At 37.2% G+C, this 57,671-nt stretch carries 57 protein-coding genes, 2 riboswitches and 1 other annotated feature (2 of these 60 only partly in view); of the genes, 38 read left to right on the top strand and 19 right to left on the bottom strand.

Annotation, left to right across the window (positions count from 1 at the left end; translation table 11 throughout):
* A protein-coding gene (locus tag FA727_RS07805; protein ID WP_246041748.1) for an acetoacetate--CoA ligase crosses the window boundary here: on the top strand, nt 1-1,515 show its 3' portion. 456 nt of this gene lie to the left of the window's left edge; the window shows 1,515 of its 1,971 coding nt (coding positions 457-1,971); the start codon falls outside the window, past its left edge; its stop codon occupies nt 1,513-1,515.
* A 45-nt stretch (nt 1,516-1,560) separates the two neighbouring features.
* Here FA727_RS07805 and FA727_RS07800 read toward each other — a convergent pair whose 3' ends face one another.
* Nucleotides 1,561-3,102, bottom strand: coding sequence for a 2-isopropylmalate synthase (locus FA727_RS07800; protein ID WP_136830341.1), 1,542 nt, complete (start codon nt 3,100-3,102; stop codon nt 1,561-1,563).
* A 71-nt stretch (nt 3,103-3,173) separates the two neighbouring features.
* Nucleotides 3,174-3,411: a binding site (T-box leader), on the bottom strand.
* 299 nt (nt 3,412-3,710) lie between these two features.
* Here FA727_RS07800 and FA727_RS07795 point away from each other — a divergent pair.
* The 3 genes from FA727_RS07795 to FA727_RS07785 all read left to right on the top strand — a co-directional run bounded on the left by FA727_RS07795 (nt 3,711) and on the right by FA727_RS07785 (nt 6,087).
* On the top strand, nt 3,711-5,252 hold the full coding sequence (locus FA727_RS07795) for a class I adenylate-forming enzyme family protein (protein ID WP_281280865.1): 1,542 nt from the start codon (nt 3,711-3,713) through the stop codon (nt 5,250-5,252).
* 118 nt (nt 5,253-5,370) lie between these two features.
* Nucleotides 5,371-5,565, top strand: coding sequence for an IDEAL domain-containing protein (locus FA727_RS07790; RefSeq protein WP_136830339.1), 195 nt, complete (start codon nt 5,371-5,373; stop codon nt 5,563-5,565).
* Nucleotides 5,566-5,649: 84 nt separating this feature from the next.
* Nucleotides 5,650-6,087, top strand: coding sequence for a hypothetical protein (locus FA727_RS07785; protein WP_136830338.1), 438 nt, complete (start codon nt 5,650-5,652; stop codon nt 6,085-6,087).
* A 31-nt stretch (nt 6,088-6,118) separates the two neighbouring features.
* On the opposite strand, the gene FA727_RS07780 is transcribed toward FA727_RS07785, so the two are convergent.
* Nucleotides 6,119-6,706, bottom strand: coding sequence for a TetR/AcrR family transcriptional regulator (locus tag FA727_RS07780; protein ID WP_136830337.1), 588 nt, complete (start codon nt 6,704-6,706; stop codon nt 6,119-6,121).
* Between the two features lie 179 nt (nt 6,707-6,885).
* On the opposite strand from FA727_RS07780, the gene FA727_RS07775 reads away from it, so the two are divergent.
* On the top strand, nt 6,886-8,031 hold the full coding sequence (locus FA727_RS07775) for a CaiB/BaiF CoA transferase family protein (protein ID WP_136831041.1): 1,146 nt from the start codon (nt 6,886-6,888) through the stop codon (nt 8,029-8,031).
* A gap of 42 nt (nt 8,032-8,073) precedes the next feature.
* Here the strand turns inward: FA727_RS07775 and FA727_RS07770 are convergent, their stop codons facing one another.
* From FA727_RS07770 to FA727_RS07755, 4 genes are all read right to left on the bottom strand, one after another.
* Complete coding sequence (locus FA727_RS07770; RefSeq protein WP_136830336.1) at nt 8,074-8,403, bottom strand: ArsR/SmtB family transcription factor; 330 nt, start codon at nt 8,401-8,403, stop codon at nt 8,074-8,076.
* Between the two features lie 6 nt (nt 8,404-8,409).
* Nucleotides 8,410-10,179: a SulP family inorganic anion transporter gene (locus FA727_RS07765; RefSeq protein ID WP_136830335.1), complete on the bottom strand. Its 1,770-nt coding sequence runs from the start codon at nt 10,177-10,179 to the stop codon at nt 8,410-8,412.
* A 330-nt stretch (nt 10,180-10,509) separates the two neighbouring features.
* Complete coding sequence (locus FA727_RS07760) at nt 10,510-11,409, bottom strand: MerR family transcriptional regulator (protein WP_136830334.1); 900 nt, start codon at nt 11,407-11,409, stop codon at nt 10,510-10,512.
* 276 nt (nt 11,410-11,685) lie between these two features.
* Complete coding sequence (locus FA727_RS07755; protein WP_136830333.1) at nt 11,686-13,173, bottom strand: diguanylate cyclase; 1,488 nt, start codon at nt 13,171-13,173, stop codon at nt 11,686-11,688.
* 176 nt (nt 13,174-13,349) lie between these two features.
* On the opposite strand from FA727_RS07755, the gene FA727_RS07750 reads away from it, so the two are divergent.
* Together FA727_RS07750 and FA727_RS07745 are read left to right on the top strand one after the other, a co-directional pair.
* On the top strand, nt 13,350-14,342 hold the full coding sequence (locus tag FA727_RS07750) for a zinc-binding dehydrogenase (RefSeq protein WP_136830332.1): 993 nt from the start codon (nt 13,350-13,352) through the stop codon (nt 14,340-14,342).
* Nucleotides 14,343-14,428: 86 nt separating this feature from the next.
* A complete protein-coding gene (locus FA727_RS07745; RefSeq protein WP_136830331.1) occupies nt 14,429-15,220 on the top strand; it encodes an ABC transporter ATP-binding protein in 792 nt (263 codons plus the stop codon).
* A 15-nt stretch (nt 15,221-15,235) separates the two neighbouring features.
* On the opposite strand, the gene FA727_RS07740 is transcribed toward FA727_RS07745, so the two are convergent.
* Nucleotides 15,236-16,426: an MFS transporter gene (locus FA727_RS07740; RefSeq protein WP_136830330.1), complete on the bottom strand. Its 1,191-nt coding sequence runs from the start codon at nt 16,424-16,426 to the stop codon at nt 15,236-15,238.
* Nucleotides 16,427-16,655: 229 nt separating this feature from the next.
* Here FA727_RS07740 and FA727_RS07735 point away from each other — a divergent pair, with 229 nt between their 5' ends.
* A complete protein-coding gene (locus FA727_RS07735; protein WP_136830329.1) occupies nt 16,656-18,017 on the top strand; it encodes an aspartate kinase in 1,362 nt (453 codons plus the stop codon).
* Nucleotides 18,018-18,137: 120 nt separating this feature from the next.
* Here FA727_RS07735 and FA727_RS24380 read toward each other — a convergent pair whose 3' ends face one another.
* On the bottom strand, nt 18,138-18,311 hold the full coding sequence (locus tag FA727_RS24380; RefSeq protein WP_170209247.1) for a hypothetical protein: 174 nt from the start codon (nt 18,309-18,311) through the stop codon (nt 18,138-18,140).
* A gap of 213 nt (nt 18,312-18,524) precedes the next feature.
* Between FA727_RS24380 and FA727_RS07730 the strand changes: the two genes are divergently transcribed.
* The 4 genes from FA727_RS07730 to FA727_RS07715 all read left to right on the top strand — a co-directional run bounded on the left by FA727_RS07730 (nt 18,525) and on the right by FA727_RS07715 (nt 21,846).
* Nucleotides 18,525-19,733, top strand: a complete 1,209-nt coding sequence (locus FA727_RS07730) for an alanyl-tRNA editing protein (protein WP_136830328.1) — start codon at nt 18,525-18,527, stop codon at nt 19,731-19,733.
* Between the two features lie 157 nt (nt 19,734-19,890).
* On the top strand, nt 19,891-20,493 hold the full coding sequence (locus tag FA727_RS07725) for an alpha/beta hydrolase (RefSeq protein WP_438646610.1): 603 nt from the start codon (nt 19,891-19,893) through the stop codon (nt 20,491-20,493).
* A 195-nt stretch (nt 20,494-20,688) separates the two neighbouring features.
* Nucleotides 20,689-20,788, top strand: a riboswitch (TPP riboswitch).
* 68 nt (nt 20,789-20,856) lie between these two features.
* Nucleotides 20,857-21,450, top strand: a complete 594-nt coding sequence (gene thiT / locus FA727_RS07720; RefSeq protein ID WP_136830326.1) for an energy-coupled thiamine transporter ThiT — start codon at nt 20,857-20,859, stop codon at nt 21,448-21,450.
* A 60-nt stretch (nt 21,451-21,510) separates the two neighbouring features.
* Nucleotides 21,511-21,618, top strand: a riboswitch (SAM riboswitch).
* A gap of 84 nt (nt 21,619-21,702) precedes the next feature.
* The gene (locus FA727_RS07715) at nt 21,703-21,846 is read left to right on the top strand and encodes a Fur-regulated basic protein FbpA (protein WP_136830325.1); all 144 of its coding nucleotides are present in this window, start codon (nt 21,703-21,705) and stop codon (nt 21,844-21,846) included.
* Here the strand turns inward: FA727_RS07715 and FA727_RS07710 are convergent.
* Nucleotides 21,827-22,720, bottom strand: a complete 894-nt coding sequence (locus tag FA727_RS07710) for a VanW family protein (protein ID WP_136830324.1) — start codon at nt 22,718-22,720, stop codon at nt 21,827-21,829. The genes FA727_RS07715 and FA727_RS07710 overlap by 20 nt on opposite strands.
* Before the next feature lie 341 nt (nt 22,721-23,061).
* On the opposite strand from FA727_RS07710, the gene qoxA reads away from it, so the two are divergent.
* From qoxA to qoxD, 4 genes are read left to right on the top strand one after another with little or no spacing between them, the layout of a single operon-like run.
* Nucleotides 23,062-23,976 (top strand): cytochrome aa3 quinol oxidase subunit II, encoded by a 915-nt coding sequence (qoxA, locus tag FA727_RS07705; RefSeq protein WP_136830323.1) that lies wholly within the window; start codon nt 23,062-23,064, stop codon nt 23,974-23,976.
* Between the two features lie 49 nt (nt 23,977-24,025).
* Entirely contained in the window at nt 24,026-25,975 is a 1,950-nt protein-coding gene (gene qoxB / locus FA727_RS07700) for a cytochrome aa3 quinol oxidase subunit I (RefSeq protein ID WP_136830322.1), read from the top strand.
* Nucleotides 25,972-26,568, top strand: a complete 597-nt coding sequence (gene qoxC / locus FA727_RS07695) for a cytochrome aa3 quinol oxidase subunit III (RefSeq protein WP_136830321.1) — start codon at nt 25,972-25,974, stop codon at nt 26,566-26,568. Before qoxB ends, qoxC begins: the two co-directional genes overlap by 4 nt.
* 1 nt (nt 26,569) lies before the next feature.
* Nucleotides 26,570-26,851 carry a cytochrome aa3 quinol oxidase subunit IV gene (qoxD, locus tag FA727_RS07690; RefSeq protein WP_136830320.1) on the top strand — a complete coding sequence of 94 codons (282 nt, stop codon included), beginning with the start codon at nt 26,570-26,572 and terminating at the stop codon, nt 26,849-26,851.
* Between the two features lie 21 nt (nt 26,852-26,872).
* On the opposite strand, the gene FA727_RS07685 is transcribed toward qoxD, so the two are convergent.
* Nucleotides 26,873-27,130, bottom strand: a complete 258-nt coding sequence (locus FA727_RS07685) for a hypothetical protein (protein ID WP_136830319.1) — start codon at nt 27,128-27,130, stop codon at nt 26,873-26,875.
* Between the two features lie 218 nt (nt 27,131-27,348).
* Nucleotides 27,349-27,918 carry a cell wall hydrolase gene (locus tag FA727_RS07680; protein ID WP_136830318.1) on the bottom strand — a complete coding sequence of 190 codons (570 nt, stop codon included), beginning with the start codon at nt 27,916-27,918 and terminating at the stop codon, nt 27,349-27,351.
* Between the two features lie 250 nt (nt 27,919-28,168).
* Between FA727_RS07680 and FA727_RS07675 the strand changes: the two genes are divergently transcribed.
* The 14 genes from FA727_RS07675 to FA727_RS07615 all read left to right on the top strand — a co-directional run bounded on the left by FA727_RS07675 (nt 28,169) and on the right by FA727_RS07615 (nt 38,586).
* Nucleotides 28,169-28,528, top strand: coding sequence for an aminoacyl-tRNA hydrolase (locus FA727_RS07675; protein ID WP_136830317.1), 360 nt, complete (start codon nt 28,169-28,171; stop codon nt 28,526-28,528).
* 75 nt (nt 28,529-28,603) lie between these two features.
* Nucleotides 28,604-28,891 carry a hypothetical protein gene (locus FA727_RS07670; protein WP_136830316.1) on the top strand — a complete coding sequence of 96 codons (288 nt, stop codon included), beginning with the start codon at nt 28,604-28,606 and terminating at the stop codon, nt 28,889-28,891.
* A gap of 346 nt (nt 28,892-29,237) precedes the next feature.
* Complete coding sequence (locus tag FA727_RS07665; protein WP_136830315.1) at nt 29,238-30,299, top strand: respiratory nitrate reductase subunit gamma; 1,062 nt, start codon at nt 29,238-29,240, stop codon at nt 30,297-30,299.
* Complete coding sequence (locus FA727_RS07660; protein WP_136830314.1) at nt 30,286-32,451, top strand: molybdopterin oxidoreductase family protein; 2,166 nt, start codon at nt 30,286-30,288, stop codon at nt 32,449-32,451. The genes FA727_RS07665 and FA727_RS07660 overlap by 14 nt, the downstream gene beginning before the upstream one ends.
* Nucleotides 32,452-33,012: a 4Fe-4S dicluster domain-containing protein gene (locus FA727_RS07655; RefSeq protein ID WP_136830313.1), complete on the top strand. Its 561-nt coding sequence runs from the start codon at nt 32,452-32,454 to the stop codon at nt 33,010-33,012. It abuts the gene before it with no gap.
* Between the two features lie 12 nt (nt 33,013-33,024).
* Complete coding sequence (locus FA727_RS07650) at nt 33,025-33,549, top strand: QcrA and Rieske domain-containing protein (RefSeq protein ID WP_136830312.1); 525 nt, start codon at nt 33,025-33,027, stop codon at nt 33,547-33,549.
* A complete protein-coding gene (locus FA727_RS07645) occupies nt 33,539-33,748 on the top strand; it encodes a hypothetical protein (RefSeq protein WP_136830311.1) in 210 nt (69 codons plus the stop codon). Before FA727_RS07650 ends, FA727_RS07645 begins: the two co-directional genes overlap by 11 nt.
* Nucleotides 33,738-34,049 carry a hypothetical protein gene (locus FA727_RS07640; RefSeq protein ID WP_136830310.1) on the top strand — a complete coding sequence of 104 codons (312 nt, stop codon included), beginning with the start codon at nt 33,738-33,740 and terminating at the stop codon, nt 34,047-34,049. The genes FA727_RS07645 and FA727_RS07640 overlap by 11 nt, the downstream gene beginning before the upstream one ends.
* Nucleotides 34,036-34,317 (top strand): hypothetical protein, encoded by a 282-nt coding sequence (locus FA727_RS07635; RefSeq protein WP_246041745.1) that lies wholly within the window; start codon nt 34,036-34,038, stop codon nt 34,315-34,317. Before FA727_RS07640 ends, FA727_RS07635 begins: the two co-directional genes overlap by 14 nt.
* 2 nt (nt 34,318-34,319) lie before the next feature.
* On the top strand, nt 34,320-35,630 hold the full coding sequence (locus tag FA727_RS07630) for a NarK family nitrate/nitrite MFS transporter (protein WP_136830309.1): 1,311 nt from the start codon (nt 34,320-34,322) through the stop codon (nt 35,628-35,630).
* A 145-nt stretch (nt 35,631-35,775) separates the two neighbouring features.
* Nucleotides 35,776-36,423 carry a sensor histidine kinase gene (locus FA727_RS07625; protein WP_136830308.1) on the top strand — a complete coding sequence of 216 codons (648 nt, stop codon included), beginning with the start codon at nt 35,776-35,778 and terminating at the stop codon, nt 36,421-36,423.
* Nucleotides 36,424-36,450: 27 nt separating this feature from the next.
* Nucleotides 36,451-37,104 (top strand): response regulator, encoded by a 654-nt coding sequence (locus tag FA727_RS07620; protein ID WP_136830307.1) that lies wholly within the window; start codon nt 36,451-36,453, stop codon nt 37,102-37,104.
* 12 nt (nt 37,105-37,116) lie between these two features.
* Complete coding sequence (locus tag FA727_RS24375) at nt 37,117-37,560, top strand: GAF domain-containing protein (protein ID WP_170209246.1); 444 nt, start codon at nt 37,117-37,119, stop codon at nt 37,558-37,560.
* Nucleotides 37,561-37,578: 18 nt separating this feature from the next.
* Nucleotides 37,579-38,586 (top strand): PAS domain-containing sensor histidine kinase, encoded by a 1,008-nt coding sequence (locus FA727_RS07615; RefSeq protein WP_170209245.1) that lies wholly within the window; start codon nt 37,579-37,581, stop codon nt 38,584-38,586.
* Between the two features lie 38 nt (nt 38,587-38,624).
* Here the strand turns inward: FA727_RS07615 and FA727_RS07610 are convergent, their stop codons facing one another.
* The 3 genes from FA727_RS07610 to FA727_RS07600 all read right to left on the bottom strand — a co-directional run bounded on the left by FA727_RS07610 (nt 38,625) and on the right by FA727_RS07600 (nt 40,296).
* Entirely contained in the window at nt 38,625-39,377 is a 753-nt protein-coding gene (locus FA727_RS07610; protein ID WP_136830306.1) for a hypothetical protein, read from the bottom strand.
* Nucleotides 39,370-39,903 (bottom strand): RNA polymerase sigma factor, encoded by a 534-nt coding sequence (locus tag FA727_RS07605; RefSeq protein ID WP_136830305.1) that lies wholly within the window; start codon nt 39,901-39,903, stop codon nt 39,370-39,372. The genes FA727_RS07610 and FA727_RS07605 overlap by 8 nt, the downstream gene beginning before the upstream one ends.
* Nucleotides 39,904-40,110: 207 nt before the next feature.
* A complete protein-coding gene (locus tag FA727_RS07600; protein WP_136830304.1) occupies nt 40,111-40,296 on the bottom strand; it encodes a hypothetical protein in 186 nt (61 codons plus the stop codon).
* Between the two features lie 169 nt (nt 40,297-40,465).
* Here FA727_RS07600 and FA727_RS07595 point away from each other — a divergent pair, with 169 nt between their 5' ends.
* Nucleotides 40,466-41,041: a hypothetical protein gene (locus FA727_RS07595; protein ID WP_136830303.1), complete on the top strand. Its 576-nt coding sequence runs from the start codon at nt 40,466-40,468 to the stop codon at nt 41,039-41,041.
* 70 nt (nt 41,042-41,111) lie between these two features.
* On the top strand, nt 41,112-41,267 hold the full coding sequence (locus FA727_RS24370) for a hypothetical protein (protein ID WP_170209244.1): 156 nt from the start codon (nt 41,112-41,114) through the stop codon (nt 41,265-41,267).
* Nucleotides 41,268-41,371: 104 nt separating this feature from the next.
* Here the strand turns inward: FA727_RS24370 and FA727_RS07590 are convergent, their stop codons facing one another.
* From FA727_RS07590 to FA727_RS07580, 3 genes are read right to left on the bottom strand one after another with little or no spacing between them, the layout of a single operon-like run.
* A complete protein-coding gene (locus FA727_RS07590) occupies nt 41,372-42,487 on the bottom strand; it encodes a Ger(x)C family spore germination protein (RefSeq protein WP_136830302.1) in 1,116 nt (371 codons plus the stop codon).
* A 3-nt stretch (nt 42,488-42,490) separates the two neighbouring features.
* Nucleotides 42,491-43,948 carry a spore germination protein gene (locus tag FA727_RS07585; protein ID WP_136830301.1) on the bottom strand — a complete coding sequence of 486 codons (1,458 nt, stop codon included), beginning with the start codon at nt 43,946-43,948 and terminating at the stop codon, nt 42,491-42,493.
* On the bottom strand, nt 43,929-45,020 hold the full coding sequence (locus FA727_RS07580) for a GerAB/ArcD/ProY family transporter (RefSeq protein ID WP_158318814.1): 1,092 nt from the start codon (nt 45,018-45,020) through the stop codon (nt 43,929-43,931). The genes FA727_RS07585 and FA727_RS07580 overlap by 20 nt, the downstream gene beginning before the upstream one ends.
* Before the next feature lie 263 nt (nt 45,021-45,283).
* Here FA727_RS07580 and FA727_RS07575 point away from each other — a divergent pair, with 263 nt between their 5' ends.
* The 6 genes from FA727_RS07575 (at nt 45,284) to FA727_RS07550 (ending at nt 54,085) form a co-directional block, all read left to right on the top strand.
* Nucleotides 45,284-46,060, top strand: coding sequence for an ABC transporter ATP-binding protein (locus FA727_RS07575; RefSeq protein ID WP_136830299.1), 777 nt, complete (start codon nt 45,284-45,286; stop codon nt 46,058-46,060).
* Nucleotides 46,057-46,812: an ABC transporter permease gene (locus FA727_RS07570; protein WP_136830298.1), complete on the top strand. Its 756-nt coding sequence runs from the start codon at nt 46,057-46,059 to the stop codon at nt 46,810-46,812. Before FA727_RS07575 ends, FA727_RS07570 begins: the two co-directional genes overlap by 4 nt.
* Before the next feature lie 19 nt (nt 46,813-46,831).
* Nucleotides 46,832-47,851 (top strand): aliphatic sulfonate ABC transporter substrate-binding protein, encoded by a 1,020-nt coding sequence (locus FA727_RS07565; RefSeq protein ID WP_136830297.1) that lies wholly within the window; start codon nt 46,832-46,834, stop codon nt 47,849-47,851.
* 316 nt (nt 47,852-48,167) lie between these two features.
* Nucleotides 48,168-49,172, top strand: a complete 1,005-nt coding sequence (locus tag FA727_RS07560) for a YeiH family protein (protein WP_136830296.1) — start codon at nt 48,168-48,170, stop codon at nt 49,170-49,172.
* Nucleotides 49,173-49,421: 249 nt separating this feature from the next.
* On the top strand, nt 49,422-52,133 hold the full coding sequence (locus FA727_RS07555; RefSeq protein WP_136830295.1) for an ATP-binding protein: 2,712 nt from the start codon (nt 49,422-49,424) through the stop codon (nt 52,131-52,133).
* 8 nt (nt 52,134-52,141) lie between these two features.
* A complete protein-coding gene (locus tag FA727_RS07550) occupies nt 52,142-54,085 on the top strand; it encodes a PAS domain S-box protein (RefSeq protein ID WP_136830294.1) in 1,944 nt (647 codons plus the stop codon).
* Nucleotides 54,086-54,175: 90 nt separating this feature from the next.
* On the opposite strand, the gene metH is transcribed toward FA727_RS07550, so the two are convergent.
* Complete coding sequence (gene metH, locus FA727_RS07545; protein WP_136830293.1) at nt 54,176-57,616, bottom strand: methionine synthase; 3,441 nt, start codon at nt 57,614-57,616, stop codon at nt 54,176-54,178.
* On the bottom strand, nt 57,609-57,671 hold the final stretch of the coding sequence (locus FA727_RS07540; protein WP_136830292.1) for a bifunctional homocysteine S-methyltransferase/methylenetetrahydrofolate reductase. It continues 1,788 nt past the right edge of the window; the window shows 63 of its 1,851 coding nt (coding positions 1,789-1,851); its start codon lies beyond the right edge, outside the window — the gene reads right to left on this strand; the stop codon is at nt 57,609-57,611. Before FA727_RS07540 ends, metH begins: the two co-directional genes overlap by 8 nt.

The raw sequence follows: 57,671 nt of genomic DNA, 5'->3' as shown, positions 1-57,671 counted from the left end.
CCAAATATCCCTGAAGCAACTATCGCATTTTTAGCTTGTGCTAGTATTGGAGCGGTGTGGTCGAGCTGTTCACCGGATTTTGGAAGTCCGACTGTGATTGCTCGTTTCAAACAAATTGAACCGAAAATTTTAATCGTAGTAGATGGTTATCGTTACGGAGGAAAGGACTTCGACCGAGTTGACACAGTGTGCGAAATTCAGAAAGCGATTACATCTTTAGAGAAAACGATTTTACTTCCTTATTTGAATGAGTCGCCTGAAATAGAGCAGCTAGAAAATGTTGTGTTGTGGGAGGACTTTATCAACGTTCATATGGGTGCTTCCTTCTATTTTGAGCAAGTTCCATTTGACCACCCATTATGGGTTCTGTATTCCTCAGGAACAACTGGACTTCCAAAAGCAATTGTACAAGGGCACGGCGGTATTTTACTGGAGCATTTAAAACAATGTAGCTTACATATGAATCTACAGGAAGGGGACCGTTTCTTTTGGTTTACAACTACTGGATGGATGATGTGGAATATCGTTGTTGGCGGACTCCTTAATGGGTCAACCATTCTATTATTTGATGGGAATCCTGGCTACCCAAATCTTGATACGTTGTGGAAGTTTGCAGAGGAGACAAAAATGACCGTGTTCGGAACAAGCGCAAGTTTTATCCTCTCTTGTATAAATAGTAAAATTACCCCTGCACATTTTGATTTAAGCCATTTGCGAGCGATTGGTTCGACTGGCTCTCCACTTCCCCCAGAGGGCTTTGCGTGGGTATACGAGCATGTGAAAAAAGATTTATGGCTCACCTCTGTTAGTGGTGGAACGGACATTTGCTCTGCATTTGTCGGTGGAGCACCGATTTTACCTGTTCGTGCAGGTGAAATTCAATGTCGTGAGCTTGGTGCAAAGGTGGAAGGCTTTGATGAAAATGGAAATTCTGTAATTGATGAGGTAGGCGAGTTAGTGATAACAGAGCCAATGCCATCAATGCCACTCTTTTTCTGGAATGATACGTCAGGAGAAAGATATTTCAGCAGTTATTTCGATATGTATCCAGGTGTCTGGAGGCATGGAGACTGGATTAAAGTCACGTCTACCGGCAGCTGTCAAATTTATGGCCGCTCTGATTCAACCATTAATCGCGGTGGTATCCGCATGGGTACAAGTGAAATTTATAGTGCAGTAGAAGGGGTTGAGGGAGTAAAAGATAGCCTTGTGATTGATTTGAGTAACGAACAGGACAGTGGGCTTTTGTTATTCATCGTTTTAGAGAAAGGCACCACTTTTAATGAAGGAATCGATAAATCGATTAAAGAACGTGTACGAGTGCATTGTTCACCACGGCATGTCCCTGATAAAATAATGGTTATCAAAGAGGTACCACGGACACTTAATGGCAAGAAGCTAGAAGTACCGATCAAGAAAATTCTCATAGGCGTTCCATTTGACAAAGCGGTGAATAAAGGTGCTTTAAGTAATCCAGATTCACTTGATTTCTTTTTAGAAATAGCAGAGGGGTAAGGAACCAAAGTATAGAGCCCAAAATTTTGGTTTTGGGCTCTTCTGTTATTTTGTTTCTGCAACTGCATATTTTGGATGGATACTAATTAGTCGGTTAATAGCTTCAATATAAGCACTTGCACTTGCAAAGATGATATCTACATGAATTGCTCGACCCTGGAAGAGTGAGTCACCACTCTTGATTTTTACGAAAACCTCACCGATTGAATCCTTACCTTTTGATATTGATTTTATTTTATAATCAATTAAATCGTTCTCAATATTTAAACCTTGATCAATTCCTTTGTAGATTGCATCAACCGGCCCGTTTCCTTCGCCAATACCTTCGATAATGGAACCGTCTTTTTGTATGATATGAACAAATGCTCGGTAATTTTTGTTCGGTAATACTTGTAGGCTTAGGTCTTTAAATGTATATGTCGTTTGATGTTCTGCTGCCGATTTCGTCTCTAATAGTGCAATAATATCCTCATCAAAAATTTCTTTTTTACGATCTGCAAGATCCTTATATTTGGCAAAGAGATCGATCAATTCTTCTTGGCTAATCGTATATCCAAGCTCTTCATAACGTTTCTTCAATGCATTTCTTCCGGAAAGCTTCCCAAGTACAAGCTTTGTTTCCATGAATCCAACTGTTTCAGGCTTCAATATTTCATAGGTTGACTTATCTTTAATAACGCCGTCTTGATGGATGCCAGATGCATGTGTGAAGGCATTATTTCCGATGACTGCCTTATTCGGTGGAACACTAACACCTGTTAAACGGCTGATTAATTTGCTCGTCTTAGCAATTTCCTTCAAGACAATGCCAGTGTCTTTTTGATAGTAATCTTTTCGTGTTTCGAGTAATGCAGCTACTTCTTCAAGTGCGACGTTCCCAGCGCGTTCTCCTATACCATTGACACAGCCTTCAACCTGCATGGCACCAGCCTTAATTGCAGCAATACTATTGCTTGCAGCAAGACCAAGATCGTCGTGACAATGGCAACTCAAAATAACTTTTTCTACTCCCTTTGTATTTTCAAGAATGTATTGGAAAAGCTCTGAATACTCTTCAGGTGTTGTATAACCTACTGTATCAGGGAAGTTCAAAACAGTAGCGCCAGCTTCGATCACTTTTTCAGAGATTTCCCGTAAAAATTCAAGCTCAGAACGGGTTGCATCCTCGCAAGAAAACTCAACATGTGTAAAGTGTTGTGCAGCATAGGAAACACATTCAATGGCTTTGTTTATGACTTGCTCCTTCGACATGTTCAATTTCTTTTCACGATGGATAGGGGAGGTTGCAATAAACACGTGTATTCCTGTATTATCAATTCCCTTGAAAGCTTCAATGACAGCATCGATATCTCCCTTATTAGCACGAGCGAGACTTACGACCATTGGTTTTGTGACAGCTTTTGCAACAGCACGAACGGCTGCTGCATCCCCAGGTGAAGCAGCAGCAAAGCCTGCTTCAATAACATCGATTCCTAACTGCTCTAAACGAAGGGCAATCTCGACTTTTTCTTCTTGATTTAAATTTACACCTGGCGTTTGTTCACCATCTCTTAATGTCGTATCAAAGAAATATACTCTTTCACTCATGCTTTTAAAACCTCCTAATTAGTATGTAGCAGCAAATATTTAAGGGAAAATAAAAAAAACTTAACTTGCGATTGAGGGACGAGATAACTCGTGGTACCACCCTCATTTGCTGCTCCTCACGGATCACAGCCTTCGCAAGTTAAGATATATCTTAAACTTCACAGAATAACGATTGTGAATCGTTTCTTCTTACTTAGGTTTCAGAAGAAAGTCTCAAAGGCGAGTCGAAAGTGTTCTTCACCTGTTTGCACCAACCACAGGCTCTCTTGAAGAAGAAGTGTCTTTCTTGCTCCTTATCCTAGACGATTTTATACAAAATTCTAAAATTTAAAAAAATAATACTACATAAAAAATATAATTGCAATACCTTAATCGTTTAAAGGGCTAAATATTTTGACAATATTTAAGAATTGCTAGGAACTTAGTTGTTTAAAAGGTTACTAGGCTATATAATGAATAATAGAAAGAATTTTCTGCGCTTTTAAATAGAAGGAGGTTAGAAATTATCTAAAAATTATTTTACATCATCAAAATGTAAGCGCTTAAACACGAACGTGGATGTGTTAAAAAAAGAACAAAATATTCGTCTAACTAGGAAAAGGAATAAGATGAGGAGGGATGTTATGAATCTTTTTCAAAGCTTAGAAAGAAACGCTCGAAGTAAATCAAATAAAACAGCTATCATTTTTAATAATAATATTCATACGTATTTAGAGTTCAACGAAGAGGTGAATCGAATCGCTCATGCTCTTATCAATTACGGGGTGAAAAAGGGCGATAAGATTTCTATTATGATGAAAAACAGTGATGCGTTTATTTTTGTTTTCTATGGCATCCTAAAAGCAGGAGCTGTAGCGGTACCTATCAATTTTCGCTTAACAGCCCATGAGGTTCGATATATTTTGGACGATTCAGATTCCGTTCTTGTATTTGTGGATGAGGAATTTGCCGAAACAGTTGCAAAGGCCCGAGAAGGAAATGAAAAGCTTCAGCTACAGATTATTGTTGGAGAAAAAGCAGAGGAGCAGCAAATTAGATTAGCTGACTTCAAAAGCTCATTGACAACAAATCCTGATTTAGAGGTATTAGAATCTGACGATGCCGAAATTCTATATACATCAGGCACAACTGGTCTCCCAAAAGGTGTTTTATTAGATCATCATCGAGTACTTCATGTAGCATTTATGATGACGATTACGATGAAAATTGGTACAGAGGACAACCTTCTTCATGTTGCACCATTATTCCATTCTGCTCAACTGAATCTATTTTTAGTATCTGGTACCTTCCTTGGTAGTACACAGGTTGTTCAGCAGGATTTTCATCCCGTTGAAACTCTAAAAATAATCTCTACTCACAAAATTTCACTCTTTTTTGGAGTACCTACTATGTATAACTTCTTTCTTCAAGTCCCTAAAGGAATGTTCGACGTTTCAAGTGTCACACGCTTAGGTTATGGAGCTGCTCCAATGCCAAATGCGACTTTACAAAAATCGATGGAGATGTTTAATACTGATCAATTCTTTAATTTGTGTGGTCTGACTGAAGGGGGGCCAGGTGGTATATTCCTCACCCCAGAAGGGCATAAAGCGAAATTTGGCGTAAGTGGAAGAGCCAACCATTTTACCGATGCTAGAATTGTAGATGAAGCTGGGGGCGATGTGAAGCCTGGGGAAGTAGGTGAATTTATCATTAAAGCCGAAACCATTATGAAGGAATATTATAAGAAGACTGAAGAAACGAGGAAAACACTTAAAGATGGATGGTTATATACAGGGGATTTAGCCACGATCGATGGGGAAGGGTACATCACGCTTGTTGACCGGAAAAAGGATATGATTATCTCCGGTGGGGAAAATGTCTATTCCACCGAGGTAGAACAAGTTCTCTATAAGCATCCAGATATATTAGAGGCGGCGGTTATAGGGATTCCACATGAAGTATGGGGAGAAACGGTTGCGGCTATCGTTGTTCCAAAAGAAAATAAGAAGATTGAGCACGAAAACTTGTTGCTATTTTGCCGTCAGGAGCTAGCTGGATACAAAATTCCAAGAGTTGTTTATGAAATGGAGCAACTTCCAAGGAACGCGTCTGGTAAAGTATTAAAATACAAGCTGAGGGAGTCTTATCAAGGAACTCCTACAATCTAAATGAAGCGGTAATCTTTTGAAATTGTCCACCTATGTGTTAAAAAACACCAATTTAAAATGATTGAATTGTTTGATAATTGATGATATAATTTTAAAAAGCATAGGGAGTTGATTTCCAATGAATAAGGATTTGCTTAAGTTACCTGAGCCAACAGTCGCAGAACAGTTATCCGTGTTAGCCGAGCAGATTTTGAATGAGTCTCTACTGGAGTACAGAAAAGAGAAGCTACGGGAGGAAATCGACCAATCCTTACAAGAACGAAACAAAGATGAATTTCTTCGTTTATCTTCTGAATTAAACTCAATATCCTAAATCATTATTTCGGACTGTCTGGTACACACCAGCAGTCTTATTTTTTAGAAATTTTTGGATATACTAGTCATGAGGTGGTTATCGATGACTAGAAAAATTTTCACTATTGTCATACTCTCGTTCATTTGTTTACTCAGTCTACAAGTCCAAGCCCATGCTGAAGGAAAAGCCGAAATTTTTCACATTAATAAGGGAAAAGTTATCAAAAAAGTTCCTATGAATAATGTTATTCACAAAGAGACTGAAACCATCATCCAAAGTGTAACTGACTTGTATAGAGAATTAGAACCAATTCCACAAAAAGGGTATATGGTGAAAATTCCATTGGACCCAGCTATTATGGTGAAAAATCAATGGATGGAAGATTTAGTTAGTGAGGTCATTGTGATTTTTCCTGAATACGAAAATCCGCATTTGATGGTGTTCAATGATGAGAACATGCCCTATTTTTTTAGGTTTAATGGTTCTGTTGATAAATTGCTAACGAAGCTCGACCTGAAATTTGATGGTCAGAGAGAGTAATTTAATAGCCCCCATTTGGGGGCTATTAAACTCATAATAAAATTTTTAATAAATAGGCAGAAAATGCATTTGAAATTTCTTCACTGGATTTCTCACCCTCTGGTCTGTACCATTCTTGGATCCAGTTTAAAGCTCCTAGAATAATCATTCTGACCATTTTTACATCCACATTCTGAAACTCTTTTAATCGAATTCCTTCAAGTAATATTCGGTCGAAATACTGAGCATACTTCGTTCTTGAAGCAAGAATCTCTTGTAAATATTCATCTGTGAAATGTTGATTCGGCTTATCCATAACCATGAACATTGATTTTTCAGAAGTAGCTAGCTGAACATGTGCCTTTATGGCGTTCGTTAATTTTTCCGTCCATGTCAGAGGACTATTAAGGATCTCCTCCATTTGACCAATACTCTTTTCCATAATCATTTGATGACAATGAAAGAGGAGATCATCTTTGTTTTTAAAATAATAGTACATTGAGCCTTTTGTCATTAGAAGCCTTGCTGCTACTTCCTCCATAGTTGTACCATGGTAGCCCTTTTCAGCAAAAATAGCCGCGGCAGAGCGAAGAATTTCTTCCTTCTTCTTCGCAATTTTTCTTTCCTTAAAAGAGGACATCGTATATCTCCAATCTATTAATAATTCAAATTATTTTGCTTACTATCATATAAAAATCAAAAGTAAAAGTCTATGGAAATTTCCAAAACACCTACTTACCAACAGTTCGAAAATTAACCGTTTGTATAATTAATGGAAAATTGTTAAAATTTATTAAAAAGGAGATGTTGTACTTGTCAATGCCACTTGAGGGAATTCGTGTACTCGATTTAACAAGGCTTCTCCCAGGACCATACGCTTCTTTAATGTTAGCAGATTTTGGAGCAGATGTAATTAAAATTGAGGATCCGAAGGTAGGAGATTATGCTCGTTGGGGAGAACCCAAAATACATAATTACAGTGCCATGTTTCACTCTTTAAATCGTAATAAGCGTAGTATGGCGCTTGACTTAAAGTCTGAAAATGGGAAAACCATATTTTTAGAATTGGTGATGACAGCGGACGTTTTAATTGAATCATTTCGACCGGGAGTGATGGAACGTCTCAACCTCGGTTACGAGGTCTTGAAAAGTTATAATCCTAAACTCATTTATTGCGCCATTACTGGGTATGGACAAACAGGTCCATTACGAGATGTACCTGGCCATGATATTAACTTTTTGAGCTATTCTGGTGTTCTTGATCTGCAAAAAGGTTCAGATGGACACCCTGTAACTTCTCCGGTCCAAATTGGCGATATCGGTGGAGGTGCTTTAATGGCTACAGTTGGGATTTTAACAGCTATTATTGAAGCCGGTAAATCAGGAGAGGGCCAATTCGTCGACATTTCCATGCTTGATGGAACGATATCATGGATGCAAACAACCTTGCCCAATTATTTGGCAACCAATGAACGTCCGGTAAATGGAGAGCTCCTTTTAAGTGGTGGAATGGCATGTTATGAAATCTATGAAACGAGAGATAAACGTTTTCTATCTGTGGGGGCTATTGAACCTAAGTTTTGGATAAATTTCTGTAAAGTCATAGGGAAAGCTGAACTAATCTCTCAGCTAAATGCTTCATTCGAGGAACAGAAACGAATGAAAATGGAAATTCAATCTGCTATTGAAAAGAAAACTCTACAGGAATGGGTAGTACTATTTCAAGATGTAGATGCGTGTGTGTCGCCTGTACTTACGATTGCAGAAATGGTAGAGCATCCTCAAATTTTACAGCGACAGATGATAGAGGAAGTACAAGATTTAAACTCACTGCCGATTCGACACATTGCTAATCCTATTAAGCTATCAAGAACTCCCGCGATAGACTTTCGTAATCCTCCCGATCTTGGGGAACATAATGAAGAGGTTCTGGAGGAACTGGGGATTATAAGAGACCTGAAATAATATAGATAAAGTGCCTAGACCAAATGGAATAGGCACTCTTTTTCATTCTTCATCATTAAATTTATCAAGCATTGAAATCGCATCGACAAGGTGATTGTTAAAAATTTGACGGGCAACCTGTAGTAATTCTATTATCATTGGATCACGTAATGTATAAATCACACGATTCCCGTCTTTCGTCCCCGAAACAATATTCTTCGATCTTAACACCGTTAATTGCTGTGAAACAGCGGACCCTTCACTTCCAAGTATGCTCTGGATTTCATTCACACTTTTTTCTCCCTCAGCCAAAACCTCTAAAATGCGAATACGTAATGGATGGGCTAATGCCTTGAAAAAATCCGCCTTAAATTGTTGTAAATCTTGGTTCAATAGTTGTTACCTCACTTCCTGTGTAGACAATTCCGGTCTACTTTCTTCTGACATCGTGGCTGCATTTGAAAACTTCGTACACTCCCTAAAAATAAAGTGTTTGCAACCAAGACATTTATTCCGATTTAGCTGTGTTAGTGCATATTCAATGGCTTCTCCCGTATGTTCAAAGAAATGCTCTTCGCCAACTACATCATACAATCCTGTCTTTTTCAATACTCTTTTTGGTTGATGTCTCAGTCCTGAAATTAAGACAACACCAGGTTGTGAAAAATGCTGTACGATATTTGTTAAGTGCATATCTCCAGTTGTATCCATAAAAGGGACCCTCCCCATTCTTAAGAGGAGCACTCTAGGTTGATCATTTATTGTATTCATGATCGTTTGTGCAAAGGTTTGAGCTGCCCCAAAGAATAAGGGCCCTTCAACATTGTAAATAGTGATTTGAGGACAGTCTCTTGTGTCAGTGAGCATTTGAGTTTCAATTTTTGATTGTTTTGAATTATGGTTTGGTAATGCCTTTGCAGTTACCATATGATCACTCATGCGTTTAGTAAATAGAATAATAGCGAGTATAAGTCCTATTTCGACAGCGGTAGTTAAATTCATGAAGACAGTGAGTAAGAAGGTTACGACTAGAACAAGAGAGTCTTCCGTTTTTGTCTTCAGTACTTGATAAAAAACCTTCCGTTCACTCATATTCCATGCAACAACCATTAAAATCGGTGCCATACTTGCTAGAGGTATTTTAGATGCAAACGGTGCAAATAGTACTAAAATTAATAGTACCACAACGCCATGGATGACTCCAGAAATTGGAGAAACGGCACCATTTTTAATATTGGTAGCCGTACGAGCAATTGCTCCTGTTGCAGGGATTCCTCCGAATAAAGGAGTGATCATATTGGCAATCCCTTGACCAATGAGTTCACGATTACTATGATGCTTGCTATTTGTCATTCTATCGGCAACGACTGCTGATAGTAAAGATTCTATACCTCCCAAAATCGCGATAACAAAAGCTGGTCTAATCAGCTGAACAATTTTCTCATAGGTTAACTCAGGTAAATGAAAGGTTGGTAGCGTATTGGGGATTTTGCCATAGGTAGAGCCTATTGTCGCTACCTCACTAGGATAAGAGAGAGTGGCGATTATGGTTGATAGGACCAAACCCAAAAGGGCAGCTGGAATCTTAGGTACAATCCTTGGTGAAAAGATTATCACGATAAAACAGATGATTGCAGTTAAGATGCTAAATCCGTTAACCGTATGAATATGCTTCACGATTTCTTGTAAATTATCAATAAATAATTCATGGTTTTCAACATTACGAAGTCCAAGTAGATTGGCGATTTGTCCGACAAAAATAATGACTGCGATACCAGTCGTAAAGCCAATGGTAACGGGTCTAGGAATAAATTTGATTAAAGAACCTAGTTTGAAGATACCCATTAATAACAGCATGATTCCTGCCAAAAATCCTGCAATTAATAGATTTTCATAGCCATAGGTGATGACTACACCAAATAAAATAGGGATGAATGCTCCAGTAGGTCCACCAATTTGGAATTTAGAGCCACCTAATAAGGAAATGAGGATTCCAGCAATAATTGTCGTATAAATTCCGTATTCAGGTTTAACTCCCGAAGCAATGGCAAAGGCCATTCCCAAAGGAATTGCTATGACCCCAACAACTAATCCCGAAAATACATCCTTTTGAAAGCTTTGAACATTATAACCCTTGAACCTTCCAGTGAATAACCATTTCTGTTGCATGAACAACCCTTCTTCATTTGTTATATTAGTATATCTGAATCTTTGAATATACTATTATATGAATCTACATCGATTTAACAAAATTGTCAAAGTATTTTTCAGAAAACAGGTGATGTTTTTTAATAAGAGATTTAAGGTGTTAGATCAAGAAAAGTAAAAGGCTATCCCATAGGCCATTGAATATGTCCCTTTGGGATAACCCTTTAGTTGTGTTGTACTATCGTAAAGCGGGGATCGGTTTACAGAAAGTCGTCCTTCTTTAAAACGAAAATGTCGGACTAGTGGTTCAGAAGGACCTGTCGTTAACTACAATTCTGAGAATACGCTAACCTATTTCCAAATCTTCCACCAGCTCTTCTTTTTCGCTTTTGCTGAAGCGGCTTCACGATAACTAGCAAGCATCCCTTGAAATACTTCTTCACGATGTTGGATTTCTTCCGTAGATAGTTTCAATTCATGCATTGTGTCCAATAAACTATTTTGATTATCTTCAAGCGCAGATACTAATCGTTCAATGTCCTTCTTCGATTCAGTTAGGTTTCTTGTAAGTCTCTTTAAGCTAGAATGACTCTCTCTATTAGATGATTTTGTTGCTTCGGTCACTTTTTTCGAAATTTTATCGTAGCTGTCTGCAACCTGATCAGCTAGAATATCGAACGATTCGGAAGTCTGTTCCGAAACATTCAGAATAGCACCTGAGATATCCTGAAGATCGGCCTTACGCTTATCATTTGCCCTTTGAATGGACTTGGATATTTCTTTGATTGAATGTAGGGAACTGGAAGATAACTCATTCTTCAAATCCTCAACAATTTGCTGCTGACTAAAGATAATTTCTTGTTTAATTTCATTGACGAGTTCTTTTTTATACTCGTGGATTAACAGTTGAAAATCTTCTACAGGCGCTGGTGTAGGTGACGTTGTTTCAATTTGTGTTGCAGGAAGTAAAGTTTCGAACGATTCGGAAGGGGGTTCCGAAACTTCGGAAAAATGTTTTTGTAGTAAGGTTCGAATCATTTCTTTGCTAACATTCTGTTCCCGCATTTCTTTAATTTTCAATAATAGCTTGATTTCGTGTTCTGTAAAAAATCTTGCTCCCTGCTTTGTTCTTGGTATGATGAGTAATCCGTTCAGATCTTTTTCCCATTGTCGGATGGTCCCAGTCGGGATATTTACTTTTTTTGAAACTTCCTTAATTGAATAGGCCTTCATTACTTTGTTATTTTGCATGTTCTCAATCCCTTCAAAGGTTTTGAAATCTATATTCTTTGAAAGGGGGTGTGTTTTCCTGCTATCTGACAAAACCTATCAAAAGAAGAAAAGAATCAGCAAATTATTCACTCATTAAATGAAATTCGTAATGGTTAGGCGAACTTTTTAGAAAATATTTCTTGGGAAAGCGCAAGACTAGACAATTCCTGCGTTTCGGATGTCATTTTTTGAATTTTTATTGGTAGAGACAAGAGTTAATTGTCATATTGTGACGACGCGTGTTAAGAGGTGGAATCATAGTTTTGGATTAAAACTTACGACACGATTTCGTCCTCCTTTTTTTGCTTCGTATAACGCAAGATCTGCTTTCTCTATCAGTTCTTCTTTAGAACGAAAAGATATATTTCCCTGGGTAGCTAATCCAATGCTTATCGTTATTATCTTATTATCTGAACTAGTATTAGAAATCCTTAAAGATTCCACCACGGTGCGAATCTTTTCAGCTATTTTATATGACTCTTCGTTGTTCTTACCGATAAGAATGGCAGCAAATTCTTCCCCTCCATATCTAGCAAGAAGATGAGGGGACCTTACAATTTCTTTGACATACGAAGCAATCGTTTTGAGACAAATATCACCAGCTTGATGACCATATGTATCGTTGTATAGCTTGAAATCATCTATATCAAATAGAATAAGTGATAGAAAGGACTTATTGTGTATTGAAAGATCCCATTCAATATTTAGTCTTTCATCGAAATAGCGACGATTCGCTACACCTGTAAGACCGTCATTATTTGATAAATAGAGAAGGGATTGTTCTAATTTTTTTCGTTCAGTAATATCTCGACAAACTAGTACCACACTATTAACCATATTATTTTCAATAATTGGGGTTCCACTAATATCCACATCGCCCCACGAACCATTTGATGTACGCCAACGAATTTCTATTCTGAAAGTTTTTTTCTCATCTACACTATTTCTAAACAAAGACATTATACTAGCTCTATCCTCTGGATGAATAAGATTTCCATAAAACTCTGCATTATATTTTTTCGGCTCAATTCCATAGTTCCGAATTGAAGGGGAAACATAGGTAGTATTTCCTTCCTTATCAAGAATTGAGACAACGTCTGAAATATTATCCGTGATGGCACGGAATTTATCATCGTTTTCTTTGATTTTTCTTAGTAAATAAAGAGTTTTGCTTAGGTAATCATGCAAATAGAAAATGCAAAAAGCGCTAATACATGAAATGAGTAGGAATGAAAATATCAATCGAGAGGTTTCTCCGTCCAGTAGGATAATTCCCACTATAGTTATCGAGGAAAAACAGTAGATGTTCATATAGACCCATCTATGACGTGTTTTAAGATATGTAGAGATCATTCCACAAACAAGTGACATGTTAAAAGCATTTATCACTCCTAACAGTGTCGAAAAGGATGGCTCATCAAATAGAAAGTAGCGACTACAAGCAATAATAGCACCTGTTATTAATGCGGATGGAATTCCACCAAATAAAGCACTTACCATAATCGGAAAATGTCTAAGATCAATGAGTACATAATCTACGGTTATTCCATAGTGCATGATAATTGAACCAATTATGCCATCGATGGTACCAAATATCATTCGTTCTGATAACGGAGCTGTAGGTTTTATATCGTAAAAATTTTTATATCTTATCCGATTTCTCATAAAGAAATAGATAAGAAAACTAGAGGAAACAAAAATGGCCAGATTAGGAATTAAATCTTCTATAATATTAAGGATCATCGAATCACTACTCCAGGAAATCTGATAAAGGAAGGTGAATTACGTACCAATTTTTTTATAAATAACGGATATATTATCTGCATTTTTCGGGATTTGAATGCATTTTGTTTTTTTTCTGACAAAAGAAAAAGTATCATATAGATATAGGATAATATGTCACAAAATGGAGTGTTGTTATGAAGGCTTTAGTTCATGCAGAAATGAATGGTTTTGAAGGACTTACTTATCGAGAAATTGAAGAGGAACAACCGAAGGCTGGTGAAGTCAGAGTAGCTTTAAAAGGAGCGGGTCTTAATCACCGTGACTTATTTACATTGACTCGCCATAAAGATACAGACCCTCCACTTATAATTGGTTCAGATGGAGCAGGAATTGTCGAGACGGTTGGAGAAGGTGTTACAAATGTGCAAATAGGAGATGAGGTCATCATCAATCCAGGTCTTGGTTGGAAGGAAAATAGTGATGCACCTCCAGCAGGATTTGAGATTGTAGGTCTTCCTTTCCACGGTACTTTCGCTGAAAAAATTGTAATTCCAGCTGAAAATGCTGTACATAAACCAAAATTTTTATCTTGGGAGGAAGCAAGTGTCCTATCACTAGCTGCTCTAACTGGATACCGTGCGCTCTTTACGAGAGGAAAACTACAAGCTGGAATGAAAGTATTGATTCCAGGAATCGGAAGTGGTGTTGCAACTTTTCTTTTGCAATTTGCAAAAGCGGCAGGAGCCACCGTTTATGTTACTTCTCGTTCCAAGGAAAAATGCTCAAAAGCCCTTGAACTAGGAGCAGATAAAGCTTTTGATAGCAATGACGATTGGACAGCTGCGCTTGATGGAGAAAAGATGGACCTAATTATTGAATCTGTAGGTGCAGCAACCTTCAATAAATCTCTAGACCAACTTCGACCAGGGGGAACGATCGTTACATTCGGTGCTTCAGCTGGCGATGTAGTAGAGTTTGATTTACGTAGATTCTTCTATGGGCAATTTAATATGCTTGGTTCCACCATGGGAAGTGGCGAAGAATATCTTGAAATGCTTCATTTTATTGAGAAACATGAGATCAAGCCTGTTATTGATAGAACTTATCACCTAGGCGAATTTAAAGAAGCCTTTGAAAGAATGGAAAAAGCAGAGCAACTTGGAAAAATAGGATTTACGATAGAATAAAATAAGAGGAGTTACTTCCTCTTGTTTTTTTTTCTAATATTAATAGAAAATTCAGTTAAAACTGCACATGAAAGGATTTTATGAACATGGTCATCTCTTTAAGCAATATATCATTAAAGCGAAATAGCTCCACCATATTAAAAAATATAAATTGGGAAGTAGAACGAGGGGAACATTGGGTTCTATTTGGTTTAAATGGGGCAGGGAAAACGGCTTTGTTAAATCTTTTGAATGGCTATCATTATCCAACAAGTGGAGAGGTGTACGTTCTAGGTAAACAGTTTGGGAAAGTCGACATTCGAGAATATATTCGTAGAAAAATAGGTCTCGTTTCTTCCTCTCTACAGGAACGATTTTACAAAGAAGATAGTGCTTATGGAATTGTCTTAAGTGGTGCCTTTACATCGATTGGGCTTTATGAAACACCAAATAATGAAATGCGGAAAAAAGCAATTTCCTTATTAGAGGATCTAGGGAGTATAGAATATGCAGATCGAGCATATGAAACATTGTCTCAAGGAGAGAGACAACGCATTCTAATTGCTCGAGCGTTAATGAATGATCCTGAAATTCTCATTCTTGACGAACCTACGAATGGGCTTGATTTTATTGCCAGAGAACATTTATTAGAGGTTATTGAAAAAATTACCTTGCAGCCTAACAGTCCTACTCTTATCTATGTTACCCATCATGTCGAAGAGATTTTACCCGCCTTTACGAAGACTCTATTATTAAAAAAAGGGGAAGTGTTTTCTCAAGGTGAAACCCGGAAAATCCTATCAGAAAAGGTTTTATCGGAGTTCCTTGGAATAGAGGTTGAGGTGATTTGGAGAAATGAGAGGCCGTTGTTGAGCAAAAAGGAAAAGGCTATCCAATAAAGATAGCCTTTTATCCTATGCTCGACTTTTTCTTATGATAAGTAAATACAGAAGGATGGAGACGAATACTGATACAGCAGAGATAAGGTAGATGCTGCTGTATCCAAAGAAGAATGCGATTTGACCAAAACAGATGGCGCCAATTCCCACTCCTAAATCAAAGAATGAGAAGAAAGTGGCATTTGCCATACCTCTTCTATGTATTGGAGCATCTTTCACTGACCATGCCTGTAAGGCTGGTTGAACTGTACCAAAGCCTAAACCATACATAATTCCAGCTAAATAAAGGATAGGACTATTTGGCAGCCACCACAAAAGGAGCATTGCAATTACAATCATTGCCGTTCCTGGAATAAATACGGCCCTGTGCCCTTTTTTATCATAGAGCTTTCCAGCAAATGTCCGCGATAATAGTAACGCTAAGGCGTAAAAAAGGAAATACCATTCAATCCCGGCTACATCTTTCTGAGCGGCATAAATAGGTAAGAATGAAGCAATTCCTCCAAAAGTTACCGTGATAAAAAAGAGTAAAAGAGATGGAGGAATCGCTGATTTTTCAAATAGATCCCATTTTTTTTGCGGGATATTTACCGGTTCAACCTTCTTATAACGAATCAGTGATGAAAAAATAAGTGCAACTAATCCTAGAACCGCACAAATCAAAAAGATCTGTGTGGAGGATATTTTTCCTGCTAAGGCAAGTCCTAGTGTTGGTCCAATAGCAAGTGCAATATTACCAGATAGACCATAATAGCCCATTCCTTCTCCTCGTTTATGTACGGGAATTAAATCAGTAGCAATGGTACCGGAAGCCGTTGTTGAATAGCCCCAACCAATTCCTTGAACCATTCTCATAATAAAAAGAAAAACTAAGCTATGAATGAGTCCGTAGGAACCAACGGAGAGAACAAATATGCTTAGACCGATAGCATACACAAACCGTCTTCCTTTTGTTTCAAGTGCTTTTCCTGCGAATGGTCTAACAAGTAGAGCAGAAAAAGTGAAAATTCCAACGACAATTCCAATTAATTGATCGTTTCCACCTAATTCTTCAACGAATAAAGGAATCGTCGGCAAAGTCATTTGGAATCCGAGAAAAATAAAAAAGTTAGATAGAACAATTAAAGTAAAATCTTTTGTCCAAATCTTATCAGATTGAAATTGACCTTGACCTTGTGGCGAATCCTTTGCCATAGATTGACTCATGATGACTCCTTTCAAAACGTACCCAATAAATTATTTAGTAATCCTAAGTATTATATTACCTTGAATTATTAAAAAATCCATCTATTTGTACTTTTGAAAAACGTGTCCTCTTTGAATGTACAAATGTTCACACTAGAGAGAAAAAACTCTTGATTGTTTTACTATTTAGAGTGATAATAAATACTAAATTTTAGGATCTTGATTAAATAATAAACGAGGGATGTCTGTCATGAAGGTAGTCAAGTTTGGGGGCTCTTCATTAGCCACTGGGGCGCAATTCGAAAAGGTATTAAATATTGTTATTTCTGATCCAAAACGTAAATTTGTTGTTGTTTCTGCTCCGGGGAAACGATTTGCGCAAGATATTAAGGTAACGGATCTATTAATCGAATGTGCAGAAAAAACATTAAACGGTGAAGACAATCGTGAACTAGTTGAAACTGTGATCGAAAGATACCAGAAGATTGCCGATGAACTTAAGCTTTCCCTCGAATTCATTCAGGAATTACACAGTAATCTATCGGAGCTTTTAAATAGAGACACAACTAATAAAAACCGTTTTTTAGACGCAGTAAAAGCAAGTGGAGAAGATATGAACGCGAAGCTTGTAGCAGAATTCTTTCAAAGCAGAGGAATTGACGCAGCATATGTAAGTCCAAAAGATGCGGGGCTTCTTGTCAGTGAAGAGACAGGAAATGCACAAGTACTGCCTGAATCCTATGAGCGTTTGTACGCTTTAAGGAAGTTACCTGGTATCATTATTTTTCCAGGTTTTTTTGGCTATACGAAAAATGGAGAAGTGGCAACCTTCTCAAGAAGCGGTTCGGACATCACCGGGGCGATTTTAGCAAATGGAGTCAAAGCGGAGTTATATGAAAACTTTACTGATGTTGATGCGGTTTATTCTGCTAATCCAAATATTGTTCATAATCCTGCTGCAATTCGAGAACTTACCTATCGAGAAATGCGGGAGTTGAGTTATGCTGGTTTTTCTGTCTTTCATGATGAGGCGCTTATTCCAGCGTTTCGTGCGGGGATTTCAGTTAATGTAAAAAATACCAACAATCCAACTGCGCCAGGTACAAAAATTGTCCATATGAGAGATAACACAAATGGACCAGTTGTGGGAATTGCTAGTGACAAAGGCTTTTGTAGTATTTATGTAAGTAAGTACTTGATGAATAGAGAAGTGGGATTTGGTCGAAAGCTATTATCGATATTAGAGGACTATGGCATGTCCTATGAACATACACCTTCAGGAATAGATGATATTAGTATCATCCTAAGACAAAGTCAAATGGATAGATACACAGAACAAGATATTTTGACAAGAATCAAAAATGAACTATCAGCAGATGAAGTTAAAATTGAACATAATCTCGCTCTAATTATGCTTGTTGGTGAGGAAATGAAACAGAATGTTGGTACAGCTGCACGCGCTGCTAAAGCATTAGCAAATGCAGGTGTCAATATTGAAATGATCAATCAAGGTTCTTCTGAGGTAAGTATGATGTTCGGAGTCAAGGAAGAAAACGAAAGAATAGCTGTTAAAGCGATTTACGATGAGTTTTTTGCAGTGGTGCCAGTTTAGGAGAGGGAGAAGAAAGACAACACGTTAGTAAATTCGTGTTGTCTTTTCGTTTTTAGTGCACGTCAGTTGTGCCAAGCTATAAGTGAAAAACGGCCATAGACTATGTAACGTTACAACAATCTAGCTAGAAATACTTCTTTCAATTGCGCTGTCCCAATCTGGAAAATAGTGAAGTGCGCTTCTCATAAGGTGCGGGTTCAATTTTTTGATATGCTTCTTACTCAAGTTTGCCCCACTAGAATTTAAGCGTTTGATTTCGTTAAGTACCTCAGCCGAACTCATTGTAACATCCATTATTCCATGCCCCCCTTCCTATTAAATTATCTATAGAGTCACCTTTAGGATATTATTTATACACATTTCTGTATTTTTAGTTATATATTTTTGAATAAAATGGCACATTTTTCGCGAATATTGCTGTTATATATACGAAATCTGCTTATAATTGAAATAGATAGGTATATGATTGTTCGTATTTTAATTAAATAGTGGAAGGGACCAAGACAATTGACGGAAAAATTATATTATCAAGATGTTGACCAAAAAGAATTTGCCACACATGGCATCTATCAAAAGCAAGATGAAGATGGAAATTGTTTTGTGGTTTTGTCAGAGACGTACTTTTATCCAACTGGAGGTGGACAGCCTCATGATACTGGTACTTTAAATGGTGTAGCAGTTACAAATGTTGAGGAAATTGACGGAGAGATCCGCCATTATGTTGAAGAAAAGCTTGATCAAATAGAAGAAATTAAAGGAATCATTGATTGGAATAGAAGGTTCGACCATATGCAACAACATTCTGGACAGCATATTTTGACTGCAGCTTTTGTTGAACTTTTTGGCTTTGAAACCGTTAGTTTTCACCTCGGACAAGAGACAGCTACGATTGATATTACAACGAATGCTTTAACAGAAGACATTTTGCAGAAGGTAGAGCAAAGAGCAAACGAAATTATTCATGAAAATCATCCGATTGAAACGAAATGGGTTACCAGAGAAGAAGCACTACAATATAAATTAAGAAAGAAACTTTCTGTAACAGAGAATATTCGGTTGGTTATTATTCCTGACTATGACTATAACGGCTGTGGGGGTACACATCCTACTTCAACTGGACAGGTGAGCTCCTTGAAAATATTAGATTGGGAAAAACAAAAGGATAAAGCTCGCGTTCAATTTATTTGTGGGAACAGAGTCTTAAAGCATCTTCATTTTAAACATACGACGACTACTGAATTAAGCAGGATGTTAAGTGTTCCTGAAGGGGAATTACCGATGGCTACAAATAAGTTACTAGAAACAAACAAAGTTTTAGGGAAAACAATAGACGAGCTCCGTGAGGAACTACTACAGTATGAGGCTAATGAATTAATCGCTTCTAAGGTTGCTTTAAATGGAGAAAAAATGGTCGTTCAATTATTTCAAAATCGTACCATTCAAGAACTACAAAAGCTTGCTAGATTATTGACTAATCAAGTTGAGAAAATAAATGTGTTCTTTGTAACAGATAATGGTGAGCAGTTGCAATTTGTCTGCCTTCGCGATAAAGAAGCTAGCGTTAATATGAAAATAGTTGTTCAACAAATTTTACCTCTCATCGAAGGAAAAGGTGGAGGCAATGAAACGGCAGCTCAAGGCGGAGGAAAAGCGGTAATAACAGGCGAAGAACTCTTAAACCAAATTAAGAATATTGTTGGGGAATTGGCTGTTTAGGGCTTGAGTTTATACTCAGGCTTTTTTACGGTCAATAGAGTAATAATAGAGTAGGGGGCTTTGATGAAAAATAGAAAGGAAATAGGAAATTTGACAATCTAAATTACTTTTAATAAAATTATCTTGATTTCAAGATAAAATAGAGGGGGTTCTCTTGTTGAAATATATATTTAAACAAGGTTCAAAAGAAAAACCCACATTGCTTTTGTTACATGGTACTGGTGGGAATGAGCAAGACTTATTAAGCCTAGGAAATATGATCGATTCGGAAAGCTCGATCTTAAGTGTAAGAGGGAATGTATTAGAAAATGGGATGCCTCGTTTCTTCCGTCGCTTAGCAGAAGGTGTGTTTGATGAAGAGGATCTGATTTTCCGTACAAAAGAATTATATGATTTCTTGGATGCAGCAGCTAAAGAGCATGGATTTGATCGAAATAATGTGATTGCAATTGGTTATTCGAACGGAGCGAATATCGCAGGAAGTCTTTTGTTCCACTATGAAAATGTATTGCGTGGAGCTATTCTTCATCATCCGATGGTGCCAAGAAGAGGAGTAGAATTGCCAAACCTTCAACGTACACCGATATTTATTGGTGCCGGAGAGAATGACCCGATTTGTCCTCCTCAGGAATCAATTGAATTGGAAACTCTTTTGGCAAATGCCGGAGCAGATACAGTTATTCATTGGGAACGATTTGGCCATCAGTTAACGATGTCAGAGGTAGAAGCAGCTAAAGTATGGTATAACAAGCATTTTTGAACACCTAAAGGGGCACCGCTATTTGAAGCTTTTGCCCTTTTTCTATCCACCTAAAAGCAATCTCATTTAGCTAGAACACCTTCAATATACTAAAATGCCCAATCCATTTCTCTAATCATAATTTGCTTTTTTCTCGGTACTATTACTTCAAAAAAACTATCTTATGGGATATACTGTATGAAACATATACATAGCGGAAACCACAAGGGGAGCTTATGGCTGAGAGTGAACGTTTTGTTCAGACCCTTTGAACCTGTTAGTTAATGCTAGCGCAGGGATGTGGAAGGACGGTTAAATCGTAATCGTCTGTGACCATGTTCTCCCTTGAGGTTTTTCGTATCTAGAAAAAGGGGAGATCTTTTTATGAAAAAATTAGGTTTACTTGCAATGATTGAGGCTGCCTTTTTTGCAGCATTTGCTTTGATTTTAGACCTTTTACCTGCCATTCAATTAGGTCCATGGATTTCCATTTCATTCGCCATGGTGCCCATTTTTATTTTGGCTTTTCGTTGGGGATTTAAGGTTAGTATCTTGTCTGGCTTCATTTGGGGATTGCTTCAGGTTGCAGTAGGGGATGTTTATTTTTTAACACCTATTCAATTTGCTATTGAGTATTTCATTGCTTTTGCTTTTATTGGATTTGCGGGACTTTTCTATAAGCCAATTCAATATCTTCTACAAAATGGAGAAAAGAGAAAAGTATTACAATGGGTTATTTTAGCAATCTTTGTTGGAAGTGTAGCTCGTTATTTTTGGCATTTTCTTGCGGGCGTTATTTTCTGGGGTGAATATGCACCAGAGGGCATGTCACCAGTTATTTATTCATTAATTGTTAATGGAGGGACAATGCTTGGAGCTACAATTTTATGCTCAGTAGTCATTCTTCTCTTGTTATCAAACGCGCCGAGATTGGTTCAGCGTAAAGGAATTGGGGCAATTTTAGGAAAAAAAGCCTAATCAATTGACTTTAAAATTAATCTGATTTATATTATTCCTATAAATTTAATATGAATTATTTTCTTATCCAGAGAGGTGGAGGGATTTGGCCCTAAGAAACCTCGGCAACAGACTCATTCTATGAGAACTGTGCTAATTCCAACAAGCATATTGCTTGAAAGATAAGACGAGCGACTAAATTATAAACCTCTTCTTATTATTTGGATAAATGATAAGAAGAGGTTTTTTGTTTAGTTAAGGAGGTATAAAAGAATGAATGACGCAATTAGAAGAGATGAAATTATAGACAGATTGCTCCAGTATGGTGTCTTTAAAATAAAAGACCAACAATTGTTCGAGCTTTCACTTCAAGACTTAGAAAATGAACTAAACAGGATTACTCAGCAAAACGAGTAGGAAATTGAAGTATCCCTTGTACGTTACGAGGATGATAATTAATATCCTCAGAAGAATAGATGAACACAACCACTTGTCCACCGAATGCCCGAGCACGTATAAGTATAGGAAGGTTATACTCATTTTTGAATGCGAAATCTGGACCGTACCAGCTCACAGTTGCATCTCGGCCAGGCGGCACATATGGTACACGTTTGCTATGAGAGTAGCGCTCGGTAATTGTAACACCAGAACGATCTACTGCATTAAACAGGGTGGAGGAGACTTGGCAAATTCCTCCGCCTATTCCTTCGATTGTTTCACCTCTAACGATTTCCGGTGCTTTTTGATAACCTTTTGCTACTGTACGTTTTCCAACCACTTTATTAAAAGAAAAAATTTCTCCAGGAAAGACGACGTAATTATTAATCGCCTGGACCGCCAAAGCGATATTATGAGAGCGAGATTTATTATATGAATTATAGTATGTAATATATTGTCCAATTCGTTTTGTACGGATATTTGACAATAGTTCGCTGTCTACCTTTGGGTATTGATATATTTTTGGTACTTCGAAGGTACCGGGTCCATTTTTATAATAGAAGTCATACAACTTCTCCATAAATGCATGCTCATTAAGGCGATAACCGATTTTTTCAGGAATAATGCTACCTGCATCACTTATTGAAGCATTCTCTGGTGGTTTCTTAATTTGTTCATTAATTTGTTGGGACAATGTTTTGGATTTAAAAGGATCCAAAAGCTCTAATCCTGGTAGTTGTAAGGCTATATCTTCACGATTGATTTCTGCGATTGTCTCATCATTATCTGCAATGGTAAGAGTATTAGCTGGATTGATGAATAAGAACACACCAAAAATCCACGAAAAATTCATGATGTACCTCCAAAAGTTAGTTCACTCTCTACATGGTCGTTTTCAATTATTTTGTCGCTATTAGTGTCCGAGAATATTCTTCGTTTATTCCACAAATTATTATTCCCTAATAAGTTATGAAAATCGTGCTAATCAGAACTTAGTGAAAATTAAGGTATATGAAAGCGTTAAATAATGTAAAATAAATCCTTCGAAATTTCGTCACATTTATAACCGGCAATCTCGTGTTACTATAGTAATTGCATTTAGGCACTTAAAAACAAATATTCTATAATCCAATTTCAAATTGCTATTACATAAATGAGATTGTGATTAACTGAACAAGAAAGGAGCAAGCTTTTATGAAAATCAAATTTACTTTATTAATGATAATTTTCACTATTGTCACTGTGTTAACAGGGTGTGAACCTTTAATGGTCTTAGACCCAAAAGGTCCTCAAGCAGAAAGACAAGCATCAGACATCCTATTATCAATAGGGATTATGTCCGTTATCGTTATCATAGTGTTTGCGATATTAATCTATGTTTTGATTAAATACCGTGCTTCAAACTTACCGGAAGATTATGAGCCTCCGCATATGGAAGGGAACTTCTGGGTTGAATTAATTTGTGTCGGAGTTCCAATTATCATTGTGGCTTTCTTCTCATTTGTTTCTGTTAAAAGTAACTATATTGTTGAATCAGCTCCAGTAGGTTATGAAGAACAAGAACCTTTAGTTGTTTATGCTTCATCATCTAACTGGAAGTGGCATTTTAGTTATCCAGAACAGGATATTGAAACAGTTAATTACTTATATATTCCAACAGACAGAGCAATCGAATTTAAACTCTATTCTTATGGACCAATTACAAGCTTTTGGATTCCACAGCTTGGTGGTCAGAAATATGCCATGGCAGATATGGTCACGACGTTACATTTAGCAGCTGACGAGATCGGTGAATATATGGGACGTAATGCGAACTTCAGTGGGAAGGGATTCGCTGAAAACTCTTTCAACGTGACAGCTATGTCTTCAGATGATTTTGAAGATTGGGTGGAGGAAGTAAAGGATACGGCTTCTCCTCTAACAGAGAAAAAGTTTGACGAAATGCTTGAACCGGGTCACCTTGGTCAAATGACCTTTACCGGAACTCATTTAGAATTTTCACCACCACCTGAACATGCTCATGGTACAACAGATGCTGAGGAAAATGGTGAATCACATGAAGAACACTCTCATTCAGAAGAAAATCATTCTGAACATGAGGGTCACTAAATCGATTGTAATTTGAAAAGTAATTTTTCCCGAAAGGAGAAACAAACGGATGGAATTTTTTGAACGTTTTGCAATACCACATCCAAGTCCAGCGATATATGCATCAATGGTTGTTATTGCACTTACAGTGGTAGCCATTATCGCTGGTTTAACCTATTTTAAAAAGTGGGGCTACTTATGGCGCGAATGGTTAACAACTGTAGACCATAAAAGACTTGGTTTAATGTATATAATCTCTGCTATTCTTATGCTGTTCCGCGGTGGTGTCGATGCCATTATGATGCGTGCTCAGCTTGCGACACCTGATAGTAAGTTGCTGGATGCCCAGCATTACAACGAAATTTTTACGACACACGGGGTCGTAATGATTATGTTTATGGCAATGCCGTTTATTTTTGGATTTATGAATTACATCGTCCCATTACAAATTGGAGCTCGTGATGTCGCATTTCCTCGTTTAAATGCGATCAGCTTCTGGTTATTCTTTATGGGTGCTATGTTATTTAATATTTCATTCGTAATTGGTGGCTCACCTGACGCAGGATGGACTTCTTACTTCCCGCTTGCAGGAACTGATTTCAGTGAATCAGTGGGTACGAACTATTACATGATCGCTTTGCAAATATCTGGATTAGGTTCATTGATGACAGGTATTAATATGATTACAACGATTTTAAAAATGAGAGCTCCTGGCATGACATTGATGAAAATGCCAATGTTCACATGGTCGACTCTTGTGGCAAACTTGATTATTGTCACAGTGTTCCCAGTATTGACAGTTGCTTTAGCGATGGGAACAATGGACCGACTTTTTGCAACAAACTTTTTCACAAGTTCCAATGGCGGTATGGATATGCTTTGGGCAAACCTTTTCTGGGTTTGGGGACATCCTGAAGTATATATCTTAATTTTACCTGCCTTCGGTATTTACAGTGAAATTATTTCAACATTCTCAAGTAAAAATTTGTATGGCTATACATCAATGGTCGCTTCAATGGTAATTATCTCAGTTTTATCTTGTCTCGTTTGGGCTCACCATTTCTTTACGATGGGTCAGGGTGCTGCATCAAATAGTTTCTTCTCGATTACGACGATGGCTATTGCGGTCCCAACTGGGGTAAAGATTTTCAACTGGTTATTTACAATGTGGAAGGGGAAAATTCGTTTTACAGTTCCGATGCTGTATTCAATAGGCTTTATCCCACTTTTCACAATTGGTGGAGTAACAGGGGTTATGCTTGCTATGTCAGCAGCTGATTACCAATATCATAATACGATGTTCTTAGTGGCTCACTTCCATAATACAATTATTCCTGGTGTTGTGTTTGCGATGCTTGCTGGACTTACGTATTATTGGCCAAAAATGTTTGGATTTATGTTAAATGAAAGAATTGGAAAATGGACGTTCTGGGCACTATCAATTGGATTTGTTTTAGCGTTCTTCCCAATGTATATCACAGGATTAGACGGTCAGGCTCGCCGTATGTACACATATTCTGAATCAACAGGATTCGGACCATTAAATATGCTGTCATTCATTGGTGCAGGTATTATGGCTATTGGCTTTGTATTGATTGTCTATAACATTTACTACAGCATTCGTTATGCTCCAAGAAATATTGGAAGTGACCCTTGGGATGCTCGTACTTTGGAATGGGCTACGCATACACCAGTTCCTGAGTATAACTTCGCTATTACACCTGCGGTGAATTCAATTGAGCCGTTCTGGGATGCAAAGAAGAAGAAACATGTTTTATTCCCAGAGCCACTTAAGAAGATTCATATGCCGAATAATAGTGGAATGCCATTTATCTTGTCTGCAATATTCTTTGTTTGGGGCTTTTCGTTCGTATTTGCGATTTGGCCGCTGCTTATTATTTCAACTTTAGGTATTTTTGCTTGTTTAGCTTGTCGTTCTTTTGAAAACGACCACGGGCATTACATTTCATTAGAAGAAATAGAGGAAACGGAAGAAAAATTAGGGGGTGCAAAAAAATGAATCTAGAACACTCTCAACCTCTTGAATATAGTACGAAACAAAACGATTTAAATATTTTCGGTTTCTGGATTTTCCTTGGTGCAGAGATCATGCTTTTTGCAACGCTATTTACTTCTTATTTTGTATTAGAAAACAGAACTGGAAGCGGACCAGCTGGCTCAGAGATCTTTGAAATAACACCTGTCTTAATTGAAACTCTATTGCTTTTGACAAGTAGCTTTGTGATCGGTTTAGGTATCCACGCTATGCGTCTAGGTAAAACAAAAGCAATGATTTCATTTTTCGCGATTACGTTATTACTTGGTTTAGGCTTTTTAAGTTTTGAGATCTTTGAATTTGTTCATTATGTACATGTTGGGGCAGGAATTCAAACAAGTGCATTCACCGCAAGTCTTTTAACAACATTAGGGACTCACGGAGCTCACGTGACATTCGGGTTGTTCTGGGGAACGGCCATTATCCTTCAAGTGAAAAAACGTGGTTTAACACCTGAAACAGCAAATAAATCATTTATTTTCTCACTTTATTGGCATTTCTTAGATGTAGTTTGGATCTTTATTTTCAGCTTCATCTACTTGAAAGGAATGATGTAATATGAAAGAATTATTCCCAGCAAAACAAGTAATGGGCTTTGTATTTTCTTTGATACTCACAGCAATTGCTTTACTCGTTTATTTCTTAGACTTGTCATTCACAGCGGGTCTTACTATTTTAGTCGTAACAGCTTTTATTCAAGCATTGCTTCAATTAGTGGTGTTTATGCATGCTGGTGAAACGAAAGATAAATGGGCTATTTATGGTAATGTCTATTTTATGATTCTTATCGCTATGATTACGATATTTGGTACGCTATTCCTGTTTGTTTGGGATATGTAATATGTATATGAAAGGAGCTCATTAATGAGCTCCTTTTTTTGTATTCATCGATTTAAGATGAATTCCTTTATGTGTATTGTCAATCATTTCTTCCGTTGCAACAAAGAATACTCCGATAAGAAAAATAAAGACAGCTCCAACTATTGTACCTAAACCAATAGGTGTTAACATTCCGAAACCGCTTCCAATAAAGCCGAATAAAAACATAACCGAACCAGATAATAATAAGGTTAAACCGATATACTTAACAAGATTTAATACTTTTTCTCTTGATGTCACAATATTCAACCTCCCTTTATTTAAATTATTCAATTTGTTCACAAAAATGTCAAACTTTTTTTGAAAAAGTTTATTGACATCGATGAAGTTTAAATTTTACTTTCCGGACAATTTTTCTTTGAAATCGGTTGACTAACGAAAATTTTACGTATTTCTTGTCAAAGACTAAAGCAAAATAAATAAGCACCCCAAATGGAGTGCTTAGATATTGTTCTAGCTTATTTCGCAAATACGTGATTACCAATTGTGATGGTTACTTTTTTCGAACGTAACCATGTGTTGGTTGTTTTCTTTGGATTATAGAAGTAAAGGGAACCACTACCTTGTCCACGGAATGCTAAGGCTTCGTTTACGGCCCTCTTAGAAGTACTACTTGCTGCTTGTTTAATCGTACCATTGCTTACAGGTGTAAATTGTCCAGATTGATTAATGACTCCATTAACAGTGTTCGGAAAAAGACTACTATCGACACGATTTAAAATCACAGTAGCAACGGCTACTTTCCCTGCGTAAGATTCGCCTTTAGCTTCAGCTTCCACAAGTCTTGCTAATAAATCTTTTTCCGAAGTTGTTATCGATGATGCTGGAATCGTAATTTTTTGACCAATATTTAAATTACTATTTTTAGCATTGTTTGCTTTCATTAAGGTATTAACAGGTACACCGTAGTTGACGCCAATTTTCCAATACGTTTCACCTTTTGATACGGTATGGGATGCAGCAAAAGTACTACCTACACCTGCAAACATGATTGTACTGAATGCTATGATTGAAATTAGTTTTTTCATTTCAATACCTCCTTGGAAGTTCTCATTTACAGTAACATGATATTTTAGGAGGGACATCCTCTATTTATTTCCAACACTTTTAAACTATTGATACACGTGGGACCGTTCTTGAAAAGGTAAAGTTTGGGATTGATATTATAATATAATGATTGCTGCTTTTGATAAGTAAACTAAAAGACTCATAAACAAGAATACATAACCGTATAAATAAGATAAGTTATTTTAATTGGATGTAGGAGGGCTGGGGAGAATGGACAATGAAGTTATTCAATATTTTGTTGTAAATAGTGATTTGAAAATGGAGCCCGGAAAAGTCGCTGCACAGGTCGCGCACGCTGCAACGATTTCAACCATCAATATGGTGAGCGCGAATAATTGCCAGTTCCCTGATTACTTCGATTATTTTGTGGAATGGTACCAAGCGGGAATGAGTAAGATTGTATTGAAGGGGACTGAAACGGAATTGTTTAAGCTAAAGGAGAATGGCTTCTATTCGATAAGAGATAGGAGTTTTAGCAATATTCCGGACGGGGCACTGACGGTCGTTTCACTTCCTCCTATGCCTAGATTAATAGGTCAAAGATTTATCGGAGAATTTTCATTGTATTGATTTAAATATTCTTCTTTGCCAGTTCTAAAATCATTTTTTAAATAGACCTCATACGCCTATTGAGGGGGGATGCAAGTGGGTTCCATATTCAATCGATGGTCCTTTTATTTATCTTTTGTCTGTGTAGTTGCAATGATCTTGCTATCTACCAATTCGATGAATGACCGTTTTTTGAAGTGGTTTGGTATCCATCCTCTTGAACTTCTATTTTATTTTTGTATAGTCGTATTCTTATTAGGTGTAATCGGATTTTTTGGTGCAAGAGATTGGATAGGTGCTCTCAGGAGCATTTTTACTGTGGGATTCACTTTAGTCATCACATCATTCCTTGCTTACATTATTTATGTTGGTCATTTAGGTTGAGCTGAAGTTAGTATTATACAAATACAAAAGTTGAATATTTCAAATCACCAGAAAAGGTTAATGCGGCTGCATTAGCCCTTTTTTTATTGGAAAAATCACATTGCAATTTAAGAGTAGGTACCTCAATTGAAAGTTTGTGCAATGAGTAACAAAGTTGTCACAAAATGTACAGAATCGAGAAATCCTTATTAAATCAAGGTTTTTGACCGTTATATTTTTGTGAAAACAGTTCATAAATGGTCACTAGGGGAATTTTTCTTGGTGAGTAGGGAGATCCCCCGATACGAGAAATTTTTAAGTGCTTTTAAAATGAAGGTAAGTTATTGGAACACAAGGAGGAGCAAACATGGAAGTAAAAAATGTGAACTCACTAGACAACGCGTTTGCGTCAAAATTTGCAAAGTCAATGTTCTTAAGCGTTTTAGGACTTATCATTCTAACCTTTATTGGCACAAGAATGTTTACACACGTTGACTTAAACTTATACGGATATATGGTTGGAACGATCGTTTTCTTAGGAGGATTTTTCTATCGCTTTATCGCGTGGGGAGAAAGACCACCTACAAAAATCATTATTAAAAAAGGCATAAAGTTACTTTTTAGAAAATCAACACCAAAAACATCTGTTGAGCATTTAGCTACATACCGTTTTATCTGGAATCGTGGCATTTATCGTTGGACACAACACTTTTTAATCGGTTGGGGTTGTTTACTTTCTTGTATGGTTACATTCCCATTAGTGTTCAGCTGGATGTACTTCACAATGACAGAGAATGGGTACTATACAATTGTTCTTTTTGGAATGAACATCATGACAGTTCCTGCAGAAGGATTGATTGCTCAGCTTTCTTATAATGCATTAAATATTTCAGCATTGATGGTTATTACGGGTGTTTGCATGGCGCTCTATCGTCGTTTAAAAAACATGCAAGCAAGAGCTGACCAAAAGTTTATGTATGATTTTTTACCTCTAATAATGTTAATTTTCATCAGTGTAACAGGATTAGCACTTACATTCAGTAATGTCTTTCTACATGGTTGGGGCCATTATGCAATGAGTTTAATCCATCAATATTCAGTTATCGTTACACTTATTTATTTACCATTTGGAAAACTTGCGCATATTCCGTTCCGACCGCTAAGTGTCTTTGCAAGAAACTATCGTGAGCATTACGGCGAGCAATCGATGAAGGCTTGTAAAGTATGTGGAACCGAATTTGTTTCTACTGAACAATCGAACGACGTCATTCAAGTATTAGGAGTTAATGAAATTGAATTTAAAAAAGAACAGTTCCATTTAGCAGAGCTTTGTCTGCCATGTCGTAGAAAATATCGGATTGCACAGTTTTCTGGATTCCCTACACATGAAGTAAAGGTTAAGGAGGCAAACCAGAATGCAAAGGGATAAATTTTTCAGAGAAATAGAGAACCTGCAGCATCCTAATGAAACGCTTGTTAAAACTCATTGTAGCTATTGTGGAATGCAATGTGGAATGAATCTACGAGTAGATACAAGAACAAATAAAATTATTGGCGTAGAGCCTCGATATGATTGGCCAGTAAATGTAGGAAAAATGTGTCCGAAAGGTGTTACGGCTTATCAACAAACAAATCATGATGACCGCATTCTTAAGCCTTTAATACGTGATGATAAGTCACTAAAAGGAACAATTAAAGGATTTCGTGAAGCAAGTTGGGATGAAGCATATGATTTAATCGCGAAAAATTTTCAAAAGCTACAACAGGCATATGGAAAAGATTCACTATCCGTCTTTAGTGGTGTTTCGATGACGAACGAGAAGTGTTACTTAACTGGTAAGTTTGCTCGTGTCGCACTTGGAACTCGCTACATCGATTACAACGGACGTTTCTGTATGTCTAGTGCAGCTGGTGGATTCTTACGCTCCTTTGGTGTTGACCGTGGTTCAACATTACCATGGACTGACCTTCATGAGACAGATTGCTTATTCATCGCTGGAAGTAATACAGCCGAATGTCACCCAACTTCAATGTTTAGAGTATGGCATGTACAGGAAAGAGGGGGCTATCTTATTGTTGCAGACCCTCGTGAAACACCAATCGCAAGAAGAGCAGATGTGCATCTCGACTTAAGACCAGGAACAGATTTGGCATTAGCAAATGGAATTCTAAACTTATTAATCGAAAATGGTCATGTTGATGAACAATTTGTGAACAATCACACAAATGGTTTTGAAGAGACAAAGGAGCTTGTGAAGCAATTTACACCAGAATACACAAGTGAAATTACAGGAGTTCTTCCTGAAAAAATTATTCGTGCCGCTGAGATTTATGGTAAAGCACCAAATGCCGTTGTGATGTTTGCTCGTGGAATTGAGCAGCAGCATAAAGGAGTAGACAATGTATCTGCTTACACAAATATGGCTCTTATAACTGGAAAAATTGGACGTCCGAAGTCTGGTGTTGCCACGTTTACAGGACAAGGGAATGGTCAAGGTGGTCGTGAGCATGGTCAAAAATCTGACTTACTTCCTGGTTATCGTAAATTGACAAATCCACAGCATGTAAAGGAAGTTTCTGAGTTTTGGGGCATTACACCAGAAGAAATGCCAGAGCCTGGAGTTTCGGCGTATGAGATGTTTGAATTAATGGATCAAAAAGTGATTCGTGGTCTTTACCTATTATGCTCGAACCCAGCAGTCTCAGCACCTAACTCAAACTTTGTTAGAAAGGCTTTGAAAGACCTAGATTTCATGGTGTGCTCTGACTTCTATCTATCTGAATCAGCTGAGTTTGCTGATGTGATTTTACCAGCCGTTACATGGTCCGAAGATGAAGGGACAGTAACGAACTTAGAAGGACGCATTATCAAGATAAATAAGGCACAGGAGCCACTAGGTGAATCAAAGCCAGATTGGCAAATTCAAGTGGAACTTGCTGAACGGTTAGGAAGAGGGAAGTATTTTTCACACTTAAAAACAGCTGTCGATGTTGCTGATGAATTCAGAGCTGCAACAAAGGGTGGTTACGCAGACTACTCTGGTGCAACTTGGGACAAAATCGAAAAGCAAGACGGTGTCTTCTGGCCATGTAAGAGTGAGGAAGATGAAGGGACACCACATATGTTCCTTGATAAGAAGTTCTATCATCCAGATGGAAAAGCTAAAATTTGTGCACTTCCCTACCGCCCACCAGCAGAAGAACCAGATGAAGAGTATCCACTTCGTTTAACAACGGGTCGTGTTGTATACCATTATTTATCTGGGAACCAAACGAGAAGAATACAATTTTTACGCGATATGTGTCCAGAGCCATATATTGAGATTCATCCAGAAACAGCGGCTAAGTATGATATCAAGCATGAAGAGCTTGTACGTTTATATACGCGAAGAGGCGAAGCGATTTACAAAGTAAAGATTATCGAAGCGATTCGAAAAGATACGGTATTCGTTCCGTACCACTTTGGTCACGACCAATCTATTAATCTACTTACGAATCCAGCACTTGACCCAATTTCAAGAATGCCAGAATTTAAGGCGTGTGCTGCTCAAATCGATAAATCCATAAAGAAGGTGCACTAAATGAAGAAGAGGCTTTATATAGAATTAGAAAACTGTATCGGCTGTCGCTCTTGCCTTGCTGCTTGTACGCAGTGTGGCGGTCACGAGGAGAGAAATCGTAACTATGTTTATGATGTGAATCCTCTTGTGAACAGACAAACGATGCCTCTCATGTGCCTTCACTGTGTTAACCCGGCATGTGCGAGAAGTTGTCCAGCGCAAGCGATACAAATCCATGAGACAGGAGCTGTTTTATCAGCATTAGTAGAAAAATGTATTGGCTGTCAAAACTGTACGATTGCCTGTCCATACGGGATTCCGAAGTTTGATACAGAACAAAACCTGATGTATAAATGTGACTTATGTATCGACCGTACAAAGGATGGCATTCCACCAATGTGTGCGAGTGTTTGTCCAACGAATACTCTTCAATGGTTAACTGAGGAAGAAATTGAAGCGAAGCAACAGCAGTTTAATCTGGATAATGGCAAATGGGTAACGAGCATGCAGTATCTAGAAAATGAGACAAATGTAAAAGTGAACTTGCCAGGTATTCTTCAAGGCGTTACGAAATTGTTTTAGGAGGGATGAAATATGTCAGAGAAAAACAACCGAATCCCCTTTGATGAAAATAATTACACTCATAATATTCATCGTAATAATGAAAGAAAACTAGATAGACGAGGATTTATGAAAACATTAGTAGGAGCAGCTGGGGTATTTGCTGTTTCCTCCCTTCCATGGGGAGCAGTCGCTGCAAAGGAACTAATGGGTTTAAGTGAAAAGGAATATCCACATAAGAAAATTGCAGATTTGAACAAAATTGGTATAGGGGAAGCAGTAGATTTCAAGTTTCCTGGTGAGCATGACGATGCGTTATTGATTCGTCTTTCTGAAGAGAAATTCGTTGCCTATAACAGTGCATGTACACATCTTCAATGTCCTGTCTTTTGGGTCAAAGAAGAAGGAGAAATGATTTGTCCATGCCATCATGGCAAGTTCGACGTTGAATCGGGGTCTCCGGTTGCTGGACCACCAAGACGTCCGCTGCCTACGATCGAAGTAAAGGTTGAAAATGGAGCGGTTTACGCAGTAAGGGTGAAAAGATATGAATCGTAGACTCGTGAACTTTATATCTTTGTTAATTTGTCTATTTTTAAATATCGTATTCACACAAAAAATGGTTCATCAATTCAAATTTGAAAACTACGATGTAGCAATTATGTATTGTGTTCTAAATTTAATCTTGTTCCCGATTGCCCTGTTTGTATTTAAACGAGATGAAAAGCAAAGCGAAGTGAACAGACGTGAACAGTGAAACATTTCTAGATTTTTGTTTTATTCGCGAAGTCAGTGGAGATTTTGGTACAGAGATTGATGTCATGTTGAAAGAACTTTTTAAGGGCACACGGCTACATTGGTATTTAGATGAAAAAAAGGTTGATGGTGCCGATGTTGTTGTAGCAGAAGTAAAAGGAATGAGCCGCTTTCAGTCAGAATCAGAAGTGATTCAATACTTAGAAGAACGTGGAGAAGACGCATTTTGGGAGTATCTTCAAGGCTATCAAATGTACGTCTACCCTAATAAGAAGGGGTGCAATTCCTGTGGAAACCATTAATTTTGAGCTTTTACAAGAACAAGAATTCATAAAAAAGCCAGTCGAAGTTTCGATACAGGATGAGGAGGGCGAAGAACGTGCCCCTTTTATCCGTAAAGAAATAACAAAAGTTGAACTATGTCCAGATCATACGCATTTACGAATTTACTTTGACCAGCAGAAGTTTTTTGCTATTCCATTGGATTCAAAAGTCGAACAAGTAGGAGCAAATTGGACAGCCACTGACATGTGTAACAAATTAACGTATGTTATTCGAAAGGTAGGATAATCATGAAAAAAAGTACGCGAATTACAAGCTGGAATCCTGAAGATCCAAAGTTTTGGGAAAGTACAGGGAAGAAGCATGCCAAGAGAAATCTTTGGATTTCTGTACCATCATTAATGCTTGCATTTGTCGTTTGGCAAATATGGTCGGTTGTAGCGGTACGTTTAAATGATATTGGTTTTACTTATACAGAAGAGCAATTATTTACATTAGCTGCTATTCCTGGACTAGTGGGAGCGACCTTAAGATTCTTCTACACTTTTGCTGTGGGTAAATTTGGTGGACGAAATTGGACGGTTATTTCTACTGCTATCCTAGCAATTCCGGCAATTGGTATTGGGATGGCGGTTAAAAACCCTGATACACCATTTTCTATGATGCTTCTATTAGCAGCCCTATGTGGATTAGGTGGAGGAAACTTCTCATCATCTTCATCCAATATGAGCTATTTCTTTCCAAAATCAGAAAAAGGTACAGCGCTTGGAATTAACGGTGGTTTAGGAAATATGGGGGTTTCAGTTGTTCAATTTGTCACTCCATTAATCATTGCTACTAGTACCTTTACTTTCATGGGTGAAGGTCAAGTTCTTTCATCCGGAGAAACAATTTGGTTACACAATGCTGCATTCATCTGGGTGATTCCGATTGCCATTGTTTCGATTGCTGCCTATTTTGGCATGGATAACCTACCAAATACATCACAGTCTGCAAAAGAGCAGTTTATCATTGTTAAACGCAAACATACTTGGATTATGACAGTTTTATATGTTGCTACATTCGGTTCATTTATCGGATATTCAGCAGCATTTCCATTGCTATTAAGATCTCAATTCCCTGAACATGTGTCTCTTGCTTTCCTAGGGGCTCTTCTTGCAGCAGCAGCTAGACCTGTTGGAGGATGGATTTCTGATAAGTTAGGTGGAGCACTCGTTACAGCATGGGTTTTTGTGGTGATGACAATTGGTGCCTTAGGAGTTGTTTATTTTACAAATGCGAAAGAATTTACTGGTTTCTTAGTGTCATTCTTAATCCTGTTCCTAGCATCAGGAATTGGTTCTGGTTCAACATTCCAAATGATTCCGAGTATCTTCCCAGCCAAAGAAGCGGCTCCAGTATTAGGATTTACAGCAGCATTTGCAGCATATGGTTCATACTTTATCCCGCAGCTATTTGGTTGGTCAACAAGTACAACAGGTTCACCAGTAACTGCATTCTATTTCTTTATTGCCGTTTATGTATTATCATTCGGTCTAAACTGGTACTTCTACCAGCGTAATAAAATGGATAAAAAACCTGCTGTTGTTAAGGCATCTTAATTTAAGATAATTATGGCCCTCTCCTTTCATTTATCGTAAAGAGAGGGCCCTTTTCATTCTGTTTCCTCGCTTAAGTTGTTTATGGCAAACCGATGAAATGTTATATTATCAATAGTAGAGTTTGGCGGAAATAGGAGGAACTTGGATGAAACGTTTGCCAGAGAAAAAAGAAATAAGCAACTACATCATTCAGTCATCAGAAGATGAAATTAAACGAATTGCATTAGAACTCCATGAAGGAGTTGGGCAAACCTTATATAGTGTGTTCACAGGTATTCAGCTTCTCGAAGCGAATATGACTGATCACGAGAGCAAACGTCATGTTCATGAAATGAACGAGATTCTGGAAAAAACAATTCAAGAAATTCGTTTCTTATCCGTAGAATTACATCCACCGACCCTGTCTTCGTTGGGTTTATTACCAGCGCTGAAAAGTTATGTGAATTTATATAAAGCGACGTATGGAATTCTTGTTGAGGTTGAACAAGTTGGTCAAGAAAAACCTCTACCAGAACGTCATCGAATCATGCTATTCCGTGTTTGTCAGGAAGCGTTGGGGAATATTGCGAAATATGCTGACACTCATCAGGTTGAAATTAAGGTCAATTGGGAAAAAGATACCGTCGCAATAGTGATAACTGATTATGGAATTGGCTTTGATGTAGAATTAAATCGAGACAAACCAGGATTAGCTGTGATGCATGAACGTATGAAACTAATCGGAGGGAATTGTGTAATTACTTCTACATTAGGTAAGGGGACAACGATTCAGTTGAATTTACCGTTACAATAGCCAGTTTCAAGCGAAGGAGGAAATACCTTGATTAAAATTTTGCTAGTCGATGATCATGCTGTTGTGAGAATGGGCTTAAAAATGTTGCTTAATAATCATGCTGAAATGGAGGTCGTCGGCGAGGCTTCCGAAGGAAATGAAGGAATAGAAAAGGCTCATGAGTTAAATCCAAATGTTATTGTCATGGATTTAAGTATGCCCCACGGTAAAGATGGTCTATCAGCTACTTCAGAAATCAAAAAACAACTGCCGAATGTAGCCATTCTAATTTTAACGATGCATGATGACGAAGAATATTTATTTAGAGCTATTCAGGCTGGAGCCTCGGGATGTATTTTAAAAAGTGCCCCTCATGATGAACTTATTCAAGCCATTCAATCCGTCTCAAAAGGAAATGCTTATCTTCATCCTTCTGCAACGAAGAGATTAATGGAAGAGTATTTAATCGGAATTCGAGACGGTGAGGTAGACCATTTCAATTTATTATCGGATCGGGAAAGAGAAGTACTCACTTTAATTGCAAAAGGATATTCTAACAAGGAAATTGGCGAAAAGTTATCTATCAGTGTGAAAACAGTGGAGACCCATAAAGGGAATTTAATGGAAAAGCTACAAATGAAGACAAGACCAGAACTCGTAGCATTTGCTTTGAAAAAAGGGCTACTAGGTTATGGAATGTAAAGGAAGATATAAATGTTTGATAAAACAAAACATTACGAGTACATAATGGATATTTGTGTAACGACATTACATGATGTAGACTGTGACTTTGTCGGTTTTGCTTTTCAAAATCAGATCGGTCCGGATATAAAATGGCATGTCGTGGCCGGAAACCAAAATGAAAAATATAAGCATATCACCCTTCGATATGGGAAGGGAATTGCCGGCAGAGTGATTTCCACAGGTAGCCCCATGACGATCGAGGACTTTCCACATGATATTCTTGGAAAAGCACTAGAATATCCAATCATGCTTGCAGAGAAACTTATATATGCTTATGCCGTACCTATCCACTTTAATGGGGTTCCCAAAGGTGTCTTTTTAATTGGTCAGAGGGTGCGAAAAGGATTATCTGAAGCAGAAAAGAAGGTAGTCCTTAAGCAGGCTCGATCAATCGAAGACACGCTTAGTGTATAACTTTTGGAGGTGAATAGGATGGACTTTCATTCGTCGCAACCGAATCATGAGCTCGGTGACTTAAAATATGCTTTGGATGAATCAACAATTGTTGCATATACAGATAAAAGAGGCATTATTCAATATGTAAATGATAAATTTTGTGCCGTTTCAAAGTACAATCGGGAAGAATTAATCGGATCTGATCATCGAATTGTTAATTCCCATTACCACTCGAAAGAATTTTTCAAAGAGATGTGGAGAACGATTTCGTCTGGGAAAGTGTGGAAGGGTGAAATCCGCAATCGTGCTAAAGATGGTGAATATTATTGGGTAGACACGACGATTGTGCCTTTTCTCGATGATAAAGGGAAACCGTACCAATATTTAGCGATTCGATATGAAATTACGAAGCTGAAGAAGATAGAGGAAGAGCTTCAGAAAATGATGATTAAGCTTATTGATGTCCAAGAAGAAGAGCGACGTCGTTTATCGCGTAATTTACATGATGGAATTGGACAAAACCTATACAGTCATCTAATCACGATTAATCTATTACAGACTGAAATCGATCATCCGATTGTGGAAAAGTTACAGAAGGAAGCTACCGAATTAATTGAGGAGGTCCGTGAAATATCTTGGGAACTCCGTCCTTCAGTTCTAGATGATTTAGGTTTAGTACCTGCGATTCGCTCATACTTGGTTCGTTATTCAGAGCATTATGGGATTGATGTTGGTTTTGATTGTGCACTTATGAATAGACTTTCTTCTAATAAGGAAATTGCTATCTATCGTATTATTCAAGAGTCTTTAACGAATGCAAGGAAATATGCAGATACTACCCGATCAAATGTCACGATTCGAGAGATGGATGGGTCTGTTCGTGTCATGATTGAGGATTTTGGTAAAGGATTTAATTTGAATGAAATTAACCGTGGGGTCGGCCTTTTCAGTATGGAAGAGAGAGCACGTGCAGTAAACGGGGAATTGCACATTAATTCGACAGTAGGGCAGGGAACGAGGGTTATTTTTGAAGTAAGAATATGAAAGACAGTTACCAATTGATAACTGTCTTTTTTGATAGATTATTCTTTGACGATATGGAATTCTTTTAGCATTTGATCAAATCTTGCTCCGTGACCTTCTTCGGCTTCTAAGAAGTACTTTTGTTGGATGATAAAACTACCACCAGCTTCATTATCAACTACATACACTCTCGTCATCTCATTATCCCACTCGTTCCCATTCTCTTTCGCAAGTAACATTTGACCAACAACAGGTTCTGTTACCTGTTCTTCTAAAATAATGGTAGGATAGACAGCTAAAATCGTATTTCTCAATTCATTATAAACTTCTTCTGTGCCTTTATCCTTTACTTGTGTAATCGTCATGGAAACTTCTGGATAGCGTTCTTCTAAAGGCTCTTTTGTAGTAATGACATCGCCAGTTTCAGTCTTGTTCATCACGTAACGTTCTTCATCTACATAAATAACGTAATCTGCTTCTTTCCCTTCATTTAGTTGTAGATTTGTATCTTCTTTATCCCCTTCAATTTCGATCTGCACATCTTTCTCAGGTTCAAACATTTCCTTAACTTTATCAACAAGTGCGCTGCCCGTTTCAGTTTGTGAGCCAAAAGCAAGTACCATTGCTGCGGCAGCGGCTACAAGGATTCCCCATCTTTTCTTTTTCGGTTTCATTTTAACGACTCCCTTATTATCTACTGTAAATAATTCTTGTTCTATGGCTTCCCAAATATCAGCTTTATCTTTTGCATCGAAGTTTGACATTTCCGCTAGGCGCTCCTCAATTTTTTTATCTACGTCGTTGTTATACATGCTTTTTCCCCCTATCCTCTAACTCTATTAAATAGTCCTTCAATAGGGCTCTGCCTTTGTGCAATCGGGACTTAATCGTGTTCAAATTCGTTTCAAGAGCAACTGAAATATCCTTTTCAGAAAAACCCTTCAAGTATTTTAAGACAATAGGTATTCGATAGAGGTCACTTAACGACTGAATTGCCTCATCAAGTTCGGAAAAATCTTTAGTACTAATCGAAGTATCTTTTAACTCTGCCTCCGCATAATCAGGTAGGTGAGTTGTCTTTGATTCCTTTTTTAAAATGCGATTACACTCATTGGTCAATATCCGATAAAACCACGGTTCGAATGGTCTGCTTGAATCGAAAGAAGAGAGGTTTTTATACACTCTTATAAAGGTTTCTTGTGTTGCTTCCTTTGCAAGCTCGCGATTTTTCGTAATTAATATTGCAACGCGTAAAGCCTTATCAATTTGTTGATTGTAAAAGTTGCGAAAAGCTTCCTTATCGCCATTTATGATTTTTTGAAGCATTGCTGCGTCCATGTGAATGGTTTCACTCCTCCCAGGATTTGTTCGAAATGCATTTCTATTAATTAATACCGCGAGTAGGTAAGAAAAGTTTGCTCAAATAAAAAGTTTTTTTGAAAAAATATTTATTGATCTCATAAATAAAAACAACTGATATCTCAATGAAAGTATTTTTGAGAGCATCAGTTGTCGTTATAATCGTGCCTTTTTACCAATATATCATTATTCGAAGAATTCTTTAACTTCTTCTTTATCTTTTGCTACATTTTGAAGATAAGGGTTATTTTCAGTGGAATCCTTTGGATCAAGATTGGTTTTGATAACGAGCATTGGCTCAGGGGAAGGATTCGCAATCACCCGATCTTCTAGTTGTCTAAAGTCTGGAATATCTTTTTTATTTGTTTTCAATTCTGCACCTCCTATTCAATAGGGTTGTTTTTCGAAAAACAAATTATGTAATAGACTTTTTTAAATTCGTGCAGTTTGTTACAGTCAAAAAAGAAAAAATGATTTATAATTTTAACAAGCTATAAGAAAAATTCTCTAACCATATCATTTTAAAGGAATGGGTTTGAACATGAATATGTATGAAATTATATTAGACATCATAGAAAAAAGTGGACCAGCTTCCTTTGATTCCATCTGCGATGAAATGAACGAGATAAGCTTCATAAAAAATGAGAGAGAGAAACCTGTTCAAATTTCCCATGTGAAATCTGTTGTCAGTAGAAAGAAAGATTTATTTTCTGTAGCGGATAATATCGTCTCGATTCGAGAAGAAAAAGAACTGATTACGTTAACAGCGATGATCGGAAAGTTCCCGGGACCAACTTATAAAGTGGCTGTAGATTTTATTCATAATCGTTTTTATCTTTTTGAATGGAATATTGACAAGAAGGTAGCTGTAGATAAAGAAAAAACAGTTTACATTGGAGATGTTGAACAATTTAAAAAGGAAATTATCCGCTTGAATATATGGAATTGGGAGCGAGATTACCAACCGGAATCACTCGTCTTAGATGGTACTTGTTGGTCCGTTCACCTAAAAACAAAGGGAATGGTCTATGAAAGCGAAGGACTTCAAGCCTTTCCGAGGGATTGGGCAAAGTTCTGCAAAGCCATTTCTCAATTAATTGGTATTAAATTCGCTTAAACAAATGACGTTCGCATACTTAAAATCATTTTGGAAAACATATAAAAAAAGCTCTTAAGGAGTGTCCAAAATGGATAAAAAAGAACCGTTCCATTGCCAAGAAGATATGGACCTTGTTCATCACCAATTAGTTGAGCAAATTGCCAGAATTAGTGTGGATGAGGAAGAAGAACGGATGCGTGATGAAATGGAATTGAATAAGGAAGAAGGGACTACTGATGAATAAGTAGTTCCCTTAAACCAATGAAAAACACGAATTTTGCAGATCAAATCACATGATGATTTGATCTTTTTTGAGTGTAAAGACTATTTTAGACGTCCCCAATTGCTCTACCGTTTGTAATTAATACTTTCAACAATATGAATTCTTACTTCGATATCTTCTATTGATCCCTTGCTAAATGAATTAATTGTGCTTTTATCCCATTGCGTTAAATGATGCCGGTATGCTGATTCACTAATATTTAATAGGTCTGTTTTAATCGCTTCACTTTTCTCCAATGTTTTTAGAATTTCATTCTTAATTCTATCTTCTAATTCTATTTTGATTTTTTTATTGCTAATATTTCCTTCATTTTGTACTAAAAGTGAATGTATTTTAACAATTAAACGATAGGTAGGTTTCGGACCATTGATGACCTCAACTTTTGTTTTGGGATTTTGAATAATCATACTAACTTTTTCTTCAAATAGAGAAAGGGGGATATTGGTGGAATTTTTGTCTAACCACTTTAGTCCAACTAACTCTTCTTTATCTACCCAGCCTTTGTATTTTTGCTGAGAAAAAGAAAATCCTCCCGTAACAACAGAAATATTTATCTTCTTATCATCCTCAGAGAAATTGGTATCATCTAAGGAAAGTGAAGGAATGATATAAGTGCCTATGGGTTGATAGTAGGTGGATATAAATTTATTGTATTCTTCAATTGGAATATAAAAAGAATTTTTTGTAAGTGCCTTTGGATTATGAAGGATTGTATATATGGATGGAAAGTTAAAAAAACTTTCCCCTAATAAAATTTCTCTGACATCTTGTTGGGTACCAAAAAGCCATAGATTGTATCTTAGAAAAGGATTTTGTGCTATAAATTCAATAACAGATTCCATTTTATCTTTTATAACATTTTCACTTAAAAGAATGGCATTCACATGCCCGTAATAAAATGGCAATGCTGCCTTTTGTTCTAAATTGTTAAGTGCTGCTTGTATGGTTTTTGCTTTTGATTCTCCAACAAATATAGAGGCGACGTCTTGCAACGAAGTGGTACCTTCTTGTTTAGCTATATTTGAAAAATTTAATGCTTGAGTATAGACAATAAATTCTCCATTTGTGAAATCTATCCCTAGACACGTAACATACGTTTGACTTTGAATTTCTTTTGCACCGCATCCAATCACGATAAAAAGTTCAAAACATATTACGATAACTAGCAGATTTTTTTTCATACATTACTCCTTTTGTCTATCGCTATCAATAGGTTTAAATGAAACGTTCCGTTTTTTCATATATCGATAAGGTAATCTCAAAAGATTCTGTATGATACCTTCAAAATTGTGTCTTGAAAGGTTTGAAAAATATGGTTGACCAAAACTCTCTAAAGAAACCAATTCTGTAATGATTAAGAAGAGAGCAATAAAGAATCCATATAGTCCAAATAGAGCAGAGAATATTAATACGAAATATCGAAATAATACAATGTTGTTTGACAGTGTTTGATTGATCAGGATATAACCCGAAATGACAGTAATCGAGATAATTACTAAACAAGAAGGTGAGGTAAGACCCGCACGAATAGCCGCATCACCAATAAATAATCCACCAAGTACAGCGACTGTCTGCCCGACAGGTTTTGGAAGACGAACCCCAGCTTCCTTAAATAATTCAAATAATATAAGCATTAGCAATGTTTCCAAAGGAGCAGACACCGGTAGGCCCAATCTAGAAACTGATATTGTTGCGACAAGTGAATATGGAAGCTGATCTATTTGAAAGGATATTAAGGAAATATAGAATCCAGGTAAGAAAATTGTCGTAAATAGTGCGATTAATCTTAATATTCTCACTGTACTGATGTAGAAAAAACTGTCGTGTAAATCCTCTGGCGAAAATAAAGATTGAATATAATTTGTGGGCCCAATCAAACAAGTTGGATTTCCATCTACTAAGATGACAAATCTCCCCTGGATTAAAGATTGAACAACTAAGTCCGGTCTGCCTGAATTATCCAATAAGGGAAATAGAGTGAAAGTTTTATCAGAAATGATCTCCTCAATCTGATAACTGCTAATTATAATATCAACATTTATGTTATCCATTCTATCTTTGATGGTATCTAAAATAGATGGATTTATAATATCATCAATGTAGAGTAATAGGATTTTTGTTCTACTTCTTTCGCCAATGGAGTATTCAATACTTTTAAAGGACGAAGTCTTTAACCTTTGACGGATGAGTGCCATATTATCCGAAATGTTCTCTACTAATCCATCCCTTGGGCCTCTAATCGAGGATTCTAAATTAGACTCTTCGGGACTTCTCTTTGGAAATTTTGACACAGGAATAAACATAAGTTCTTCTAATTCACGACTAAAAAGGAGTAATTCACCAGAGAATAGCTTTTCCTCTATTCCTTTTTTTGCCTTATCCCAATTCGTTAACCTACTTAGTTCAAGTACAGTGCTTGCTAATTCAAAATTTAAGGTGCCATACTGTTTCCAGATTTTGTTAATGGCTGGATAAACAAATTCATTTATATATTTCATATCTACCAATTGCGGGCAGTACATAAAATTCAATGTAATATCGTGATACGTTTTTTTTAGTATCACGATATCTGAAGAGCCTTCAAACCAAATATTTAATTGTTCTATTATCACTTTTATATGGTTAGTTGGTATTTTTTTCATATGGAACACCTTTCAAATGAATCAAAAGTAAGAACAATAGTAAGATACCGATTTGAAATATAAGGCTTATTGGAAAAAAATAAGTTTTCAAAAAAAATAGAAATGAAGTTGCTTCCCATGGAACACATGCGCTCGTAAATAGAATTAGATAGAGAATGGGTAGAACCCATTTTTTGTTTCTACCATACATAAATATCCTCTCCGCAATAAACATGGATAAACTAATCCGAACAAAGGCCCCTGAAAGCCATTGGAAAATAGAGAGAAAATCTAGACGAGTAATAAGTTCGCCGATTTTTAGAAGTCTCCACTGCTCATAAACAGGATTGCTCATTTTTGCTGCTTCATATGGACCAAATTCAGCTAGAGCTCCCATTAATGGTCCGAGGATTAAACAAAGAAGAATGATTCCAACGCAGACTACCCACTTTATTTTTAATTTATCTTTGATAAAAGGAGTTATAAACAATAGTAATATGATTTCAAATAAACCCGCACATGAATAAATAAATCCGTGCAAAAAATCGCTAAATCCATTCTCGAATAGGGGAAAAAGTAATTCGTAATTCTTGTTCGGAGCATTTCCAATCCCAACTAAGAATCCAAAAAACGAAACAAAAGGCAGTACTAGAAATGCGATTGTACTAATCGTTCGCAATCCTTTCCATGTTGAATAGAAGCATATAATTGTGAACAATAACAAAATGATAAAATTAGGGCTATCAAAAATGTAATTTCCTTTAGCCCAAAATAAAGTAAATTTAAGTGTAATGAAAGCGGTTAGTAAGAAATAGGACCCCAGAACAAAAGTGAGAACGATACGGATCCATTTATGTGCACATGTTTGTACTAATAATGAAAAAAAATCTTCATGGTTGGTTAGTTTCTTGTAAATATAAAAAACAAATAGAATCCAAAGGGACAATGGTATGGAACTAAGAATGACGGTTAACCAAGCATCTCTGCCAGAGGTGGATAGTAGGGCGGGGATAATTAACACATGAACACTAAAACCAATTGAAATGATTAGAAGTATATAGATATGAATAGCATAGATCACTTTATGCCCCATCGAAGACCACCTTAATTTCCGCTTTTTCCTATGATAGTTTAACCTTTCAATTGATAGATATGCATACATAAAAATATTTTAATAATGACTGCTGGGCTCTATTCATATGGAAGTGGATACAAGTCAGTGAACTGTAATGAAATGAGAGGGCAAATTTTTGTGTAGGATTTAATAGTTTATATTGACATTAGGACCAAATAACCTATAATTAAAACCATGTATTCCGAGTATTATGATAAGAATTATGAGATAGGTGTGTATAGATGTTTATCGAGATTAATCATATAAATAAACAATTTTTAAATAAAGAAAATCAGCCTGTCGATATCTTGAAGGACATTAATTTATTGATTGACAAAGGTGAGTTTATTTCCATTCTTGGCCCATCTGGGTGCGGGAAGTCAACGTTGTTAAATATTGTTGCAGGGTTGACGAAAGCGACTGAAGGGGAAATTTACGTCAATGATACAAAGGTAACAAAGCCAGGAAAAGACCGAGGAATGGTCTTTCAGCAGGCAGCTCTTTTCCCGTGGTTGAACGTAATCGAAAACGTCACTTTTCCATTGAAGAAAGAGATGTCCAAGAAAGAAGCAATAGAAACTGCGAAAAAATATTTACAAATGGTCCAATTAGGAAAATACACAGACCATTATCCTCACGAGCTTTCAGGAGGTATGCAACAGCGTGTAGCGATTGCGAGAGCCTTAGCGATGAATCCTGAAACTTTGTTAATGGATGAACCATTCGGTGCTTTAGATGAGCAAACGCGTTCGCGACTACATACGCAGCTTGAAACGATTTGGACAGAAACGAAAAAAACGATTCTCTTTGTTACTCATAGTATATCTGAATCTATTAAACTATCAGATCGAATCATAGTGATGGGGACGAAACCAGGAATCATCCTACAGGACATCAAAGTCGATATCCCAAGACCAAGAGAAGAGCATAAACAAGAAATGATCGAGCTTGAGGATTACATTATGAGCTTCTTAAAGAAGGAAATTGACAAAGTTGTAAGTGAGGAACTAGCCGTATGAAAAAATTCATCAGACAAGTCATTTTCTTTATAGTAGTGGTTTTCTTATGGGAGCTTGGTTCAAGACTTGAGCTTTGGATGCCAATTATTCTTCCATCACCTTCAATGGTGTTAGAAGCGTTGATACAGGGCTTTGGGGATAAAACACTGATTTATGACTTGGTTGCCAGCTTTAAGCGCTTATTTATTGGATTAGGAATTTCATTGGTTTTAGGTTCTTTAATCGGGATTCTTCTAGCGAAATCTAAATATGCAGATGATACAATTGGCTCTCTAATATTAGCCTTACAAAGTGTGCCAAGTATTGTTTGGTTGCCGCTAGCGATTATGTGGTTTGGAATGAATGAAGTATCCGTTATTTTCGTGGTGGTTCTTGGTGGAACATTTGTTATGACCTTAAATATGAGAATGGGAATAAAAAATGTTTCGCCATTATATATCCAAGCGGCACAAACAATGGGTTCAAAGGGGATTGACTTATTCATAAGAGTGGTATTTCCAGCATCAATTCCATATGTTGTGACAGGTGCTCGACTTGCTTGGGCATTTGCGTGGCGAGCTTTGATGGCTGGGGAGCTATTAAGTACAGGACCAGGTCTAGGTTACACACTTCAATATGCATCAGATTTTGGAGATATGAGCCTTGTTATCGGCGTAATCGTCATCATCGGTGTCATTGGTTCAGTAGTAGACCAGTTTATTTTTAATCGTGTTGAAAAATCAGTCACTAGAAGATGGGGACTAGAATCATAGAAATATGGGGGAGAAGAAAATGAAGAAAAAATCATTATTTTTAGCAATTATTTTTATGTTATTCGCTGGCATTTTAGCAGGCTGTGGCGCTGATTCTGCTTCAGGTAAAAAAGACGGCAAGGAAAAAGTAGTCATTGGTTATTTTCCGAATATTAACCACGTACCAGCGATGGTTGCAAAAGATAAAGGTTACTTCCAAAAGGAATTGGGCGATGGGACTACTGTTGAGTACAAAACTTTTGCAGATGGTTCTGCATTTATGACAGCATTAAAAACAGGAGAAATTGATGCTGGTTTAGTAGGACCTGGTCCAGCGATGAACAACTATTCTACTGGTGCAGATGTTCGTGTAATTGCGGGTGCATCAACTGGAGGTACAGTTGTATTAGCAAGAGCAGGTAGTGGCATTAATTCTGTAGAAGATTTAGCAGGTAAAACATTTATTACGCCAGCTGTTGGATGTACACACGATGTTCAGTATGAAACGTACTTAGAGGACCTTGGTATCACTTCAGAACGTATTGGTGGTACGATGAAGCACTTAACTGGAAATGCAGCTCAGTATTCTGCTATGCTTCAAGCTGGAAAAATTGACATTGCGGTAGCTCCAGAACCTTGGGCAGCACAAATCCAATTGGAAACAGGTGCTGAAGTGGTCATTCCTTGGAATGAAATTTCTTTTGGTGAAACATTACCTGCATCTATTTTAGTTGCAAGTGGTGAAATGATTGATAATAACAAAGATACAATCGACAAAATCGTAAAAGCACATAAAGAAGCGGTTGATTTCATTAATGCAAATCCTGAAGAAGCAAAAGAAATAACAATCAAGGATATTGAAATCACTACTGGTCAAGAGTTAGCTAAAGAAGTTGTAGATTTAGCTTGGGACCGTATTGGTTTCACGTATGAAGTAGACCAAGAGGCAATTCAAGCATTTTCTGATAGCTCTTACGCGTTAAAATTCTTAAAGGAAAAACCAGACTTTAAAGAATTTATCGACCTTCAATTTATCGGTACAGAAACAGCGAGCCGTTAATCATTTATAGCAAACACACAAAGAAGGGTATCAGTTGATACTCTTTTTTGTGTGTTCTTTAAATGTTAATCTTTAAAGCTCTACCTCATTATCATTTAAGGATAAGACGAAATGTTTGCAAGTAATTTGTTTTTTATGTAGAATCAACTCTATTGTGCGATTTTTTATCTGAGTCAATTTCACAATATACGAAGAAACGATGAAGCTAACTTAGAAAATTTTATCAGGTTCGTTTTTAACTTATGAAATTGACTATTCTACATGATTTATGAAAAATTGCTCCTAATCTTATTAAGATAGAGGAGAAGTGAAACAATTGATTACTCAACGAGATGCACTTACATCATGGTCAAAACGAGCCAATGGTATCATTCTAGTTGTGGCTATTGCCATCCTTGCTCAATTTCTGGGAGGGCTATTCCCGCTAATTGGAGGAATCCTTTTTGCCATTATTATTGGTATCGTTCTTAAAAATACAGTCGGAATAAAGCCTGCTTTCGATTCTGGATTAAGCTTTGTCATAAAGGATTTGCTAAAACTCGCAGTCATTTTTCTGGGTGCCAGTTTGAATCTTACTACTATTATTAAAGTGGGTCAACAATCCATTCTAGTCGTTTTTATTTCCGTCATTTTGGGCATTGGACTAACGTTCTGGTTTGGAAAATTATTGAAGCTAAATCGAAAATTAACATTGATGATCGGGGTAGGAACAAGCATTTGTGGTGCCACTGCTATCTCATGTGTGAAAGGTGTATTAGAAGCGAAGGATGATGAAACAGCCTATGCCATTTCAACGATTGTCTTTTTCAATTTAATTGCCTTCTTTATTTATCCAGTTGTGGGTCATCTATTTCAGTTGGATGATCTATCCTTTGGGATTTGGACAGGTACTGCCGTACATGACACATCATCTGCCGTTGCGGTCGGACTTGCTTATAGTAATGAAGCCGGAGAAATTGCTACAACAGTCAAACTAGCAAGAACTCTCTTTTTATTGCCAGTTATAATTATCCTGCCATTTCTAATGAATAATCGGAAAAAGGGAAGTATTCAGCAATCACTAAAAGAAGCATTTCCTTGGTTCATCGTATGGTTCTTAGTCATGAGTATCCTTAATTCGATTGGTTTGATTCCAGTTAGTGTGCAGGAGTTCAGCAATGACATAGCCAAATTTTTTATTATTATGGTTATGGCAGCTGTCGGGATGCAGGTGAATTTAAAGGGCTTTGCCAAAATTGGCATCAAACCATTCTTAACAGGTTTATTTGCCTCTATTACAGTTTCGTTGATTAGTTTATTTATAATCTATCTAATAAATTGAAGATGTTCAAAAGCCTGGGATTGTACGAAATTCTTGGCTTTTTTAATTTCGAAATTATAGTCACAACATACCGTTTCCGAAGGGGGTTTTGAAAGTGTTTGAAAGGAACGAGAATGAATGAACAAGCCTTGTAAGCAGTAGCTAAGTACCTTTTTATTAAAATTCGACATTTTATCTTAATAAAGCTAGTAAAATATGGTTTACTAGAAATAGATAGTGAAAACTATGATGGATAAAGGAGCTTAATAGATGAAGTATACAACAAGGCTATACATTGGATTTAGCTTAATTATCATGGTAATAGCTGTTTTATTCGGAATTATTGTTGGAATTGTCCATAATCAAAATGAAGAAAATAATAATCTTTATGAAGATCGCTATTTGAAAATCCAGCTTTTGAATCATATTCGGGTTGGTATTAAGAATGTTGAGCAAGACTTACATGTAGCAATTACTACTAGTGACAGTCAAAAGAAAGAGATAAAAGTTCAGAGTATTAAAAATGAAATTTCAGAAATATACCAGGATCTACATACATTAGATGCCATTATAAGAGTAAAAGAAGCTAAACAAAAATTGGTTGATATGCATGAGCAAATAGAAGCATATGGGCAATCAATTAAAGAAATTATTGCTCTTTTAGAAGAGGAAAACACAGAGAAGGTGGCTTCGGTTTATGAAACTGCTCTTGTGCAGGACAATCAAATCATCAATATAACTGAAAATTTGATTGCAATTCAAGAGCGAATTATGGAGGACACTCTAAAAAGTTCCGAAACTTCGAATAATATGTATGTAAAGGTAACAATTGTTTCTATCATTATTACTCTATTCGTTGGTTTTTGGATCTCCCGATGGGTGATAAAAAACATTACAACTCGATTTCAGAGTATTCGGGATGTGATGAAAAGCATCCAGTACGGTGCCGAGAATCTCCCAAGATTACAAGATTTATCAAATGATGAAATCGGGGAAATCGCACAGGCCTATAATGAAATGGCAACTGCACTTGAAGCACATGAGCGGATGGAGCGACAGTATACAGAGGAAGTTGAGGAACAACATTGGCTCTCCATGAGACTTGCCGAACTTTCAATGCTTGCACAAGAAATCTATGATATTCATAATCTTGATGACAAATACTTTCAAGCAGTTATTCCAATGGTTGATGCGTGCTATGGTGCACTTTATATCATTAAAAACGATCGCTCAACACCTTATTTATTGAAGGTTTGCTCCTATACGGATGAAGTTTTTGAAAACCCTTTATCCATAGTTGAATTGGAAGAAGGAATAGTGGGTCAATGCGCAAGGGACGGAAGGTTAAGACGAGTCAAGAGTGTTCGAAGTCTACCTCAAACATTTTTTTCTCATATGGGAGAAAGTATCCCAAATGAAATTCTTATCTTCCCAATTCATTTAGATGGGGAGGTAGTTGGTGTATTGGAATTAGCAACAAAAAGGGAATTCCCGCAACTTCACGAAAAATTGCTTATGGAAGCCATGCACCAGCTTGGAGTAACGATCGATCGGATCATGCAACAGATGCAGGTAAGAAAACTCCTTGAAGAATCACAAGCGCTTAATGAAGAGCTTCGAATGCAATCTGAAGAAATGCAGTTTCAGCAAGAGCAATTACGAAAAATGAACGAGCAACTTGAGAACCAGTATAAACATTCAGAGCAAAAAACGAGAGATTTAGAAGTGACGAAATTGGAACTCGAAGAAAGAACTAAGCAGCTTCAGTTAACATCGAAGTATAAAACTGAATTCTTGGCAAATATTTCTCATGAGTTGCGTACACCATTGAATAGTTTATTAATTTTAGCCCAAATTCTGCTCGAGAATAAAGAGAATAATTTGACAGAAAAACAAAAGGAATATGCCAATACGATTCATGCTGCTGGAAAGGATTTGCTCAATCTTATAAACGACATTCTAGACTTAGCCAAAATTGAATCAGGGAAAATTCATATAAAACGAAACGAAATGGAGATTGGCGATATGGTAAGTTTTATTACCAATCAATTTGAACCATTAGCCAGTCGCAAGAATATTGAATTCAAAGTTGAGGTTGCTAGTAATATTCCAGGATTCGTTTATACTGACACGCAAAAGGTCTATCAAATCCTAAAAAATCTACTTTCAAATGCCATCAAGTTTACGGTAAAAGGGAAAGTAAGAGTGTTCGTCAAGAGAATAATTCACCAGCAAGGTGATTATATTGCTTTTGTTGTAGCTGATACAGGGATTGGAATTTCTAAACAAAATCAAGAGCTCATTTTCGAAGCCTTTCAGCAAGTCGATGGTACGACAAGTCGTCAATTTGGGGGTACTGGCCTTGGTTTATCGATTAGCAAAGAACTGGCAGGACTACTATCGGGATTTATAACGGTAGAGAGCGCGGAGGGAAAAGGGAGTACTTTTACCTTCTATTTACCAGTTAAATCCGAAGCGGAAGTGATCAGTACATATCCAAATGTAGAATTCGATATGTTTGACTTGCAACAACAAGTGGTTGAAGAACCTCGAATCGGGTCAAATATAACTCTAGTTCATGAACTTGCAGAAAAACATGTTTTAATTGTTGATGATGATATGAGGAATATTTTTTCGTTGACGACTGTCTTAGAAGCGATGGGGATGAAGGTTTCCTTTGCTGAGAACGGGATAGAGGGGATCCAATTTTTAGAAAATAATAGAGATATAGATATTGTACTCATGGACATCATGATGGCAGAAATGGATGGTTATGAGGCAATGAGAGAGATTCGTAAAAATGAAGAATTAAAACATATTCCTATTATTGCTGTTACCGCAAAAGCAATGAGTGAAGACAGAAGCAAATGTATTGAAGCAGGAGCCTCTGATTATATGACAAAACCAGTGAATTTGGACCAATTAATTCTATTGATGAAGGTTTGGCTTTATCAATTAGACACTGAATCTATGGAAGAGTGAGGAAAGAGATGGAAAGTACACAAGTTAATATTTTAATGGTTGACGATCGTCCTGAAAATTTATTAGCTCTTGAGGCCGTACTCACTTCTCCCCAGTATCGACTAATAAAGGCGAATTCAGGAATAGAAGCATTGAAGTGGGTGTTAAAGGAAGAATTTGCTGTTATTTTGATGGATGTACAAATGCCATTATTAAATGGATTTGAAACAGTAAAAATGATTCGTGAAAGAGAAAAATCAAAAGATGTACCTATTATTTTTATCACGGCTTTGAGTCAAACCGTTGAGAATGTATTATATGGCTACTCAGTTGGCGCAATAGATTATATTATCAAGCCCTTTGATCCGATCGTGTTAAAATGTAAGGTTGAAGGCTTTATATCGATGTACTTACAGAAAAAGCTCATCCTAGAGCAAAAGGATTTAATTGCTAGCCGTACAAAGGAGCTAGAAGATGTCTACACAGAGTTAAAGAAAAAAGAAGCGATGTCACGAGCTATTGGAGAAACCTCGATCGATTCAATCGTATTTTTTTCAGAAGATGGTACGATTTTATCCTTAAATCCTACTGTAAAAGGGATGTTTGGCTATTCTAACGATGAGATAATCGGAAAAAATGTCGATATGCTTTTCGAACTATCAATTACTGATATTCCAACAAAGGCGAATGTGGAATCGACGGCTATTCGAAAAAATAAGTCGACCTTTCCGATTGAACTTCACATAGCGGATGCAGAGGTTGAACATGAGAAAATTTTCGTTTGTACGATTCGTGACATAACGGAAAGAAAACACTATTTTGAAATGCTTGAAAGCTTAGTGAAAGAAAGAACATTGGAGCTTAGCAAAACAAATAGGAATTTACATAAGGAAATAGATGAAAAAAAAGCAACAATGAAGCAATTATATGAAAGTGAAGAAAAATATCGTCAACTCGTTGAGAATTCACCGGAGGCGATTATTGTTCGAACTGTTTCAAGCGAAAATATCTCGTTTATTAACGATACAGGTGTAAAGCTTTTGAAGGGCAATTCAAAGGAAGAGTTAATCGGAAAAAGCATGTTCGAAATTGTTCATCCATCTGATCAGGGAAAAGCAAGAAATGTATACAATCAGTTAGCACGCGGAGAATCGATTCTTCCGTATGAAGAGAAGTTGGTTTGCGTGAATGGTGATGTGATTGATGTTCAAATCAAAATCATTCCTTTTGTTTATGAAGGGAAAGCCTCTCTACATATTGTTATACGAGACATGACGGAAGTGAAAAGGAACGAAGAATTTATTCAACAATCGGAAAAGCTGAATGTAGTAGGAGAATTAGCTGCGGGTATTGCCCATGAGATTCGCAACCCTTTAACTAGTTTAAAAGGTTTCACACAGCTACTCGAATATAAATATTCGACGGATAGCGATTATGTCAATATAATGATTCAAGAAATTGATCGGATAAATACAATTGTAAGTGAGTTATTATTATTGGCTAAACCAGGTCATGATGATTTTAGAGAAGTGAGTTTGGACCAATTGATACAAAATGTAACTACACTTATGAGTGCTCAAGCTAATTTACATGGAATCACGCTACAACAAAAGGTGGACCGAAATTTAAGCTCTGTGATGATTAAAGGGGTCGAAAATAAAATCAAACAAGTGTTTATCAATATTATCAAAAATGCCATTGAAGCTAGTGTTGTAGGTGGCAGCATTGTCATCGAAACAATGCGGAAATGTGATTATATTGTCATTTCCTTTACAGATAGCGGTGTTGGTATTCCTGAATCCATTTTACAAAATATCGGAAAACCTTTTTTCACGACTAAACCCACAGGTACCGGCCTTGGAGTGATGGTTTCAAAAAGCATCATTGAAAGTCATGATGGGGAATGGAACATTAGAAGTAAGGAAGGGGAAGGCACGACAGTAGAGGTACAGTTGCCTATTTTAAAAGAATAATAGTATAAAAAAGCCAGAGATGCAGCTAAATGCGTCTCTGGCTTTTAGTTTTTTTGTATTCAAAAGCAAGAAGCTCGGAGTATAGAGTGTTTATAATACATTAAAATATCTCGCTTCCGGATGAGCGAATACCATCGCTGTTACAGACGCTTCGGGCTCCATCATAAATCCTTCTGTTAATTGAATACCAATATCTTCAGGATGAATGAGTGAAAATAGCTTCGTTTGATCTTCAAGCTCAGGACAAGCTGGGTAACCGAAAGAGAAACGTTGTCCTTGATATTTTGCCGCAAAACGCTCCTGCATCGTCATTTGAATTGGGTCTGGGAATCCCCACGCATCTCGAATTTGACGATGAATCAATTCAGCAAAGCCTTCAGCAGATTCAAGAGCAAGCGCCTGTAGCGCATGAGACTCTAAAAATCTTCCTTCAGCCTTCAGTTTATCAGCCTGCTTGCGGATGCCTTTTCCTGCCGTTACGGCGAAAAATCCGACATAATCCATTTCACCTGAATCAACTGATTTAATAAAATCAGCGAGACATAGCTGTGCTCCTCGATCCTGACGAGGAAAATCAAATTGCTCAATAATTCGTTTAGGATTTTCAGGGTCGTAAATATAAATCTGATTGCCGTCCGATTGAGCAGGGAAGAATTGATACACCGCAGAAGGCGTTATCCATTCATGTTCCTTTGCCTCGACAATAAGTTGATTGACCATATCATTAACCTTATGAGCCTTTTCGTCGTTTGCCTGTAAAAGCTGTTCGATTTTTCCCTTTACGCCTAAATGATGGCCGATTAGCATTTGTTTGTTAATGTATGGTTCAATATGAGCGAGTGAATAGGACTTTAAAATATGTCTTTTCGTATCTCTTGGAATATGAACAGGGACACTGGTGCTCACCTTAGGTTTTTCTAAAACGGCTGTTGTAGCAGGACGTTCATAGTTAAACACAACAGGAGCAGCTTCTAATTTTGCTTTGTGCGCTTCAACTAATACTTTTCGCTCTTCTTGATCTTGAACTTGATTGGCAATTGCTAAGCCGTTCATTGCGTCTTTTGCATAGAGAACTAACCCATCGTATTCTTTTGATATTTTCGTATCGGTGAATTTTCTTGATAGTGCTGCACCACCGACTAAAATCGGAATATCGATTCCAGCTTGCTTTAAATCATGTGCTGTTAGAACCATTTGTTGAGCGGATTTTACCAATAGTCCTGATAAACCAATCATATCTGGCTTTTCTTTTTTTACAGCTTCAATCAAAGTGGTCGGAGTAACCTTTATTCCAAGGTCAATAACCTCATATCCATTGTTGCCTAAAATAATATCAACGAGATTTTTTCCGATATCGTGAACATCACCTTTTACCGTCGCTAAAATAATTTTTCCCTTGCTTGAACTTGTATCGCTTTTCTCCATAAATGGTTCAAGATGAGATACAGCGGCTTTCATCACTTCAGCACTTTGTAAAACTTCGGCAACGATAAGCTCGTTGTTATTAAATAGGCGACCGACTTCCTTCATCCCATCCATCAATGGACCATTAATGATTTCGAGCGGGGTAGGATAAGTCTCAAGAGCAAGGTTCAGGTCTGGAATTAATCCTTCCTTCGTTCCTTCAACGACATAGTAGGAAAGTCTTTCTTCTAGGGTCATATCCGGAATCGAGCTTTTGGCTTCCTTTTTCTTATCTCGATAAAATTCGGTAAAGGTCGCTAAGGATTCCTTTGTTGTTTCAAAAAGTAGCTTCTCTGCCATTGCGACTTCATCTTTGGAAATGGAGGCAAAGCGCTCCAGTTTTTCTGTATTTACAATGGCATAATCAAGGCCAGCCTGGGTGCAATGATAAAGAAAGACAGAATTCAAAATTTCTCTGCCGACAGGAGGTAAGCCAAAGGAAACATTACTAATACCCAAAATAGCCAATGTTTTAGGAAAATGTTCTTTTATCAATCGAATTCCATCAACGGTTGCTTTCGCTGAGCCAATGTATTGTTCGTCACCTGTTCCTACTGGGAATACAAGTGGATCAAAAATGATATCTACGGGAGAAATCTTATATTTATTTACTAGTAGATCATAGGAACGCTTCGCGATTTCTAGCTTTCTCTCAGCAGAAACACCCATTCCTTTTTCATCAATTGTCCCAACTACTACCGCAGCACCAAATTGATGTACAAGACGAGAAATCGATTCAAATCGTTCTTCACTATCTTCAAGATTTATTGAATTGATGATCGCTTTTCCTTGTGAGTAGGATAAAGCTTTTTCAATCACCTTTTCATCAGTTGAATCGATGACGAGAGGGGCTTTAATTTTTTTCGTTACTTCTTTCAGGAAATTTTCCATGTCTTCAAGCTCATCACGGTCAGGGTCTGCTAGGCAAATATCAATGACATGTGCTCCGCCTTTCACCTGTGCTCGAGCAACTTCAGCTGCTTCTTCAAATTTTCCTTCTGAGATGAGGCGCTTGAATTTCCTTGAACCAATGACGTTTGTTCTTTCTCCAACCATAATCGGACGAAGGGTAGGGTCATCATAAATAAAAGGATCAATACCAGAAACCATATGATTTTGTAGTACTGCAGGTTTTCTAGGTTCGTATCGCTTCATTTCCTCAGCTATGGCCTTAATATGATCAGGAGTCGTGCCACAGCAGCCACCAACGATATTTAGCCAGCCTTCTGCAGCGAATCCACCTAGTTTTTTAGCAAGAGATTCTGGTGTTTCGTGATAGTTTCCTTCTTCGTCTGGTAATCCTGCATTTGGATAACAGCTAACCGCTGCTGTAGAGAGCTGGGATAATGAGCGAATATGGTCCTGCATAAATTCTGGACCGGTCGCACAGTTTAGTCCGATCGCTAAAGGCTTCATATGTTCAACGGAAATGTAAAATGCCTCAATGGATTGTCCAGCTAGGGTCGTACCCATTGGCTCAATCGTTCCCGATAGAATAATAGGAATCTCCACATTTCTCTTCTTAAATGCCGCCTTAATACCTAAAAATCCAGCTTTCACGTTTAACAAATCCTGACTAGTCTCAAGAAGAAGGATGTCTACTTTCCCATCAATCAATCCTAGGGCTTGTTCTTCATAGGACTGCTGCAACTTTTCAAACGTCGTCCCACCTGTTACTGATAGTGTTTTTGTTGTTGGTCCCATCGAACCTGCTACAAAGCGAGGCCAAGAAGGGGAAGACATTGTATCAGCAGCTTTTCTCGCAATAAGGGCAGCCGTTTTATTGAGTTCATATGCTTTTGAGCCTAATTCATATTCATCTAGGACAATTTCTGTAGCGCCAAACGTATTGGTTTCAATAATGTCAGCACCAGCTTCTAAATACTGAAGGTGGATCGATTCAATTACATCAGGTCTAGTAATATTTAAGATTTCGTTACAGCCTTCAAATTGTTCACCACCGAAGTCCTCAGCCGTTAATTCAGCTTGCTGCAACATGGTTCCCATTGCGCCGTCCATAATGAGAATTTTCTTCGTTAATTCTTTGTTCAGTATTGCATTAGACATTTTGCTTCCTCCCTAGGACGCTGCTGTTTTCATTTGCATATTGAGCAAGCTCAAC

It is taken from the genome of Robertmurraya kyonggiensis, assembly GCF_005116465.1.
GTDB classification, from domain to species: domain Bacteria; phylum Bacillota; class Bacilli; order Bacillales; family Cytobacillaceae; genus Robertmurraya; species Robertmurraya kyonggiensis.
This window is presented reverse-complemented; position numbering and strand designations above follow the sequence as displayed.

Bases quoted from the DNA above. Each gene is read 5' to 3' on its own strand.
- FA727_RS07800 (WP_136830341.1), bottom strand. From the start codon at position 3,102: ATGAGTGAAAGAGTATATTTCTTTGATACGACATTAAGAGATGGTGAA.
- FA727_RS07795 (WP_281280865.1), top strand. From the start codon at position 3,711: ATGAGGAGGGATGTTATGAATCTTTTTCAAAGCTTAGAAAGAAACGCT.
- FA727_RS07790 (WP_136830339.1), top strand. From the start codon at position 5,371: ATGAATAAGGATTTGCTTAAGTTACCTGAGCCAACAGTCGCAGAACAG.
- FA727_RS07785 (WP_136830338.1), top strand. From the start codon at position 5,650: ATGACTAGAAAAATTTTCACTATTGTCATACTCTCGTTCATTTGTTTA.
- FA727_RS07780 (WP_136830337.1), bottom strand. From the start codon at position 6,706: ATGTCCTCTTTTAAGGAAAGAAAAATTGCGAAGAAGAAGGAAGAAATT.
- FA727_RS07775 (WP_136831041.1), top strand. From the start codon at position 6,886: ATGCCACTTGAGGGAATTCGTGTACTCGATTTAACAAGGCTTCTCCCA.
- FA727_RS07765 (WP_136830335.1), bottom strand. From the start codon at position 10,179: ATGCAACAGAAATGGTTATTCACTGGAAGGTTCAAGGGTTATAATGTT.
- FA727_RS07760 (WP_136830334.1), bottom strand. From the start codon at position 11,409: ATGCAAAATAACAAAGTAATGAAGGCCTATTCAATTAAGGAAGTTTCA.
- FA727_RS07755 (WP_136830333.1), bottom strand. From the start codon at position 13,173: ATGATCCTTAATATTATAGAAGATTTAATTCCTAATCTGGCCATTTTT.
- FA727_RS07750 (WP_136830332.1), top strand. From the start codon at position 13,350: ATGAAGGCTTTAGTTCATGCAGAAATGAATGGTTTTGAAGGACTTACT.
- FA727_RS07745 (WP_136830331.1), top strand. From the start codon at position 14,429: ATGGTCATCTCTTTAAGCAATATATCATTAAAGCGAAATAGCTCCACC.
- FA727_RS07740 (WP_136830330.1), bottom strand. From the start codon at position 16,426: ATGAGTCAATCTATGGCAAAGGATTCGCCACAAGGTCAAGGTCAATTT.
- FA727_RS07735 (WP_136830329.1), top strand. From the start codon at position 16,656: ATGAAGGTAGTCAAGTTTGGGGGCTCTTCATTAGCCACTGGGGCGCAA.
- FA727_RS24380 (WP_170209247.1), bottom strand. From the start codon at position 18,311: ATGGATGTTACAATGAGTTCGGCTGAGGTACTTAACGAAATCAAACGC.
- thiT (WP_136830326.1), top strand. From the start codon at position 20,857: ATGAAAAAATTAGGTTTACTTGCAATGATTGAGGCTGCCTTTTTTGCA.
- FA727_RS07715 (WP_136830325.1), top strand. From the start codon at position 21,703: ATGAATGACGCAATTAGAAGAGATGAAATTATAGACAGATTGCTCCAG.
- FA727_RS07710 (WP_136830324.1), bottom strand. From the start codon at position 22,720: ATGAATTTTTCGTGGATTTTTGGTGTGTTCTTATTCATCAATCCAGCT.
- qoxA (WP_136830323.1), top strand. From the start codon at position 23,062: ATGAAAATCAAATTTACTTTATTAATGATAATTTTCACTATTGTCACT.
- qoxB (WP_136830322.1), top strand. From the start codon at position 24,026: ATGGAATTTTTTGAACGTTTTGCAATACCACATCCAAGTCCAGCGATA.
- qoxC (WP_136830321.1), top strand. From the start codon at position 25,972: ATGAATCTAGAACACTCTCAACCTCTTGAATATAGTACGAAACAAAAC.
- qoxD (WP_136830320.1), top strand. From the start codon at position 26,570: ATGAAAGAATTATTCCCAGCAAAACAAGTAATGGGCTTTGTATTTTCT.
- FA727_RS07680 (WP_136830318.1), bottom strand. From the start codon at position 27,918: ATGAAAAAACTAATTTCAATCATAGCATTCAGTACAATCATGTTTGCA.
- FA727_RS07675 (WP_136830317.1), top strand. From the start codon at position 28,169: ATGGACAATGAAGTTATTCAATATTTTGTTGTAAATAGTGATTTGAAA.
- FA727_RS07665 (WP_136830315.1), top strand. From the start codon at position 29,238: ATGGAAGTAAAAAATGTGAACTCACTAGACAACGCGTTTGCGTCAAAA.
- FA727_RS07660 (WP_136830314.1), top strand. From the start codon at position 30,286: ATGCAAAGGGATAAATTTTTCAGAGAAATAGAGAACCTGCAGCATCCT.
- FA727_RS07655 (WP_136830313.1), top strand. From the start codon at position 32,452: ATGAAGAAGAGGCTTTATATAGAATTAGAAAACTGTATCGGCTGTCGC.
- FA727_RS07650 (WP_136830312.1), top strand. From the start codon at position 33,025: ATGTCAGAGAAAAACAACCGAATCCCCTTTGATGAAAATAATTACACT.
- FA727_RS07645 (WP_136830311.1), top strand. From the start codon at position 33,539: ATGAATCGTAGACTCGTGAACTTTATATCTTTGTTAATTTGTCTATTT.
- FA727_RS07630 (WP_136830309.1), top strand. From the start codon at position 34,320: ATGAAAAAAAGTACGCGAATTACAAGCTGGAATCCTGAAGATCCAAAG.
- FA727_RS07625 (WP_136830308.1), top strand. From the start codon at position 35,776: ATGAAACGTTTGCCAGAGAAAAAAGAAATAAGCAACTACATCATTCAG.
- FA727_RS24375 (WP_170209246.1), top strand. From the start codon at position 37,117: ATGTTTGATAAAACAAAACATTACGAGTACATAATGGATATTTGTGTA.
- FA727_RS07615 (WP_170209245.1), top strand. From the start codon at position 37,579: ATGGACTTTCATTCGTCGCAACCGAATCATGAGCTCGGTGACTTAAAA.
- FA727_RS07610 (WP_136830306.1), bottom strand. From the start codon at position 39,377: ATGTATAACAACGACGTAGATAAAAAAATTGAGGAGCGCCTAGCGGAA.
- FA727_RS07605 (WP_136830305.1), bottom strand. From the start codon at position 39,903: ATGGACGCAGCAATGCTTCAAAAAATCATAAATGGCGATAAGGAAGCT.
- FA727_RS07595 (WP_136830303.1), top strand. From the start codon at position 40,466: ATGAATATGTATGAAATTATATTAGACATCATAGAAAAAAGTGGACCA.
- FA727_RS24370 (WP_170209244.1), top strand. From the start codon at position 41,112: ATGGATAAAAAAGAACCGTTCCATTGCCAAGAAGATATGGACCTTGTT.
- FA727_RS07590 (WP_136830302.1), bottom strand. From the start codon at position 42,487: ATGAAAAAAAATCTGCTAGTTATCGTAATATGTTTTGAACTTTTTATC.
- FA727_RS07585 (WP_136830301.1), bottom strand. From the start codon at position 43,948: ATGAAAAAAATACCAACTAACCATATAAAAGTGATAATAGAACAATTA.
- FA727_RS07580 (WP_158318814.1), bottom strand. From the start codon at position 45,020: ATGGGGCATAAAGTGATCTATGCTATTCATATCTATATACTTCTAATC.
- FA727_RS07575 (WP_136830299.1), top strand. From the start codon at position 45,284: ATGTTTATCGAGATTAATCATATAAATAAACAATTTTTAAATAAAGAA.
- FA727_RS07570 (WP_136830298.1), top strand. From the start codon at position 46,057: ATGAAAAAATTCATCAGACAAGTCATTTTCTTTATAGTAGTGGTTTTC.
- FA727_RS07565 (WP_136830297.1), top strand. From the start codon at position 46,832: ATGAAGAAAAAATCATTATTTTTAGCAATTATTTTTATGTTATTCGCT.
- FA727_RS07555 (WP_136830295.1), top strand. From the start codon at position 49,422: ATGAAGTATACAACAAGGCTATACATTGGATTTAGCTTAATTATCATG.
- FA727_RS07550 (WP_136830294.1), top strand. From the start codon at position 52,142: ATGGAAAGTACACAAGTTAATATTTTAATGGTTGACGATCGTCCTGAA.
- metH (WP_136830293.1), bottom strand. From the start codon at position 57,616: ATGTCTAATGCAATACTGAACAAAGAATTAACGAAGAAAATTCTCATT.